This is a genomic window from Paraburkholderia sp. SIMBA_027 (assembly GCF_046535315.1).
In the GTDB taxonomy this organism is placed as follows: Bacteria; Pseudomonadota; Gammaproteobacteria; order Burkholderiales; family Burkholderiaceae; genus Paraburkholderia; species Paraburkholderia tropica.
Map to the genome: position 1 here is coordinate 283585 of NZ_JAWRWY010000008.1, position 57671 is coordinate 341255.

The window sequence follows — 57671 nt, forward strand, 5'->3', positions numbered from 1 at the left end:
TCGCCTTGCGCGCTGGAAATTGCGCGAGCCGCACGAGGCGAGCGAGGTCACGGCGTCGGTGATCGTCGAGGTCTTCGTGACGATCGCCGTGCAGTACGCGTTTTCGGCGCTCGGCGTGGTGCTGATCGTCGCGGCGACCGGCGACGGCGGCTCGTTGCGCACCATCGTCACGATCGCGCTCGCGCTCGTGCTGAGCGCGCCGCTGCCCGTGCTCGCGATCGTGCTGCTGCGTCGCGGCGGCGTGTTCCATGCGATCGAGCGCTGGGCCGCGCGTCTGTTCGGCGAAGCAACGTGGCAGAAGCTGGGCATCGACGGCCAGCGGCTCGACGCCGATCTCGATGCGCTGATGTCGCGCACGGGCCTGATGTTCCGCGCGTTCTTCTGGCAGCTTGGCGGCTACATGCTGGGCGCGTTCGAAACCTGGTGGGCGCTCTCGCTGCTCGGCCATCCGGTCTCGGTCGGCGACGCGCTCGCCATCGAAGCCATCACCCAGGCGGTGCGCCACGCCGCCTTCATGGTGCCCGCGGGCCTCGGCGTGCAGGAAGTCGCCGTGGTGCTGCTCGCGCAACTGTTCGGCGTGAGTCAGGACGTGGCGTTCTCGCTCGCGCTCGTCAAGCGCATGCGCGAAGTGGTGTTCGGCGTGATCGCGCTGATTTCCTGGCAGGCCGCCGAGATCGTGCGCACGCGCCGCGCGCTGCACGGCGGCGCGCCGGAGCGCGTCGGGCTGCGCGCCGTTGCGCGCGTTGCCGAACCTTCGAAGCGGGCTTCGGGACACGACCGGCGTCATTGACGGTACATTGTGGCTATCCGGCGTGCGCCGGGCCTCGGGGCCGCGCACGCGCAAGCCCATGTTGATGCCGTACCCGAACATGCCTTCCCCATTCAGATCCACGCGGACGCTCACCGCTGCGTGCGCCGCGCTGGCGGCGTTCACGCTCGCCGGCTGCGACGACCGCCAGTTCGACGCCATGCTCGATTCGCTCCGCCAGAGCTTCAAGACCTTCTTCGATTCGGTGAAGCCCGACGCGCTGCTGCTCAAGGGCCTCACGCCCGGCGTGTCCACGCTCGAGCAGGTGCGCGAGCAGATGGGCAAGCCGGAGACCGAGCGCCTGTTCGACGACGGCTCGCGCCGCCTCGAATATCCGCGCGGCCCGCAGGGCCTCAAGACCTTCATGGTCGACATCGGCCCGAACGGACGGCTCGTGGCCATCACCCAGGCGCTCACGGCGGAAAACTTCGCGAAGGTGCGTATCGGCATGAGTCAGGACGAGGTGCGCGCGCTGCTCGGCAAACCGGGGCAGATAGCCGCCTACCGGCTCAAGCAGGAGACCGTCTGGAGCTGGAAATGGTACGAGGGCGGCGTGACGCCGGAGGCGTATTTCAACGTGCATTTCGGCCCGGACGGCCATGTCTCGACGACATCGCGCTCGGACGTGATACGTGGACACTAAGGTGGGCACTAAGGTGGACACTAAGGTGGACACTAAGGTGGACACTAAGCGCGGACATTGAACGAATCGGCGCAAAACACAGACAAAACGCCATGACTCTGAAACAAGACAGGCAACAGGCACGCGGGAGACGGGCATGGTGACGCAACGACGACGCGCCCGCCGCGTGGGGCTCGTGCTGGGCGGCGGGGCGGCGCGCGGCTGGGCGCATATCGGCGCGATCCGCGCGCTGGAGGAAGCGGGCATCCGGCCCGATGTGGTCTGCGGCACCTCGATCGGCGCGCTGGTGGGCGCGGTCTATGCCAATGGCGATCTGGACTGGCTGGAGGACTGGGTCGGCAAGCTCACGTGGCAGACCGTGGTGCGGCTGCTCGATCTGCGCTTTTCGGGCGGGCTGCTGGGCGGGCGCAAGGTCATCGACCTGTTCGCGAAGCAGTTCAACGGCCGCGCGATCGACGACCTGAAAATGCCGTTCGCGGCGGTCGCGACCGAACTCGACACGGGCCGCGAGGTCTGGCTGCGCGAGGGCGGCGTGGTCGACGCGGTGCGCGCCTCGATTGCGATTCCGGGCATCTTCACGCCGATCTGGCACGACGGCGTCTGGCTCGTCGACGGCGGCCTCAGCAATCCGGTGCCGGTGTCCGCCGCGCGCGCGATGCGCGCCGACACGGTGATCGCCATCGATCTCAATCACGACATTCTCAATGGCCGCGATCTGGGCGGCGCGATCGACACGGTGCCGCGCGCGGTGCCGGGCGCCGCGCGCCGCGCCGTGACCGACGGCGTGTTGCCGGAAGCGGGCGAAGCGGCGGGCGACGTGACCGGCGCGAGTGGTATCACCGGCGCGGCCGACCCGGCGCCCTTGATGCGCAAGAACGGCAAGCGTTTTCCGGGCTGGCTGCAACCGTCGGGGCCGGGCGGGGCGGGCGGTCCGGACGTGCGCGTGGCGCCGCCGCCTTCGGCGCGGGTGCCGTCGATGCTCAGCTCGATCGCGCAAAGCATCGACATCATGCAGGTGCGCATCACGCGCAGCCGTCTCGCAGGCGAGCCCGCCGATGTGCTGATCCAGCCGCGCCTCGGCGGCATGGGGATTTTCGACTTTCATCGCGCCGGACCGGCCATCGCCGAGGGCCGCGCGGCGGTCCAGTACATGCTGCCCGCGATCCGCGCGCAGTTGGGGATCGACTGAGGAGGGCGGGCTCGACCGCCGCCTCGCGTCGGCGCCTGACATCCGCGGCATCGCGCCGTCTATCGAAAAAGCGACCCGAAACTTGTCAAAACGCCCCGCGGGCTTGCGCCTGGCGGGGCGTTGTCTTTGCAGCTTTCAAAAGCATCGCGCCCTGACAGTGCGGGCGAAACGCCGTTGCGCCGGGCCCGGCGGTCTGCGCCGACACGAATTGTTGCAATGCAACACGCGCGCCGGGCGCGTTTGAGCAAACAATTTGGCGCTGCGACGATCCGCGCCACTTCCCGGGCTTTTTTCGCGCCCGGCATCTCGACCACGACTTCCCCGGAGACGCGCGTGATGCTTTACGGCTTTGGTCCGGTGCTGCTCGCCGGCACGATCCAGACGATCGAACTCTCGCTGCTGTCGCTGGGCGTGGCCGTGCTGCTCGGCCTCGCGGGCGCGGCGGCCAAGCTCTCGTTCAACCGGCCGCTCGCGGCCTGCGCGACGGCCTACACCACGCTGATCCGTTCGGTGCCCGATCTCGTGCTGATGCTGCTGCTGTTCTACAGCATCCAGATCGGCGTGAACGAGGCCACCGACGCGCTCGGCATGGCGCAGATCGACATCGATCCGTTCGTGGCGGGTGTGCTCACGCTCGGCTTCATTTACGGCGCGTATTTCACCGAGACCTTTCGCGGCGCGTTTCTCGCCGTGCCGCGCGGCCAGCTCGAAGCGGGCTACGCCTACGGCATGAGCGGCGCGCGCGTGTTCGCCCGCATCCTGTTTCCGCAGATGATGCGCTTCGCGCTGCCGGGCATCGGCAACAACTGGCAGGTGCTCGTGAAAGCGACGGCGCTGGTGTCGATCATCGGTCTCGCCGATGTCGTGAAGGCCGCCCAGGACGCGGGCCGCAGCACCTTCAACCTGTTCTTCTTCCTGCTGATCGCCGCGCTCATCTATCTCGCGATCACGACGATTTCGAACTTCGCGCTGATCTGGCTGGAACGCCGCTACTCGGCCGGCGTGCGCCACGCGCAACTCTGACACCGCAAGGGCACAAGCGATGAACGAAATCCTTCAGCAATTCGGCCGCGCGTTTCTCTACTGGGACGGTGAGCACGTCTCCGGCCTCGCCATGACGCTCTGGCTGCTCGTGGTGTCGGTGGCGTTCGGCTTCGTATGCGCGGTGCCGCTCTCGGTCGCGCGCGTTTCGCAGCGGCGCTGGCTGTCGATGCCGGTGCGCTTCTACACCTACGTGTTTCGCGGCACGCCGCTCTACGTGCAGCTTCTGCTGATCTACACGGGCGTGTACAGTCTCGCCTTCGTGCGCAGCGAGCCGCTTCTCGACGCGTTCTTCCGCAGCGGTCTGAACTGCGCGATCCTCGCGTTCGCGCTCAACACCTGCGCGTACACCACCGAGATTTTCGCGGGCGCGATCCGCGCGACCTCGCACGGCGAAGTGGAAGCGGCGCGCGCCTACGGCATGAGCCCGTTCACGATGTACTGGCGCATCGTTCTGCCTTCGGCGCTGCGCCGCGCGCTGCCGCTGTACAGTAACGAAGTGATCCTGATGCTGCACGCCACCACGGTCGCGTTCACGGCCACGGTGCCCGATCTGCTCAAGGTGGCGCGCGACGCCAACTCGGCCACGTATCGCTCGTTCGAGTCGTTCGGCCTCGCGGCGCTGATCTACTGTGCGGTATCGTGCGTGCTGGTGGCGCTGTTCCGCCGCGCGGAAAAACGCTGGCTCGGCCATCTGGCCGTGCGCACGCGCTGAATCGCCTCGCACTGACGCGACATTTTTTTGGAGACCATCTTGGCTCAGACGATGCAAACGACGCCTGCGGGCGGGAGCAAGCTGATCGCGCGCGACATCCACAAGCGTTACGGCGACAACGAAGTGCTCAAGGGCGTCTCGCTCGACGCGAAGAAGGGCGACGTGATCAGCATCATCGGCGCGAGCGGCTCGGGCAAAAGCACGTTCCTGCGCTGCATCAATTTCCTGGAGAAGCCGAACGCGGGCGAGATCGTCGTCGATGGCGAAACGGTGCGCACGAAAGCGGCCCGTGACGGCGGCCTCGAAGTGGCCGATCACAAGCAGCTTCAGCGCATCCGCACCAAGCTCGCGATGGTGTTCCAGCACTTCAATCTCTGGTCGCACATGAACGTGATCGAGAACGTGATGGAAGCGCCGCTGCACGTGCTCGGCGTGCCGCGCAAGGAAGCCGAGGAGCGCGCGCGCGAGTATCTGGAGAAAGTCGGGCTCGCGCCGCGCGTGGAAAAGCAGTATCCCTCGCATCTGTCGGGCGGCCAGCAGCAGCGCGTGGCGATCGCGCGCGCGCTCGCCATGCATCCGGACGTGATGCTGTTCGACGAACCGACGTCGGCGCTCGATCCCGAACTCGTCGGCGAAGTGCTCAAGGTGATGCAGAAGCTCGCCGAGGAAGGCCGCACGATGATCGTCGTGACGCACGAAATGGGTTTCGCGCGCAATGTGTCGAATCACGTGATGTTTCTGCATCAGGGCCGCACCGAGGAGCAGGGCGCGCCCGCCGACGTGCTCGGCGCGCCGAAGAGCGAGCGCCTGCGCCAGTTTCTGTCGGGCAGTCTGAAATAAGCGACGCACGGCGTCTTCGCGCATGAACCAGGAAGGGAACGCATCCGCCGCTTCGGTGGCATCGACCACGCCAGCCGTCGCGCGCGCGAACCGCACGACGCAGGTGGCGATCGTCGCGCTGCCGCCGGTGTCGATGTCGGGCGTGGGCCCGATCGTCGACGCGCTCAATCTCGCCAACGAGATCGACGGCCGCGCGCTCTACCGCTGGCAGATGTACTCGTGGAACGGCCGGCCCGTGCCGCTCGCGGGCGGCGCGCAGTGGCCCGCCGACGGCACCTTCGGCGACGCGCTCGCGTGCGACTGGCTGATCGTCGTGACCGAGCGCTATCAGCAGTTCGCCGACTATCGCCTGTTTCTCGCGAGCCTCGCGCGCCTCGGGCCGCGCACGCCGCTCGTCACCGGCATTCATCACGGCGTCTGGTGGCTCGCGATGGCCGGGCAGTTGCAGGGCTATCGCGTGGCCGTGAACTGGGAGACGTACCAGCAGTTCGCCGAGCAGTTCGAGCGCACCATCGTCACGCAGCATCTCTACGAGATCGACCGCGATCGCGCGACCTGCGCGGGCGGCCAGGCGACGCTCGACTTCATGCTGGCGATGATCGGTCGCGAGCACGGCCCCGAACTCGTGGACCGCATCGCCGACGCGATGGGCGCGAGCACGCTGCGCGGCGGCGACGAGCGTCAGCGCATTCCGTTCGTGACCGCGCCCGGCGAGCGCCATCCGCGCCTGAACGACGCGCTCATGCTGATGGAAGCGAACATCGAGGATCCGCTCACGACCGACGAGATCGCCGGGCACGTGGGCGTCTCGCGCCGTCAGCTCGAACGCCTGTTCCGGCAGTATCTGAACGCGATGCCGTCGAAGTACTACCTCGGCCTGCGGCTCGCGAAGGCGCGCTCGCAGTTGCAGCGCACCAGCAAGTCGGTGGTGCAGATCAGCCTCGCGTGCGGGTTTTCATCGGCGGCGCATTTTTCGAACGCGTATCGCGAGCGCTTCGGCGTGACGCCGCGCGAGGATCGCCGCAACTGGATCGAGCGCCAGCACGGCGGCGCGAATCCCGAGCCGCGCGCCGGGGCGCTGGTGGAGCCGCCCGAGCGTGATTGAAGCGCGATTGAAGCGCGATTGAAGCGCGATTGAAGCGCGATTGAAGCGTGATCGAGCCGTCGTGGAAGCGGGCGCGCTCGCCTGACCCGGCGCACGAAAATGGCTCATTCGGGACGGAAAACCCCGCCGCGCCGCCGCTGACGAAAAAACGCGTCGCGCCTGCGCAAGACGTTTGCAGCGCGGTTGCCTACACTGCAACCGATACTCGCTCGATTGAGCCCATTAGCATCCGGTTCGTACCCTAATCGCGCCTTGCGCGGCACGAGCCTGAATCGAGAACCTGAATCGGCACCCGATTCGAGACCACAAGGATTCGCCATGAACGACCAGACTGTGAGCCGCCAGACCTTCGACGAAGTGATGGTGCCGTGCTTCTCGCCCGCGCCGTTCGTGCCCGACCGCGGCGAAGGCTCGCGCGTGTGGGACACCGCCGGGCGCGATTACATCGACTTCGCCTGCGGTATCGCCGTGACCTCGCTCGGCCACGCGCATCCGGAACTGCTCAAGGTGCTGCACGAGCAGGGCGGCAAGCTCTGGCACATCGGCAACGGCTACACCAACGAGCCGGTGCTGCGCCTCGCGAAGAAGCTCGAATCGCTGACGTTCGCCGATCGCGCGTTCTTCGCCAACTCGGGCGCGGAAGCCAACGAAGCCGCGCTCAAGCTCGCGCGCCGCGTCGCCTTCGACCGCCACGGCGAGCAGAAGGCCGAGATCGTCTCGTTCACGCAGTCGTTCCACGGCCGCACCTTCTTCACGGTGAGCGTGGGCGGCCAGCCGAAATATTCGGAAGGCTTCGGCCCGATTCCGCAAGGCATCATCCATCTGCCGTACAACGACATCGACGCCGCCAAGCGCGCGATCGGCCCGCAAACCTGCGCCGTGATCGTCGAGCCGGTGCAGGGCGAAGGCGGCGTGATTCCCGCCGATCCGGCCTTCCTGCGCGCGCTGCGCGAGGCCTGCGACGCGCACGGCGCGCTGCTGATTTTCGACGAAGTGCAAACCGGCGTGGGCCGCACGGGCACCTTCTACGCCTACGAGCAGACCGGCGTGACGCCCGACATCCTGACCACGGCGAAGGCGCTCGGCAACGGTTTCCCGATCGGCGCGATGCTCACGACCGAAGCCATCGCGGCGCACTTCAAGGTGGGCGTGCACGGCACGACCTACGGCGGCAATCCGCTCGGCGCGGCCATCGCGCACAAGGTCGTCGAGCTGATCAGCGACCCGGCGGTGCTGGCGGGCGTGCGCGCACGCGGCGAGACGATCCGCGCGAAGCTCGCGCACTTGAACGCGCGCTTCGACGTGTTCAAGGAAGTGCGCGGCCAGGGTCTGCTGATCGGCGCCGAACTGAACGCACGTTTCGCGGGCCGCGCGAAGGACTTCAACGGCGCGGCGGCGAACCGCGGCGTGATGATGCTGATCGCGGGCCCGGACGTGCTGCGCTTCGCGCCTTCGCTGATCATGCCGGCGGCCGATCTGGACGAGGGCTTCGCGCGCCTCGAACAGGCGTTCGAAGACGTGGTCGGCGCGCGCTGACCGGCGTTCATTCTCGATAACAGGACCGACGATGCTATTCGTTCGCCCCGCCAGGCTTGCCGATCTCGACGCGATCGCGCACATGGCCCGCACCGCGCAGCCCGTGCTGCATTCGCTGCCGCACGACCGCGCGGCGCTGGAAGCGCGCATCGCGCTGTCCGAGGATTCGTTTCGCGCGGACGTCGACTTTCCGGGCGAGGAGTTCTATCTCTTCGTGCTCGAAGATTCGGCGACGGGCCGGCTCGTCGGCACGTCGAGCCTGATCGCGGCGGCGGGCTACTCGGAGCCGTTCTACGCGTTCCGCAACGACGCGCTGATCCACGCCTCGCGCGAGCTGCACGTGAACCGCAAGATTCACGCGCTCACGATGTCGCACGAACTCACGGGCAAGAGCCGCCTCGCGGGCTTCTATATCGATCCCGCCCTGCGCGGCGACGCGGCGGCGCATTTGATGTCGCGCGCGCGCATGATGTACGTGGCGATGAACCGCCGCCGTTTCACGCCCGAGGTGTTCTCGCTGCTGCTCGGCGTGACCGACGACGCGGGCGCCTCGCCGTTCTGGGAAGCGGTGGGCCGCAAGTTCTTCGGGCGCGATTTCAAGGACATCGAAATGGCCTCGGGCGGCAGAAGCCGCACCTTCATCGCCGAAGTGATGCCCGCGTATCCGCTTTACGTGCCGCTGTTGCCGGAAGCGGCGCAGCGCGTGCTCGGCGAGCCCGATCCGCGTGCGCTGCTCGCGTACGAGATTCATCTCGAAGAAGGGTTCGAGCCCGACCGTTACGTCGATATCTTCGACGCGGGCCCGGTGCTCACGGCGCAGGTCGATCGCACGGCGTCGGTCGCGGGCAACGCGACGCGCGTGGTGCGGGAAAGCGCATCCGCGAACGCAGAAGTTTCTGAAACCTATCTGGTCGCCAGCCAGCAAGGCGGAGAGTTCCGCTGCGTGCTCGCCACGCTGCCGGTGCAGGAAGCGTCGACGTACGCGCCGCATGCGCCACACGCACCGCTGGCCCTCGTCGCCGACGCGCCGCTCGACGCCGCCACGCGCGCGGCGCTGAACGTGCAGGACGGCGCGCGCGTGCGCTGCGCGCCGCTGTATCGCGAGACGCCCGACAACGACAATTCGATGGGAGAAGCGCAATGATCGTGGTACGCGTCGTGCAGACGGGCGATGTGGACGCGCTCGTCGCGTTGGCCCAGGAAACCGGCCCCGGTCTCACGACCTTCAAGCCCGACCGCGAGGCGCTGGCCGCGCGCATCGAGCGCACGCGGCGCACGCTCGCGGGCGAAGCCGCGCCGGCCGAGGCGGGCTACTTCTTCGTGATGGAAGACACCGCGAGCGGCGACGTGGCGGGCGTCTGCGGCATCGAAGCGGCCGTGGGCCTCACGCAGCCGTTCTACAACTATCGCGTGAGCACGGTGGTGCACGCGAGCCAGGACCTCGGCATCTGGACGCGCATGCGCGCGCTCAACATCTCGCACGACCTCACCGGTTATGCGGAAGTGTGCTCGCTGTTCCTCTCGCCGCGCCATCGCACGGGCGGCATGGGCGGGTTGCTGTCGCGCTCGCGCTTCATGTTCATCGCGCAGTTCCGCGAGCGTTTTCCGGAACGCATCTGCGCCGAATTGCGCGGCCATTTCGACGACGAAGGCACCTCGCCGTTCTGGCGCGCGGTCGGTTCGCACTTCTATCAGATCGATTTCAATGCCGCCGATTATCTGAGTTCGCATGGCCGCAAGGCGTTTCTCGCCGAGCTGATGCCGCGCTACCCCGTCTACGTCGAACTGCTGCCCGAGGAGGCGCAGGCGTGCGTGGGCCTCACGCACGCGGACACGGTGCCCGCGCGCCGCATGCTCGAAGGCGAAGGGCTGCGCTACGAGAATCACGTCGATATTTTCGATGCGGGCCCCGTGCTCGAATGCCATATCGCCGATTTGCGCACGGTGCGCGAGAGTGTGGTGGTGCCCGTGCGCATCGGCGCGCAGACGGCCGAAGAGGGCGTGCGCTCGCTGGTCTCGAACACCTCGCTCGCGGATTTTCGCGTGGGTTTCGCGCCGGGTGTCGTCAGCGACGGCGCGTTCACGCTGAGCGCGCAGGAAGCGGCCGCGCTCGGCGTGCGCGAAGGCGAGCCGGTGCGCGTGCTGGGCGCCGCGCGGCGTCAGGGCGCGTGAACGTGAACAGGCAGCACGCGCGAGCAAAATAACAGGACGAGTCATGAACGAGCTTTTCATCGATGGGCAATGGTGCGCGGCCTCGGGCGCCGCGTTTGCGTCGCGCAATCCGGGCACGGGCGCGATCGTGTGGAGCGGCAACGCCGCCAACGAGGGCGACGTCGAGCGCGCGGTGAGCGCCGCGCGCCGTGCCTTCCCGGCGTGGTCGAATCTGCCGTTCGAGGCGCGCTGCGAGATCGTCAAGCGCTTCGCGGCGCTCGTCACCGAACGCAAGGAGCAGCTCGCCCAGGCCATCGGCCGCGAAACCGGCAAGCCGCTCTGGGAGGCGCGCACCGAAGCGGCGTCGATGGCGGCCAAGGTCGCGATCTCGATCACCGCCTACCACGAGCGCACCGGCGAAAAGCGCAGCGACATGGCCGACGGCGTGGCCGTGCTGCGTCATCGTCCGCATGGCGTGGTGGCCGTGTTCGGTCCGTACAACTTTCCGGGCCATCTGCCCAACGGCCATATCGTGCCCGCGCTGATCGCCGGCAACACGGTCGTGTTCAAGCCTTCTGAACTCGCGCCCGATGTTGCGCGCGTGACGGTCGAAATCTGGCGCGACGCCGGACTGCCCGCGGGCGTGATGAACCTCGTGCAGGGCGAGCGCGATACCGGCGTGGCGCTCGCGAATCATCGCCAGATCGACGGGCTGTTTTTCACCGGCAGCTCGAACACCGGCACGCATCTGCATCGCCAGTTCGGTGGCCGGCCCGAGATCGTGCTCGCGCTGGAGATGGGCGGTAACAATCCGCTCGTCGTCGCGCCTGTCGACGACGTCGATGCCGCCGTGCATCACGCGATCCAGTCGGCGTTTCTGTCGGCGGGGCAGCGCTGCACCTGCGCGCGCCGCATTCTCGTACCGTCCGATGGGTTCGGCGAGCGCTTTCTGGCGCGCTTCGTCGAGGTGTCGTCGCGCATCGCGGTGGGCGAGTACGACGCCGATCCGCAACCGTTCATGGGCGCGGTGATCTCGGCGCGAGCGGCGGGCAAGCTGATGGAAGCGCAAGCCATGCTGCTCGAACGCGGCGCGAAGGCGTTGCTGCCGATGACGCAGCGCGACCCGGCGCTCGGCTTCGTCACGCCCGGCATTCTCGACGTGACCGGCGTGGCCGATCTGCCCGACGAGGAGCACTTCGGCCCGCTCGCGCAGATCGTGCGCTACGCCGGTTTCGACGACGCCATCGCCCAGGCCAACAACACCGCCTACGGTCTTTCGGCCGGTCTGCTCGCCGACGATGCCGCGCTCTGGCAGCGCTTCTCGCGCGAGATCCGCGCGGGCATCGTCAACTGGAACCGGCCCACCAACGGCGCGTCGAGCGGCGCGCCGTTCGGCGGTCCGGGCCGCTCGGGCAATCACCGTCCGAGCGCGTACTACGCAGCCGACTACTGCGCATGGCCGATGGCCTCGGTGGAAAGCGCACAACTGCTGATGCCCGCGAGCGTTTCGCCGGGCCTTCAATTCTGAGGATCGACGATGAGCCATTCCGCAACCGGATCCAAGGCCACCCTGGAGGCCAATTTCGACGGACTCGTTGGCCCCACGCACAACTACGCGGGGCTGTCGTTCGGCAACGTCGCGTCGCAGAACAACGAGAAGTCGGTCGCGAATCCGCGCGCCGCCGCGCAGCAGGGTCTGCGCAAGATGAAGCGGCTCGCCGATCTCGGCTTCGCGCAGGGCGTGTTGCCGCCGCAGGAGCGGCCGTCGATCCGTCTGCTGCGCGAACTGGGTTTCAGCGGCAAGGAAACCGACGCGATCGCGCGCGCCGCGAAGGACGCGCCCGAACTGCTCGCGGCGGCCAGCTCGGCGTCGGCCATGTGGACCGCGAACGCGGCCACCGTGAGCCCGTCGGCCGACACGCCCGACCGGCGCGTGCATTTCACGCCCGCGAACCTGTGCAGCAAGCTGCATCGCGCGATCGAACACGAGTACACGCGCCGCACGCTCGGCGCGATTTTCGCGGATCCGTCGCACTTCGTGGTGCACGAAGCGCTGCCCGGCACGCCCGCGCTCGGCGATGAAGGCGCGGCCAATCACACGCGTTTTTGCGCGCAGTACGGCGAGCGCGGTGTGGAATTTTTCGTCTACGGCCGCAGCGAATACCGTCGCGGACCGGAGCCGAAGCGCTTTCCGGCGCGTCAGACCTTCGAGGCGAGCCGCGCGATCGCGCAGCGCCACGGCCTGAGCGACGACATCGCCGTGTTCGCGCAGCAGAATCCCGACGTGATCGACGCGGGCGTGTTCCATAACGACGTGATCGCCGTGGGCAACCGCACGACGCTGTTCTGCCACGAACGCGCGTTCGTCGAGCAGGGCAAGGTCTACGACGAACTGCGCGCGAAGCTCGCGGCGCAGGGCGCGCCATTCGACGTGATCGAGGTGCCGGGCGCGCAGGTGAGCGTCGCCGACGCGGTCACGTCGTATCTCTTCAACAGCCAGTTGCTGAGCGGCGCGGACGGCAAGCAGGTGCTCGTCGTGCCGCAGGAATGCCGCGAGAACCCGCGCGTGGCGATCTGGCTCGAAGAGCTGGTTGCGAAGCCCGGTCCGATCGACGACGTGCTCGTATTCGATCTGCGCGAGAGCATGAAGAACGGCGGCGGTCCCGCGTGCCTGCGTCTGCGCGTGGTGCTCAGCGAAGCGGAGCGCGCCGCCGTCGCGCCCGGCGTGTGGATGAATGACGCGCTGTTCGCGCGCCTCGACGCGTGGATCGAAAAGCACTATCGCGACCGCCTCGCGCCGCAGGATCTCACCGATCCGGCGCTGCTCGCGGAGTCGCGCACGGCGCTCGACGAACTCACGCAGATTCTCGGCCTCGGCTCGCTCTATGACTTCCAGCGCTGATTCCGCCGTGCTCGCCGATTTTCTCGCCGCGACGCTGGCAGGCCGGCGTCCCGTGCACGACGACGCAAATGCGGGCGCGTGCGCGAACGGCGCGGTGCGCTGGCAGTGGCAGGACGAAGGCGTGCTGTTGCTCGAACCTGTGCATGGCGATGCTGACAAGGATGCCCCGGCGCGCAGCGTGCTGATTTCGGCGGGCGTGCACGGCGACGAAACCGCGCCCATCGAGCTGCTTTCGCAGATGGTCGCGGACATCGCGGCGGGGCGTCTGCCGCTCGCGTGCCGTCTGCTCGTCGTCCTCGGCAACGCGGCCGCGATGCGCGCCGCCACGCGCTACGAAGACGACGACCTCAACCGCCTGTTCGGCGGCCGCCACGCGCGCGTGCCGCAGAGCCGCGAAGCGCCGCGCGCGATCGCGCTCGAACAGGCTGCGCAGCGCTTTTTCGAAGCCACGCCCGCTGCCGGCACGCGCTGGCACCTCGACCTGCACACGGCGATCCGCGCCTCGGCGTTCGAGCAGTTCGCGCTCTTGCCGTACACGGGCGGCGCGCCCGCGCGCGCGATGTTCGACTGGCTCGCCGACGCGCGCATCGCCGCCGTGCTGATCCACACGGAAAAGGGTGCGACGTATTCGTCGTTCACCGCCGACGCGTGCGGCGCGACCGCCTGCACGCTCGAACTCGGCAAGGTGCGTCCGTTCGGCCAGAACGACCTCGCGCGTTTCGCGCACGCGGACGCGGCGATCCGACGGCTCGTCTCGGGCGCGCACGCCGATGCCGATGCGCCAATGCCGCGCGTCTTCACCGTGATCGGCCAGATCACGAAGCAGAGCGACGCGCTGCAACTGCACGTGGCCGCCGACGTCGCCAACTTCACGCCGTTCGCGCGCGGCACCGTGCTCGCCGAGGACGGCGCGTATCGCTATGTCGTCGCGCACGACGAGGAGCGCATCGTGTTCCCTAATCCGTCCGTGAAGCCGGGTTTGCGCGCGGGCCTGCTCGTCGTCGAGACGACCGGCGCAACGCTCGCCGCGCTCGTTTAAGCCGCGTCCGGCGCTTGGGCGGCGCACGCCCGTCGCCGTCCGCCGCTTGCGCATCCACGACATCCAATTGCAATTTCGCCCCGCGCCGTCCGGCTCGCCGACGGCGTAGGGGCGTTTTCGGAGCGCGTGTGCGGGCGCGGTACAATCGCGCCCTCGCGGTTGCTGCGGCGCATCAGAAACGATGGGGCCGTTTGAGCCGCTTTTTTGGCGCAGCGATCCTGCCCCAAGCGCGACGGAGACCACCGGAGCGCGCTGTAAACCGACTGGAAAGAGACACTGATGAACATGAACTGGAACAAGCTGGCCCGCCTCGCGCTCTGCGCGGCCGTCACCGTGGCCGCGGGCTCGGCGCACGCTGCCGATATCAAGGAAATCCGCTTCGGCGTCGAGGCGTCCTATGCGCCGTTCGAATCGAAGTCGCCGAGCGGCGAACTGCAGGGCTTCGACATCGACGTCGGCAACGCCGTCTGCGCGAAGCTCAAGGCGAAGTGCGTGTGGGTTGAAAACTCGTTCGACGGCCTGATTCCGGCGCTCGAAGCGCGCAAGTTCAACGCGATCAACTCGGACATGACGATCACCGACCAGCGTCGTCAGGCGATCGACTTCACCGATCCGATCTACGCGATCCCGAACCAGATGATCGCGAAGAAGGGCAGCCCGTTGCTGCCGACGCCGGCATCGCTGAAGGGCAAGCACGTGGGCGTGCTGCAAGGCACGATCCAGGAGTCGTATGCGAAGGCCAAGTGGGCGCCCGCGGGCGTCGACGTCGTGCCTTACCAGACGCAGGACCAGATCTATGCCGATCTCGCCTCGGGTCGTCTGGACGCCGCGTTCCAGGACGCCGAAGCCGCGTCGAAGGGCTTTCTGAACAAGCCGCAAGGCGCGGGCTTCGCGTTCGCGGGTCCGCAGGTCGTCGACGCCAAGCTGCTGGGCGAGGGCGTGGGCTACGGCGTGCGCAAGAACGACGCGGCGCTCAAGGCCGCGCTCAACGGCGCGCTGAAGGAACTGAAGGCCGACGGCACGATCGACAAGATCGCCGCCAAATACTTCGACGTGAAGGTCGTGCTGAAGTAAGCGCACGCGGTGTCATCGTGTAGCGCCCGACCGGCCGGTTGACACCGGCCGGTATTTTTTACGCATCGATAATTCGGAATCCGGAATAATGGCCGCGCCCGCCGCTGTATCTGGCCCTGCGCGCGCCGCATTGAACGCGTAACATGGCGATTATTTTCGTGAATTGAGCGTCCGCTTCATAGGCTGGACGTATCCGCCAGGATAAAATCTTTGCGGGTAAGAAAGAGTAAGAATTAAAGGTGGAAACGGGAATGCGCCGCGGCGCCGCATCGCGGTCCTCAGGCGAGCAAGAAGAAGTCGAACGAAGAGAGACCAGACGGGCGCGACGAAAAACGTGGCGCCACGCGGGGGACCCATGAGCTTCAATACCGCAGACCAGCACACCTCGGGTGCCGTGGCCGGCACGCCTTCGGGCGCGCCGTCCGGCGCCACGCAGGACCGGGCCGATTCCGTCGAAGTGTATTTCGCGCGCTTGCCGCTGCTCGATCGCGACGGCATGTTGTGCGCCTACGAAACCTTGCCGCGCATCGTCGCGCGCGAAGGCGAACCGGCCGACAGTCACACGCCCGCCGACCCCGCAAACGCGGCGAACGCGGTGCAAGGGCTCACGCTCGCGCCGCCGTCACAGGCCGCCGTGCTCGTGGAGGCGTTCACGCGGCCCGCGCTGCGCGCCGCGCTCACGGGCCATCCGGCATGGATCGACGTGACGCGCGAGATGCTGTTCGACGACGCGCTGCTGCGTCTGCCCGCCGATCGCGTCACCTTCGAATTGCCGATCGACGTGGGCGCCGACCCCGAGGTGATCGCGCGCATCGTCAAGCTGCATGGCAAGCGCTTTCGCTTCGCGCTCGACAACGTTACGAAGGCCGACGAATCGTTCGCGAAGCTGCTGCCTTACGTGGACGCGATCAAGATCGACATTCGCGACATCGCGGCCACGATGCTGCCGAAGTTCGCGAGCGTGCTCAAGGCGGCGGGCAAGCTGCTCGTCGCGCTGGGCGTCGAAAACAAGGACGACTACGAACGCGTGCATGCGCTCGGCTTCGACCGCTTTCAGGGCTATTACTTCACGAAGCCGCACGGCGGCGCGCGCCGCGCGAGCGCCTCGCGCCAGGCGCTGCTGAACCTGCTGCAACTGCTCGCCTCCGAGCCCACGGTGATGCAGCTCGAAGCGGAGCTCAAGCTCAATCCCGTGCTTGTGATGCATCTGATGCGGCTCGCGAATTCGAGCAGCTTCGCGCCCGGCCGCAAGGTCACCACGCTGCGCGAGGCGATCAACGCCACCGGCACCAACCGCATCGCGCGCTGGACGCAACTGCTGCTGTACGCGGACGGCCGCAAGATTTCCCTCGAAGACGACCCGATGCTGCAACTCGCGGCCACGCGCGCGCGCTTCATGGAAATGGCGGCGGCGGTGTTGCCCGAAGCCGGTCCGACCGAAGAAGATTCGGCGTTTCTCGTGGGCGTGTTCTCGTTCGTCGATGCCGTGTTCGGCGGCCCGATCGAAGGCGCGCTCGAAGTGCTGCGTCTCGCCAAGCCGATCCGCGCGGCGATCCTGCGCCGCGAAGGCGTGCTTGGGCAATTGCTCAATGCGAGCGAGGCGCTGGAGCGCGGCGACTGGTCCGCCGTGGATGCGGCGTGCGAACATCTCGCGCCGCTCGACGCGGGCGCGGTGTCGGCGCTGGCCTTGCAGGCGGCCGAATGGGCGGGCATGGCCGAGCGCGATGCGCAAGCGCAGGGGCTCGTTCAAGTCGAGGAGTAAGGGCGCACGGTTATTCACGCAGAAAAACAAACGGGGCGCCAGGCGCCCCGTTTTGCTTTAGAACGACAACGCCGCCTGGCGACGACGCTCGCGAGTCGAGATCAGCTCGAGGTTTTCGCCAGGGTCTTCACCGCATCGCCGGCAAAGAAGCGCGCGAGTTCGTGCGCGAGCTCGTTGAGCGCGCTCATTTCCTTCTGCGAGATGCGGCGCGGTTCCTGGCTCGTCATCCAGTCGCCGTAGAGCAGGGCGACGGGCGGTTCGCCCTGCGCGGCCACCGGCAGCAGCACGAAGGCGCGGGTGTCGTCGAAACGGGCGCGATACCAGCCCGGCAGACGCGTGAGCATCTTCGGGTCCTGGGCATTCTCGATGAAGATCCCCACCGAGTTGGCGATCGCCAGATGGAATACATCGGGCTGGAAAGTCGCGCTGAACGTGAGCTTGTCGAGACCGTCTTCCACGTCGGGGCCGAAGCCGCGCTGCGCTTCGAACATGTTCGCGCCGCGTCGCACGAACACGACCGTGCGCGCAAAGCCGAGGCCCGCGAGCACGGTTTCGGTGGCGAGCGTGAGCGCCGCCGAGAGCGCGCTGTCGGGCGGCAGGGCGCGCAGATCCTCGACGCCCGCGGCGATGCGCGCCTCGGGGTCGAGCGCCTCGCGCGCGATGGCGTCCGCGTTCGCGCGCAGTTCGACGATCTCGCGCATCACGCCGTCGTCGGCTTCCTCGTTGGCGAGCGCGAGGCTCATCTGCACCAGCGTTTCCGGATCGGTGTTGAGCGCGCGGCCGTAGTACTGCGCGAGTTCGGCGATGTGCTCCTCGCGCACTTCGTCGGTCAGCCCGGGCGTGGTCAGCACGCGCGCGACTTCCGTCGAGTAGTTCGTGATGGCGCGCAGCCATTGCACCTGGCGCGACTCGGTGCCGGCCGGGTCGTACTCGCCCATGCCTTCGCGGATGGCCTCGGGCAGGCGCCAGCGCGCGGCCGCGTCCTGGCCGATTTCGGCGAAGGTCACGCCGAGCACGTCGATGCAGGCTTCGTCCTCGCTCGTGCCCGCGTCGCATTCGCGGCGGATCTGGTCCCACTCGGGTTCGAGATAGAACACCACGAGCAGCTTGCCGACCTGGCGCATCAGCGTGCAGACCACGGCTTCCTCGCCCGCGCGCAGGTCGCCGCGCTCGGTGAGCTTGCGCGCGACGCAGCCGGACAGCAGGGTGCGGTTCAGTTCGAGTTTGGCGTCGATGCGGCGCGGCGCACTGTGATGGAAGTGATCGACGATCTTCAGGCCGACCACGAGATGGCCGACCGCGTCCATGCCGAGCACCATCAGCGCGCGCGTGACGGTCGTGATGTTGCCGCCGAAGGCCATGTACATGGCCGAGTTGGCGAGGCGCAGCACTTTTTGCGTGAGCGCGAAGTCCGACAGCACGACTTTCACGAGCGCGCCGAAGTCGTAGTCGTCGTTGGTCATGGCCGCGACCGTCGTGCGCAGCGATTGCGACAGCATGGGGAAGTCGCCGCGCTCGTTCATGCGAGCCCAGAGCCGGTCGAGCAGGACTGCCTTTACCATCTGAACCATGTCAATTTCGCAAAAGCCCAGCGTATATCGGTGTCGCCATCAGTGCACTCCGTGAAGGTGCAGACTGCGCGACTCGAACCGCTGCGAGAGTTCCTCCGATGGCAACGCCTTGCAGACGAGCCATCCCTGGATGTGGTCGCAGCCCATCTTCGTGAGCAATTCGCGCTGCGCCTCGGTTTCGACGCCCTCGGCGACGAGTTCGAGTTCGAGCGTGCGCGCAAGGCCCACCACGGCGTTGACGATCGCCTGATCGTTGCGCGAGGTGAGCAGGTTCTCCACGAAGCTGCGGTCGATCTTCAGTTTCGAAAGCGGAAACCGCTGCAGGTACGCAAGACTCGAATAGCCCGTGCCGAAGTCGTCCACGGCGAAGCGGATGCCGAGGCCCGTCAGCTCTTCGAGCAGCTTGACCGCGTGCTGCGGGTCCTGCATCAGCAGGCTTTCGGTAATCTCGAACACCAGTCGGCGCGGATCGAGCCCGGTGAGCTGGATCGCTTCCTGAACGCTGTCCTTGAATCTCGGATTGCGGAACTGCTGCGGCGATACGTTGACCGCAATGTACTGCAAGGAGATGCCTTGCTCGTCCCATTGCGTCAACTGCATGCAGGCCGCTTTCAAAACCCAGTTGCCGAGATAATTAATCAGGCCGACGGATTCCGCAAGGGGAATAAATGTTGAGGGCGGCACGAGCCCATGCAATGGATGTTGCCAGCGGATCAGCGCCTCGACCCCCACGACGCCCCGCGTGGCGCTGCTTGTGATGGGTTGATAGTGCAGCGAAAACTCGCCGTTGCGCACGCCGTCGTAGAGGTCGGACTCCAGCTTCAGCAGCATCGCGTCGGTCGGATCGTCGTCGGGCACGTGCAACATCATCGTGTTGCCGCCCGCCGCCTTGGCCTGTTGCAGCGCCTGGTCGGCGCGGCGGATCAGCGGCGTGCTGTCGGCCTGGATATCGTTCAGGTCGTGCGCGGTCTCGTGCGGATCTTCGCGCAGGATGCCGGGCAGGCCGCCTTGCGCGCGCTGGTCCGGATAGAACGCAATGCCGATGCTTGCCGAGAGATGCACGGGCTGGTCGCGGAACGTATAGGGCTGCAGGATCGACGTGAGCAGGCGGCGCGCGAGCGCTTCGGCGGTCACGCGCAGATCGCCGGGGCTCGCGTTGAGCTGCGGCGTGATCAGGATCGCGAACTCGTCGCTGCCGATGCGGGTGATCAGCTCGCCTTGCAGCGCGAGATGCGTGAGGCGGCGCGCGGTTTCGCGCAGCAGTTCGTCGCCGGCGTCGTAGCCGAGCGCGCGGTTCACGCGTTGATAGTCGTCGAGATCGAGCAGCAGCAGCGCGATCGGCAGGCCGTGACGGTCGGCTTCGGCCTGGGCGCTTTCGAGCGCGGGACCGAGCGCCGCCTGGTTCGGCAAGCCGGTCAGCGGGTCGTGATGCAGCGCGTGCGTGAGGCGTGCGGCGTCGCCTTGCCATGCGGAGACATCGAAGCCCGCGACCGCGAAGCCGTCCATGCCCGCATAGGCCGCGCGCTGCACGCGCAGCTCCACGGCGAGCGGGTAGGTGAGCGCCTTGACGAGGTCGACAGTGTCCTTCTCGACGGCGCCGCTGTCGAGCGCGCGCGCGAACAGCTCGCTGAGCCGCGTCTGATGTTCGGGCGCCACGAGGTCGTGCAGCGTCGCGCCGAGCAGGAACTCGCGGTGATAACCGGCGAAGCGCAGGCTCGCATCGGAGACATAGAGGAAGCGCAGGTTGCGGTCCACGTGCACGAGGAAGTCGACGGCCGCCGCCGTGTGTTCGAACGAACGCGAGACAGCGTCGGACGGCGCTTCGAGCATGCGCGCGGCCAGCGTCATGTCGTGCGGCGCGTCATGCGCGTCAGGCAGCAGCGGCGCGCCGCTCGTGGAGGCGAGCGGGACGCCGGCTTCGACAGGCAGCCCGGCGCGCGTGCGCAGCCGGCCGATGACCGAGCGCAGCCAGCCCGGGCGGGGCGCGGTGATCCTGTTCGCTTCCATGTGTATCGCTGGCAACCCTTGATCTGATCGTTGTTGCGCCGGTTCTCCAGGCGGCACGCCAGAGCGTGAGGCCGCGGTGGTCCGGTCGGCGGGCGCATCGGCATCCGGCTGAACACGCCCATCAGACCGTGATATCGACCTTGCGCGCAAAATCTTTAGTGTCAAAACCGAAACACAACGGAAATTTCGACCCGTGTGCGAACTCGCGGCATCGAGCGGTGTCAGCGCACGCAGTTTCGGTTAAAGTGGCGCCGGCAGCCTGCCCGCGCCGATGCGCGATGCATACGCTCGCCGCGCCCGGAGGCTTGTCTGAGCGGCCAGGCATCCGGAGCGAAGGTCCGTTGAGAGCCTGTCCGCAGGGACAAATTTCTTACCGGTTATTACCACTACCGTCGGGACCTGCTGTCCGGGATTATCCGCTCCAGTCATCCGCCATGTCAGATTCATCGTCATCGTCCGCCAGGCCGGAACACGGGGCCAGCGCAGGCGGCCAGGAGCCCATGCAACACGCAGCGGGTCTCGGTGGGCAGCCGTTCGTCTATCTCGGGCGGCAACCGATCCTCGACCGCAACGGCGCGCTGAACGCCTACGAGCTGCTGTTTCGCGGCGGCGCGCAAAATCGCGCCGAAGTTTTCGACGACCGCCATGCCACCGCTCAGGTGATGACGCGCACGATGGGCCAGCTCGGCGTGCCCGCCGTGCTCGGGCGCCATCACGGCTACGTCAACATGAGCCGCGAGCTGCTGTTCGACGACATCGTGCATCTGCTGCCGCCGGGCCGCTTCGTGCTCGAAGTGCTCGAACATGTGGGCCTGGATGTCGCCGTGCTCGAACGTCTCGCGCAGTTGCGCCGCGTGGGCTATCGCATTGCATTCGACGACGTGAGCGCGCTCACCGACAACCTGCGCCGCGCGCTGCCTTACGCGGACATCATCAAGGTCGATCTGCTGCAGACCGATCGCGCCGAACTGCCCGCGCTGGCCGCCGCCATCTCCGCCGCGGGCAAGACGCTGATCGCCGAAAAGGTCGAGACGCGCGAGGACTTCGAGTACGCGCGCGACCTCGGCTTCGAGCTGTTCCAGGGCTACTTCTTCGCGCGTCCGCAGATGCTGCGCGCGCCGCGCATGCGCGCGTCGCGTCTTGCGCTCGTGCGTCTGCTCGCGCTGGTCGCGAGCGACGTGGGCGTGGCCGCGCTCGAACATGAATTGCGCAGTCATCCGGGCGTGGTGGTGCAGTTGCTGCGCCTCGTGAATTCGAGCGCGTATGCGCCGGGGCGGCCGATCTCGTCGCTGCGCGAGGCGGTGCTGGCTGCGGGCACGCGCCAGATCGCGCGCTGGGCGCAGTTGCTGCTTTACGCAAGCGGACGCGATCTGCCGTGGGCGTCCGATCCGCTCGTGCAACTCGCGGGCACGCGCTCGCACTTCATGGAACTCGCCGCGCGCAGTCTCGCGCCGAACGACCCCGATTTCGCCGATGCCGCGTTCATGACCGGGATCTTCTCGCTCGTGCACGTGCTGGTCGGCTCGACGGCCACCGATACGCTCGAAGGCCTCGGCCTCGCGCGCGAGATCACCGCGGCCGTCGACGGCCAGCATGGCGAACTCGGCATGCTGCTGCGCGTCGCGCATGCGTGCGAACGCGGCGACGAGACCCGGGCGCAGACGCTCATCGCCGAAGCGGGCGGGCGCTTCTCCACGCTCACGCCGCCGCTGCTTGGCGAGCTCAATCTGTGGGCGGGCGCGTGGTTTTCGGCCTACGCGGACGGTTGATCCGCGTGCGTTGAAAGTCGCGTGTAAGGGCATGCGGATTGCTCGTTCGCGTTCGCCGCACGTGGCTGCATGCGCGCTCTGCGTGCACGCGCGGACTGTGGTCCAATAGGGGCGGCGCCGAAGACCCGTGGCGGTCCGTCGCGGGCCGCGGTCCCGGCGCTCCATTCGTGCCCCATCGAGGACATCCGAGGACATCCGCTATGAAACCGAGGTATTTCGCGGCCGGCGCCGCGGCGCTCGTGTGCGCCGGCCTGTCGCTGTTCGCCCTGACTGCGCAGGCCACGCTCAAGCCGGGCGACGCCGCGCCCGATTTCACGACCCAGGCGTCGCTGGGCGGCAAAACCTACACGTACTCGCTCGCTTCCGAGCTCAAGAAGGGACCGGTGGTGGTGTACTTCTATCCGGCCGCGTTCACGAAGGGCTGCACGATCGAAGCGCACGAATTCGCCGAAGCCGTCGACGAGTACAAGAAATACGGCGCGACCGTGATCGGCGTGTCGCACGACAACATCGGCACGCTCACGAAGTTCTCGGTGAGCGAGTGCCGCAGCAAGTTCCCCGTCGCCGCCGACGAAGACTCGAAGATCATCAAGTCCTACGACGCCTCGATGCCGATGCACGAGTCGATGGCCAACCGCGTCTCGTACGTGATCGCGCCGGACGGCAAGGTGATCTACGAGTACACGAGTCTCTCGCCCGATCAGCACGTGGAAAACACGCTGCGCGCCGTGAAGGAATGGGCCGCGCAGCATCCGCAGCAATAAGGCGCGCGGCGCGCGTGGCGTGAAGGCAGCGCGCGCCGGTTGATGCGCTGTTTTGCGCGCTGTTTCGTGCGTTGTTATGTGCGTTGCTTCGTCCGCTGTGTCCTTGCGCGTCGCCCGCCGTGTGCCGGCGACGCCGCCTTCGCTGTGCTTCCTCTCTCTTTGCTTTTGCCGTTTCCCGCATGCCGATTCTCGTTCTGCTCTTCGCGTTCGCCGCGCTCGTCTATGGCGCGGTGTGGTCGTTTCATGCGCTCGCCGCGCGCTTCGGACTCGGCGTGGCCGTGGGCGTGGCGGTGGTGGTCGCGGTGGCGATCGTGGCGTTGGTCGCGCGCTGGTGGCGTCGTCGGCAAGCGGTTGCGCCCAATCTGCGCGGCGACGGCGACTGGACGCACCGTGTCTCGGGCGCCTGGGGCGAGGCGCGGCTCGCGGCGGGCAAGCGGCTGTGCGAAATCACGTGCGAGGGCGCGCACGGCGCCTATATCTTCGCGGATCTGCACGACGCGCAGGCGCAACGCGACGCCAACGGCTGGCACGTTGCGCTGCGTGTCAGCGATGCAAAACACCCGCTTTGGCAATTGCCGATGCCCGGCGAGGGCGAAGCGAAACGCTGGGCGCGCATCTTTACGCTGGCGATCGCGCAGCGGCTTTGAGGGCGGTTCTAAGCGCGTGACGAAGCGCTTGACTAAGCGCTTGACGTTGCAGTCGTTCATGAACTTGCGCGCGGACAAGCCAGACGCAATCGTGTGTCTCGCGCTTAGGCAAACGGCGCGCAAACGCCGCTGAAGCGCCGCGCGACGGTGGCATACTCGCACGCCAGCCGCGCGGGCCGGGCGATCCGCGAAATCCCTGCGAATCCCCGCGATTTATGCGATTCATGCGATTCATGCGATCCCCCGAGGTCGTCTTGAAGCCTGGCCGCGCGCCCCCACATTTTCTTACGCCGACGATTGCCATGTTCCGAACCCTGAGTGTTTCCCTCGCGCTCGCCGCCGCTTGCGGCACGCTGCTGACGGCCTGCGACCAGCAGAAGGTCGCCGACGCTGTCAACGCGGTCAAGCCCGACGCGATGGCGTTCGGCGGGCTCAAGATCGGCGTGTCGACGGTCGAGGACGTGCGCGCGTCGGCGGGCAAACCCGAAATCGTCTGGCAGAACGACGACGGCACGGAACGCCTCGAATACCCGCGTGGTCCGAACGGACTGAATACGTGGATGCTGGATTTCGACGCGGATGGCAAACTCGTCGCCATGACCCAGGCGCTGACGGCGCAGAATATCGCTCAGGTGGTGCCCGGCATGACGCAGGACGACGTGCGCAAACTGCTCGGCAAGCCGGCGACGGTGTCGAAGTACGCGCTGAGCCACGAGGAAGTGTGGAGCTGGCATTGGGCCGAAGGCGGCGTCGCCGGCGACGGCATGTTCAATGCGCATTTTTCGCCGGATGGCCTGGTGATCCGGACGTCGCGCTCGGACGCGCCGGGGCACGAACAGCACTGAGGCGTGCTGACGGACGAGGAGGTTGAGATGAAGCGTTTGGCCTGGCTGTTGAAAATCGTGAGGGGCGATGTGCGCGTGCTGTGGTTCGCGCTGCGGCAACCGAACCGGCCGGCCTGGCTGGTGCCCTCGGCGGCGTTGCTTACGCTTTATGCGCTCGCACCGTTCAATATCGCGCTGCCGCTCGTCGGCGTAGTCGACGATGGGATCGTCGTGCCGGTGCTGCTGCATCTGATGGTGGCGTGCCTGCCGGTCGCTTTGAGGCGAGCGGCGAGGTGAGCAGGAAATTCAGCGGCAAATTCAGCGCCGCTTCAAAGCGGAACGCGCGTTAAAAAAGGCGGCTGAGCGTCAAACTCAGCCGCCTTTTTTTCACTCCACCACCCGCGCGGGCGGCTCCAGCTTGCCGCGCTTCGTATCCCACCACACGCGCAGCCGGTCCATGTACAGATAGACCACCGGCGTCGTGTACAGCGTGAGCATCTGGCTGACGATCAGGCCGCCGACAATCGAAATGCCCAGCGGCGCGCGCAGCTCCGCGCCTTCGCCGCGCCCGAACGCCAGCGGCAGCGCGCCGAGCAGCGCCGCGCAGGTCGTCATCATGATCGGACGGAAGCGCAGCAGACACGCCTGGCGGATCGCGTCGTGCGAACTCAGGCCCTCGCGCGAGGCCTGGATCGCGAAGTCCACCATCATGATCGCGTTCTTCTTGACGATGCCGATCAGCAGAATCACGCCGATCAGCGCGATGATGCTGAACTCGGTCTTGAAGAGCAGCAGCGCGAGCAGCGCGCCCACGCCCGCCGAAGGCAGCGTCGAGAGAATCGTCAGCGGATGGATGTAGCTCTCGTAGAGAATGCCCAGCACGATATAGACGGCCAGCAGCGCCGCGAGAATCAGGATCGGCTGGTTGTCGAGCGATTGCTGGAACGCCTGCGCCGTCCCCTGGAAACTGCCGTGAATGGTCTGCGGCATGCCGATCTCGGCCATCGTGTCGTAGATGGCCTGGGTGGCGTCGGAGAGCGACTTGCCCGGCGGCAGGTTGAACGAGATCGTCGACGCCACGAACTGGCTCTGGTGATTCACCGAGAGCGGCGTCGTGCCCGGCCCGAACGAGGCGATGGCCGAGAGCGGGATCATGGTTTCCTGCGCCGTCGACACGGCCGCGCCCGACGAGGCGCTCGACTTGCCGCTGGCCGCGATCGAATTGATCGCGAGATTGCGCGCGGAGTCGGCAGCGATGGTCGCGGCGCTCGACGACGAGGTGCCGCCGGTGCCGCCCGACGACGCGCTCGTCGTGGCCGTGGACGTGACCGTGCCCGCCGTCGCATTGGTGCTCTGCGCGCCGCTCGCGGTGCCGCCCGAGGTGCTGACCCAGATCTGCTTGAGCATCTCCGGGCTCTGCCAGTATTGCGGCGCGACTTCCATCACCACGTGATACTGGTTGAGCGGGTTGTAGATGGTCGAGACCTGGCGCTGGCCGAACGCGTCGTAGAGCGTATTGTCGATCTGCGAAGGCGTGATGTTCAGTCGCGCCGCGCTCTTGCGGTCGATCGTGACCATCGCTTCGAGGCCGCCTTGCTGCTGGTCGGAATTCACGTCCGCGAGTTCGGGGCGCGCCTGCAACGCTTCGGTGAGTTTCGGCCCCCACTTGTAGAGATCGGCGGTGTTGTCGGCGAGCAGCGTGAATTGATACTGCGCGTTCGATTGCCGACCGCCCACGCGAATATCCTGCACCGATTGCAGGAAGGTGCGCGCGCCCGCGACGTTCGAGAGCGGCCCGCGCAGTTGCGCGATCACTTCGTCGGCGGACAGCTTGCGCTCGCTCTTGGGCTTGAGCGAGACGAACATGAAGCCCGCGTTGGTCGCGCGTCCGCCCGTGAAGCCGGCTACCGAATCGACAGCCGGGTTCGCCTGCACGATGCGCTGCATCTCGGCGAACTTCACCTTCATCGCCTGGAACGAGGTGGCCTGGTCGGCCTGAATGCCGCCGATCAGCCGCCCGGTGTCCTGCTGCGGGAAGAAGCCCTTCGGCACGATCACGTAGAGCACCACGTTGAGCGCGATGGTCGCGAGCAGCACCATCAGGATCAGCAGCGGATGCGCGAGCGCCCAGCCGAGCGTGCGCTCATAGCCGTTCTGCATGCGCATGAAGCCGCGTTCGAGCCACTGCGAAAAGCGGCCTTCCTGTTTCTTCTCGTGCGCTTCTTCGAGCAGGCGCGAGCACATCATCGGCGTGAGCGTGAGCGAGACCGCGAGCGAGACGGCGATGGCGAGCGAGAGCGTCAGCGCGAATTCGCGGAACAGGCGTCCGACGATGCCGCCCATCAGCAGAATCGGCAGGAACACGGCCACCAGCGAGACGCTGATCGACAGCACCGTGAAGCCCACTTCGCGCGCGCCGAGTAGCGCGGCCTTCATGCGCGGCATGCCGCTTTCGATATGGCGCGAGATGTTTTCGAGCACCACGATGGCGTCGTCGACGACGAAGCCCGTCGCGATGGTCAGCGCCATCAGCGAGAGGTTGTCGAGCGAGAAGCCCATCAGGTACATGGCCGCGAAGGTGCCGATGATCGAGATGGGCACGGCCACGCTCGGGATCAGCGTCGCGCGCCAGTTGCGCAGGAACAGGAACACCACCATCACCACGAGCGCCACGGCGATGATCAGCGTGTGCTCGGTGTCCTTGAGCGAGGCGCGGATGGTGACCGAGCGGTCCGAAGTGGGAATCACGTCGACGTCGGCGGGCAGCGAGGCTTTCAGTTGCGGCAGCATCGCGATCACGCGGTCGACGGTCTCGATGATGTTCGCACCCGGCTGGCGGTACAGGATTACCAGCACCGAATGCTTGCCGTTGGCGAGGCCGAGGTTGCGCAGATCCTCCACCGAATCGACCACTTCGCCCACGTCCGAGAGCTTCACGCCCGCGTTGTTGCGGTAGGCGATCACGAGGTCCTTGTACTGGCTCGCCTTGCTCGCCTGGTCATTGGTGTAGAGCTGGTAGCGCTGCGGGCCGAACTCGATGTCGCCCTTCGGGCTGTTCGCGTTCGCGGAGGCGAGCGCCGCGCGCACGTCTTCGAGACCGATGCCGTAATGGAACAGCGCATGCGGCTCCAGCTCGATGCGCACGGCCGGGTTGGCCGAACCGCTCACGTCCACTTCGCCGATGCCGTCCACCTGCGAGAGCGACTGTTGCAGCACCGTGGCCGCCGAGTCGTAGAGCTGCCCGGCGCTCAACGTGGGCGAGGTGAGCGCGAGAATCAGAATGGGCGCGTCGGCGGGATTGACCTTGTGATACGTGGGGTTCGAGCGCAGGCTCGTCGGCAGGTCGGCGCGCGCGGCGTTGATGGCCGCCTGCACGTCGCGCGCGGCGCCGTCGATGTCGCGGTTCAGGCCGAATTGCAGCGTGATGCGCGTGCTGCCCACCGAACTCTGCGAGGTCATTTCGGTGACGTCGGCGATTGAACCGAGGTGGCGTTCGAGCGGACTCGCCACGCTGGTCGCCACCGTTTCCGGACTCGCGCCCGGCAAGGTGGCCTGCACCGAAATCGTCGGGAAATCGACCTGCGGCAGCGGCGCCACCGGCAGCTTCGTGAACGCGAAGAGGCCGGCGAGCGCGATGCCGAGCGCGAGCAGCGTGGTCGCGACGGGGCGCGAGATGAACGGGCGCGAGAGATTCATCGCGTCAGTGCTCCGGGCCGGACGTGGGCGCGGGCGGCGTCGGCTGCGAGTCGCCGCCAAAGCGCTTGCGCAGGCGCGCCGCGATCGAATCGAACGCGAGATAGATCACGGGCGTGGTGAAAAGCGTGAGCGCCTGGCTCACGATCAAGCCGCCCGCGATCGCGATGCCGAGCGGCCGCCGCAATTCCGACCCCGCGCCGGTGCCGAGCATCAGCGGCAGCGCGCCGAGCAGCGCCGCCATCGTCGTCATCATGATCGGGCGGAAGCGCAGCAGGCAGGCCTGATAGATCGCCTCGTGCGGCGGCTTGCCTTCGTTGCGTTCGGCGTCGAGCGCGAAGTCGATCATCATGATGGCGTTCTTCTTCACGATGCCGATCAGCAGCACGATGCCGATGATGCCGATGATGTCCAGATCGTGCCCGGTGATCATCAGCGCGAGCAGCGCGCCGATACCGGCCGAGGGCAGCGTCGAGAGAATCGTGATGGGATGCACGAAGCTCTCGTAGAGCACGCCCAGCACGATGTACATCGTCACGATCGCCGCGAGGATCAGGAACAGCTCGTTCGAGAGCGACGCCTGGAACGCGAGCGCCGCGCCCTGGAAGCGCGTCTGGAACGAACCGGGCAGGCCGACGTCCTTCTCCGCCTGCTGGATCGCCTTGACCGCCGCTCCCAGCGAGGCGCCCGGCGCAAGGTTGAACGACACCGTGGTGGCCGGGAACTGCGAGAGGTGCGAGACCAGCAGCGGCGCGGGCCGCTCGTGGAACTTCGCGATGGCCGACAGCGGCACCTGGCCCGTGGTCGAGGTCGAGGAGGGCAGGTAGATCGAGTTCAGCGAGTCGGTGTAATGCTGCATCACCGGATCGGCTTCCAGAATCACGCGGTACTGGTTCGACTGCGTGAAGATGGTCGAGATGATGCGCTGGCCGTAAGCATCGTAGAGCGCGTTGTCCACGGTCGCGGGCGTGATGCCGTAACGCGCCGCGCTCGCGCGGTCGATCTCGATGAACACCGAGTTGCCCTGGTCCTGCAGGTCGGTCGCCACGTCGGCGAGTTCGGGCAGCTGTTGCAGACGCTGCACGAGCTTGGGCACCCAGGTCGTGAAGTCCTGGATGTTCGGCGTGGTGAGCATGAACTGATACTGCGTCGGGCTCACGGTCGAGTCGATCGTCAGATCCTGCACGGGCTGCATGTAGAGCGTCGCGCCGGGAATATGCGCGGTCGACTGCTGCAGGTCGCGGATGATCTGGCTGGCGGTCTCGCTGCGGTCGTCGCGCGCCTTCAGGTTGATCAGCATGCGGCCGCTGTTGAGCGTAATGTTCTGGCCGTCCACGCCGATGAACGACGTGAGGCTTTCCACGTTCTCGTTCTTGAGGATCTCGGTGGCGAGCGCCTGCTGACGCTCGGCCATCGACGCATACGAGACCGATTGCGGCGCCTGCGTGATCGCCTGGATCACGCCCGTGTCCTGCACGGGGAAGAAGCCCTTCGGCACGTAGACGTAGAGCACGCCCGTGAGCACGAGCGTGGCCGCGAACACGAGCAGCGTGAGCCGCTGGCGCGCGAGCACCCATTCGAGCGCGACGCCGTAGCGGCCGATCACGTAGTCGAAGAACGCGTGCACGCGCGTCTCGAAGCGGCGGCTTTCGGTGGGCGGCGTGTGGCGCAGCATCTTCGCGCACATCATCGGCACCAGCGTGAGCGAGACGATCGCCGAAATCACGATGGTCACGGCCAGCGTGATCGCGAATTCGTGGAACAGGCGGCCGACCACGTCGCCCATGAAGAGCAGCGGAATGAGCACCGCGATCAGCGACACCGTGAGCGAGATGATGGTGAAGCCGATTTGCTTCGAGCCCTTGAGCGCGGCTTCGAGCGGCGGGTCGCCGTCCTCCACGTAGCGCGCGATGTTCTCGATCATCACGATGGCGTCGTCGACCACGAAGCCGGTCGCGATGGTCAGCGCCATCAGCGAAAGATTATCGAGCGAGAAGCCGCATAGATACATCACGGCCAGCGTGCCGATCAGCGAGAGCGGCACCGACAGGCTCGGGATGATGGTGGCGTAGACGTTCGCGAGGAACAGATACATCACCAGCACGACCAGCACGACCGACATCAGCAGCTCGAACTGCACGTCGCGCACCGAGGCGCGGATCGTGGTGGTGCGGTCGGTGACGATCTGCACGTCGAGCGCCTGCGGCAGCGATTCCTGTAGTTGCGGCAGCAGCGCCTTGATGCTGTCCACCACGGCGATCACGTTCGCGCCCGGCTGGCGCTGCACGTTCACGATGATCGCGGGCGTGTTGTCCACCCACGCGCCGAGCTTGGTGTTCTCCGCGCCCTGCACGATGTTCGCCACGTCGGTGAGCATCACCGGACGGCCGTCGCGGTACGCGATCACGGCGTCTTTATAGGCGTCGGCGTCGGTGAGCTGATCGTTCGCGTTGATCGTGTAGGCGCGCGTCGGGCCGTCGAAATTGCCCTTCGGCGTGTTGACGTTGAGGTTCGAAATGCTGGTGCGCAGATCGTCGAGATTCAGGCCGTAGGCGGCGAGCGCGCGCGGGTTCGCCTGAATGCGCACGGCCGGACGCTGGCCGCCCGACAGGCTCACGAGACCCACGCCGGCGACCTGCGAAATCTTCTGCGCGAGACGCGTGTCGGCGAGATCCTGAATCTGCGTGAGCGGCAGCGTTTTCGAGGTGATGGCGAGCGTGAGGATCGGCGCGTCGGCCGGATTGACCTTGGCGTAGATCGGCGGCGCGGGCAGGTCGGAGGGCAGCAGGTTGCCGGCCGCGTTGATGGCGGCCTGCACTTCCTGTTCGGCGACGTCGAGCGGCAGGTCGAGGCTGAACTGCAGCGTGATGACCGAGGCGCCCGCCGAGCTTTGCGACGACATCTGGTTGAGCGACGGCATCTGCCCGAACTGGCGCTCGAGCGGCGCGGTGACCGAGGACGTCATCACGTCCGGGCTCGCGCCCGGATAGAAGGTCTGCACCTGGATGGTCGGATAGTCGACTTCGGGCAGCGCCGAGAGCGGCAGAAACCGCAGCGCGACGAGACCGACCAGCATGATCGCCGCCATGAGCAGCGCCGTGCCGACCGGGCGCAGGATAAAAGCGCGGGAAGGATTCATGCGGCTTACTGGCTCGAAGCTTCAGAGGCGTGACGGCGATGGCGGTGAGCGCCCGAGGCGGCGCCGGCCCACGACGCGCCCGATGCGCCGGACGCACCCGATGCATGCTTCGGACGCTCGGCGGGAATCGTGATCTTCGAGCCTTCGCGCAGGCGGTCCGAGCCGTCGATCACGACGCGCTCGCCCACGGCGAGACCCGAGGCGATGCTGGTGCGTTCGGCGTCGATCGGACCGACCTTGACGACGCGCACGGTCACGGTGTTGTCCGGCTTCACGACGTAGACGTACTGCCCCTGCGAGCCGTTGAGCACCGCCGAGGTGGGCACGATCACGGCGTTGTGGATCGTGTCGACCAGCAGGCGCGCGTTGACGAACTGGTTCGGGAACAGCGACTCGTCGTCGTTCTTGAAGCTCGCGCGCAGCTTGACGGTGCCGGTCGTGGTGTCGATCTGGTTGTCGAGCGTTTGCAGATAGCCGCCTTCGAGCATCGTGGTGTTGCTGCGGTCGTAGGCGGTCACCGACAACTTCGTGCCCGCGCGCATCTGCTTCATGATCGCGGGCAGGTTGTCCTCCGAAGTCGTGAAGATCACGCTGATCGGCTGCAACTGCGTGAGCACGACGATGCCATTGGTGTCGCCGGACGTGACGTAATTGCCCGGATCGACCTGACGCAGACCCACGCGGCCCGAGACCGGCGCGGTGATGCGCGCGTAGGTGAGGTCGAGCTTGTAGGTGTCGATGTTGGCCTGATCCGACTTCACCGTGCCTTCATATTGCTTCACGAGCGAGGCTTGCGTGTCGACCTGCTGGCTCGCGATCGAGTCCTGCGCGAGCAGCGTCTGGTAGCGCTTGAGGTCGAGGCGGGCGGTGGCGAGCAGCGCCTGGTCGCGCGCGAGCTGGCCTTCGGCGTTGGCGAGCGAGATCTGGTACGGGCGCGGGTCGATCTGGGCGAGCACGTCGCCCTTTTTCACCATCTGGCCTTCCTCGAAGTTCACGCTCTGCAGCGTGCCGGACAGTTGCGTGCGCACCGTGACGTCGGCGAGCGGCGTGACCGTGCCGAGCGCGGTGATGACGATGGGCATGTCGCCCGCCCTGGCCGTCGCCACGCTCACGGGCTGCGGCATGTTGGCGAACGCGCCGGGTCCGCCGCGGCGCGAATGCGCGCCGCTCGCGCCGCTCGCGCCGCCGGGCGCAGCCGCGCCGCCATTGGGCGTCTTGCTCCAGGGCTGCCAGCGCAGCAGCACGATGAGCACGACGATCAACACGATCACGAACGCGATGAGCTTGCCCCGGCTCCTGCGCCGGACCTCGCCCGACGGCGGCGTGGCGGTGGCGGACGGCGTGTCTCGACGAGGGGAATCCGGGCGCTTTTCTTGTTGATCCATCGGTCAGGTCGGTTACGAGGTCGGTGACGTGCGTGTCGGTTGAGCGGATTGGCCGCGCGCGGCGGCCCGGCGGCATCGGGGCGGGCGGCGCAAGCCGCACGGACTGCCGATGCTACGCGAGGCGCGCGCAAGCTTGATGTCAGGTGCCGCCGCGCTGGCTGGCGTGCTGCGCATGGCTGGCGGGAGGCGCGGTCGGCCTGACGTCGCGCGAAGTATCGCGGCGTGATGCGGTTGTATTCCCGGGCCAGCGCGGCTGGGCGCGCGATGCGCGCTGATTCCGCGCCGGCGCGTGCGACGGCGTACAGACGGCTTACGCCGCCAAAAAGCATGATGCTACGTCGCTGCCTTCGTTACAGTCCAGTACCGTATCTTTCGAGACGTTACGAACGTTACCGGCTGTGTCATTTATCTGTCAGGATGAGCGGCCGGGATTCGCGGCTGGGGCGGCCGTCGAGGCCGCGGTGACGTGAGGCGGGGGCGGCAGGCAGGCGGTCCCGCCGATTTCGGCAACAATGCGCTCGATGGATTCGCGCAACAGCGGCACCGCGTGCGCGACGAGCCAGTCGCGCGGACATTGCTGGGCGGCGCCGCCGCAGTTGATTGCGTAAAGCTCGCCGCCCGGGCCGAAGAAGGTGCCGGCGATGGCGTTGAGGCCTTCGTACCATTCGCCGATCGCCATGCCGTAGCCTTGCTCGGCGGTTTCGGCGAGCGCCGCGTCGAGACGGCTGCTGACGAAACCCCAGTCGTTGCCGGCGGCGGCCTGCAGGGCGGAGGTGAGTTCGGCGCACTCGGCCGCTTCGAGCGAGACGAGGTAGGCGCGGCCCACGGCGGTGCGGCTCATGTCGATACGCGCGCCGACTTCGAGCCGCGAGACGAGCACGGCCGAGCGCGGGCGGATGGCGTCGATCACGACCATGTCGAGGCGGTCGCGCACCGCCAGATGGACCGACAGCGCCGTGCGTTCGGCGAGGCGGGTGAGGAAGGGCCGGGCGCGGGCGCGCAGGTCCGAATTGCGCAGGAAGCCGTTGGAGAGTTCGAGGACCGACGAGGTGAGCACGAAGCGCTCGCTGTCGGGCAGGCGCGCCAGGAAGCCGGTGGAGACGAGCGTGCCGGTCAGACGCGAGAGCGTCGCCTTCGGGATGCCGGTGAGCTCGGTCAGTTCGCGATTGCCGAGCGCCGTGTCGGCGGCGGCGATGGCGCGCAGGACGGCGAGGCCGCGCGCGAGCGCGGTAACTTCTTCGGCGCTGCCGTCTCGGTCGCGGGGCGTGTCGGGCGAAGCGCGGTGATCGGGGGCGGTGGTCATGAGCGTGGGATTTTCCGAAACGCTATTTCAATTTTGTTTGCGCGAGATGCGAGTTTTAACGCTTAAATCGACCCCGATTTTTGTGCCTCGGAAGTACCGATCCATCGGACGAAAGTCAGGCTACATCGGGGAAAGCGGCTGACGGCGGGTGCATTTCGCCGTGCGCAAGAGGGGTTTGATAGTTCGCGTATTTTGGTTAGATTTTGCTTGACTTAGTCAGCGTCTGGATAAAAAATGGAACCTGATTTCGACAGGACTTCGAGACGTTTGCGCGCGCAAACGTTATGTCAGGTAATCGAAGGCGGGTTGGATGCAAGCCAGGTAACGCGTTTTTGCCTGAGCAAAGAACCCCGCGGCCTTGCGGGGTTTTTATGTCGCTCGGGTTATGCAATTCGCATAAATTCGCGGCTGGGCACAAACCTCCGCGCACCGTATTAACGGGCTTGATAAACGTCTCCATTGTCCGCGCCGCGCGAGCGTCGCTGCGGCGTGCAATGTGCGATGAATGAAGATCAGACAAGCGCAGTCCTCGTTCGCTGTTTTTGTCGCGCGCGGTAATTGCGCAGTACTTGCGCAGTTCTTGTCGAATACCGGCTCTCAGGTTCTAGCACGGCCCTCGGAATGGCTAGAACTTTTCAAAGCGTCACGTTCACACGTGACGCTTTTTTTTTGCTGTGCGCTAGCGCACGTCCGGCATCAGTCTGCCGGAAAAACAGGAACGCTGTGCGCATGTTTCGCGTTGACGCACAGTGTGGGCAGCGCGCGATGGATGCGCGCTCAACGGTTACGGGCGATTACGCGCGAGCACGCTGCAACCGTTTTTCAAACGCTTGCGTGCGGCGTTTCGCGCAATAAAAAAGGCCGGCATTGCGCCGGCCTTTTCACTTTTGTCGACGCCATCGGCGTGACATCGTGCGCGATCAGGACACCGACTCGCGCTCCGGCGTCGCGGTGATCTTGTGGATCGACAGGTCCGCGCCGTTGTACTCGTCCTCCTGATCGATGCGCAGGCCCACGACCGCACGCAGCGCGCCGTACACGACGAAGCCGCCGAGCGAGGCCATCACGATTCCGCTCAGCGTGCCGACGATCTGCGCGCCCAGCGACACGCCGCCGATGCCGCCCGCCCAGCGCGCGCCGAAAATGCCCGCGGCGATCCCGCCCCACGCGCCGCACAGGCCGTGCAGCGGCCACACGCCGAGCACGTCGTCGATGCGCCAGCGGTTCTGCACGCACGTGAACATATAGACGAACAGCACGCCCGCCACCGCGCCGGTCGCGAGCGCGCCGAGCGGATGCATGATGTCCGAGCCCGCGCACACCGCCACGAGACCGGCGAGCGGCCCGTTATAGGTGAAGCCCGGGTCGTTGCGGCCCGCGAGCCACGCGGAGAGCGTGCCGCCCACCATCGCCATCAGCGAGTTCACGGCGACGAGGCCGCTGATTTTGTCGATGGTCTGCGCGCTCATCACGTTGAAGCCGAACCAGCCTACGGCCAGCACCCACGCGCCCAGCGCAAGGAACGGAATGTTCGAGGGCGGATGCGCGGCGATGCGGCCGTCGCGCGAGTAGCGGCCATGGCGCGCGCCCAGCAGGATCACGGCGGGCAGCGCGACCCAGCCGCCGAACGCGTGCACGACGACCGAGCCCGCGAAGTCGTGGAACGGCACGCCGAACACGTGCGTGATCGCGTCCTGGTAGTGCAGCCGGTTGTTCCACACCATCCCTTCGAAGAACGGATAGATGAAGCCGACGATCACGAATGTGGCGAATAGTTGCGGATTGAACTTCGAGCGCTCCGCGATGCCGCCCGACACGATGGCCGGAATCGCCGCCGCGAAGGTCAGCAGGAAGAAGAAGCGCACCAGCTGATAGCCGTTGTGCTCGGCGAGCAGATCGGCCGGCGAGAAAAACTGCACGCCGTAAGCGATCGTGTAGCCGATGAAGAAGTACGCGATCGTCGAGACCGAGAAGTCGACGAGGATCTTCACGAGCGCGTTGACCTGATTCTTCTTGCGCACCGTGCCGAGTTCGAGGAACGCGAATCCTGCGTGCATCGCGAGCACCATGGCGGCGCCCAGCAGCAGAAAGAGCGTGTCGGTACCGGTCTTGAGAGTGTCCATCCTTGCGTCCTGCGTTTGCCCAAAATAGGAGCGCGTTATGAGCAAGATGTGGGCCAGCTTCGCGCCAAACTGGTGAAAGCACGCTCGCGCGAGGCATTGAAGCGGTGCGCGCATGCACCGGCGCGGCCCCGCTCGCCGCGCTGGATGAGCGTCAGAACGGGGCGCGATGGGCCCGCCGCATGGCGCATGCACGATCCGGTGGCACAAAAGCAGTGCTCGCGCGCGAAGTTGGTGAGCGTGCGCGCCAGTTTAGGGCGATTTATTTGTTTTCGCTTTCTGAATCAACGATTTGTCGGCATTTAGAAATGTTCGCCTCGATGGCGGGAGCGAACCGGAAAATGGCGGCCGCAGCGCATTTCCGCCGCACTGGGGGCGCAAACGCCGACATAATGAGCGGATCAAGAACCGTAGCCGTTCACACGCTCCAGGCCGCCACACAATGCGCCTCACCACCAAAGGGCTGTTGCTGATCGCGATTCCCGCCGTTTTCGAGCTGACGCTGCTGTCGGCCATCGTGAAGGCCGAGGCGGACGCGGAAGGCGCCGAGCGCTGGGGCCAGCATAGTCAGGCCGTGCTGGCGCAGGCGTCCCGCGTGCTGGAGCCGGTGCTGGTCGAGTCGGTGCGGCTGCGCGGCGCGGTCGCAACCAACGACGTGAGCTTCAGCACGCCGGTCTCGTTGTGGATGGACGTCGACCGCCGTATCGACCGGCTCGCCGAGCTGGTCGCCGACAATCCTCCCCAGGTCGAGCGCGCGGTGCAGATCCGCCAGACCGTGCAGAGCTACCGGCAATGGTCGGACCGGATCCAGGATCTGCTGCATTCGGGCCGTCGCGCCGATCTCGTCGAGCGCTTTCGCACCTTCACCGACTACGACGTGCTCGACCGCGTGCGCACCCAGGTCTCCGCGTTCCAGACCGAGGAGCGCCGTCTCGACGTGATGCGCGTGACGGCGGCCGAGCAGGCGCGCGCCCAGCAGGAGTCGCTGGTGGTGACGGCGGTGATCGGCTCGATCCTGCTGGTGGGGATCTCGGTGTGGCTGTTCACGCGCGGCGTGCGCGGACGGCTCGACGCGCTCTCCGACAATGCCGGGCGCCTCGCGGGCAACGAGCCGCTCGCGCCGCTTACGAGCGGCAACGACGAGATCGCCCAGCTCGACCTGACGCTGCATCAGATCAGCCAGCGGCTCGTCGAAGCCGAACGCCTGCGCGTGGGTTTCCAGGCCGATCTCGCGCGGCGCGCCGAGCAACTGGCGCGCATTAACGAAAACCTGCGCCAGCAGACGCAGGAAAACGAGATGTTCATCCATAGCGTGTCGCACGATCTGCGTGCGCCGCTGGTCAACCTGCAAGGCTTTTCGCGCGAGCTGCATCACGCCTGCGACGATCTGCGCGACCGCGTCGCGCATTCGTCGCTGACGGCCGAAGCGCGCGAACGCGTCGAGCGCATCATCAACGAGGATATTGGCGAGGCGCTGCGCTATTTGCAGACGGCCGTGCTGCGCGCCTCGCACATCATCGACGCGCTGCTGCGACTCGCGCGCGTGGGGCGCGTGGAGTACCGGCGTCAGCGCGTGAACGTGCAGGAGCTGGTGCAGCGCGTGGTCGACGCCATGCACGCGTCGGTGCGCGCGCGTAACGCCCAGGTGAGCGTGCGCATGCTGCCCGCCGTTTGGGGCGATCCGACCGCGCTGGAGCAGGTGTTCGCGAACCTGATCGGCAATGCGCTCAATTATCTCGATCCGGCGCGCGAAGGGCGCGTGGAGATCGGCGCGGCCGATGCGCCGCCGGGCGTCGAATCGCTGCACATCTTCTACGTCCGCGACAACGGTCTCGGCATTCCCGAAGTGGCGCTGCCGCGGCTGTTTCAGGCGTTCCAGCGCATGCACGGCAACGTTGCGCCGGGCGAGGGCATCGGGCTCGCGCTGGTGCGCCGCATGGTCGAGCGGCACGGCGGGCGCGTGTGGGTGGAGTCGGTGGAAGGCGAGGGCACGACGTTCTATCTGTCGTTGCCCGATGCGCTGGCGGTCGTGCCGCCCGCGCCCGGCGACGCGGCTGCGCTGCTGGCCGCGCATGAACGGGAATTGCGCGGCGGCGACGAGAGCGCCGAAGGGCAGCCGCCGGCGCGCCCGGGCGCGCTCAAGGCGACGGGCAAGCTGGCCGTGGCAGGCGGACCGCCGGATGCGGCGGGTGTGTGACGTGAGGTGGGAAGAACGGTAACGCGTTGATGCACGTCATGCAATCAGCACGCGAAAATCCGCCGGGTCTTGAGCAGTTGGTGACCGCGTATCGACCAGAGACAGCCCGCCACGGCCAGCACGACGACGACGCCCAGCACGGCGTGCGTGCTCAGCGATGTGCCGAACGGCATGCCGGCGGGAGAGACGAAAGCGCGTTCGAGCATGAGCAGCGCGCCCCAGAGCGCGATGGCGGCCTGGATCAACATGCGCGTGCCGCGCAGATGGCGGGCGCGTTCGGCGGCCGTGCCGCGACGGTGCGCGCGGCGGCAAAAGAAAGCGATCGCCATCAAGGCGATCACGAGCAACACAATCCAGTCTGTCAGGTCCATCGATGCACTCCCGCAATCCATCCTGGATTGTCGGGAGTGCCTGGCACAAAAACCATCAGACCGGTCCTAAACAGGCGAACGAGATAAGTCAGGGCTCGATGCGCGTGCCCAGCAGCACGAGGAACTGGCGCAGCCATTCCGGATGCGCGGGCCAGGCCGGGGCGGTCACGAAGGGCGCGTCGGTCACGGCGGAATCGATGGCGATATCGGCATATTCGCCGCCCGCGAGCCGCACTTCGGGCGCGCAGGCCGGATAGGCCGAAATGCGCTTGCCGCGGATCACCTCGGCGGCGGCCAGCAACTGCGCCGCATGGCAGATGGCCGCGATCGGCTTGTTCGCGCCCGCGAAGTACTGCACGATTTCAATGACTTTCGGATTCAGCCGCAGATACTCGGGCGCGCGTCCGCCGGCGATGGCGAGCGCGTCGTAGTGCTGGGGATCGATTTCGTCGAAGCTCGCATTCAGCGCGAACTGATGGCCTGGCTTTTCGGTGTAGGTCTGGTCGCCCTCGAAGTCGTGGATCGCCGTCTTGATGCGCTCGCCGGCCTTCTTGCCGGGACACACGGCATCGACCTGATGGCCGATCGCGACCAGCGCCTGGAACGGCACCATCGTTTCATAGTCCTCGGCGAAATCGCCGGTGAGAAACAGGATCTTCTTGACTGCCATGGCTTGCCTCCTCGGTGGGGTTGCGGTTTGCGCACGTGAAACGCCAAGCGTGGAACATAAACGGGTCTCACGCAGTCTACTCCAGCATGTTTGACGATTTCGCACAGCCCGGCGCGCCGGGCACGCCCACCTTCGCCGACATCGGCTGGCGCACCTACGAGCCGGGCCGCGACGCGGCGTCGCTCGCCGCGGTGTTCCGCGCCGCCGTCAATGAACTGGCGGCGTCGCACTATGACGCACCGCAGCGTGCCGCCTGGTCGACAAGCGCCGACAATCTGTCGGAGTTCGACGCGCGCCTGGCGCGCGGCGTGACGCTGATCGCCGATTACGCGGGCGCGCCGGTGGCGTTCGCGCAGCTCTTTCCGGTCTACCATGTGGAGATGCTCTACGTCGCGCCCGGATGGACGCGGCGCGGGCTGGCGTCGGCGCTGATCGCGCGGCTGGAGGCATTGGCGCGCGAGGCCGAGGCGAGCACGCTCGACACCGACGCCAGCGCGCTCGCGCGGCCCGTGTTCGAGCGCGCGGGTTTTTCTCTCGTTGCAGAAGAACGGGTGCGGCGTGGCAGCGTATCATTGCCGCGTTTTCATCTTTGCAAGCCGCTGCGTGCGGTGTCTTTTTCAGGATGACCATGTATTTGAAGGTATCGAAGCGGGTATCGAAGCACGTAGCGAAGGACCTGTCGCAGCACGCCGACGCCTCGCTTGCGTCCCTTGCGCGCGTGGCACGCATGGCCCTCGCGCCGGCGCTCGTCTGCGCGCTGCTGGCGGGCTGCGAAAAACACGATCAGACGGCGTCCGATCTTGCCAACAAGTCCGCCGACGCCGCGCAGCAAGCCGTGCAGGCCGCGGCGAGCCAGGCGCAGGCGCAAGCCGCGCAGGCGCTCGGCCATGCGGCGAGTTTCGTGAATCAGCAACTCGATTCCGCGCAGCGTCAGCTCGATCACGCGGCGTCGCAGACCCAGGCGACCATCGACTCGCACATACAATCGCAGGCCGACCGCGCCAGCGACGCGAGCGCCTCCATCGCCCAGAATGCCAGCGACTCCAGCGCCGAACTCGCGTCTCAGGCGCGCGGCCAGTGGCGTGAGGCGGCGAGCGCCGCGCACGCGATGCTCGGCGACGCGGCGGCGGCCACCGGCACGGGTCTCTCGATCGCCGGCCATTCGCTGCAACGCTGGGCCGCGAGCGGCGCGGCGGCGGGCTCGTCGACGGGCGCCAGCCAGTGACGCGGGGCAGCAGGCGCATCGCGTCGTTTGACGAACGGAATTAATGTAATTATTATGGTTACACTTTATCTTGCCGCACGCGCTGCGGCCGGTTCGCTGTGAATACGAGTAGCCGTTTTGCGTTCGCCGTTCACGTGCTCGCGCTGCTGGCGTTGCAGGAAGGCGAGCCCTTGTCCTCGGAGATGATCGCGGGCAGCGTGAACACGAATCCCGCGCTGATCCGCCGTTTGCTGACGATGCTGGCCAACGCCGGGCTCACCACGTCGCAGCTGGGCGCGGGCGGCGGGGCGTTGCTGGCGCGCGAGCCGCGTACGATCACGCTGCTCGAGATCTATCACGCGGTCGACGACGCGCAGCTTTTCGCGATGCACCGCGAGGAGCCAAATCCGGCCTGCATGGTGGGGCGGCATATCCAGCAGTCGCTGCGCGGCGTGATCGACGATGCGCAGCGCGCGATGGAAGCCTCGCTGGCGGCGCGCACGCTCACCGACGTGGTCGAGGACATGCAGCGCAACGAGCGCAAGCTCGAACGCACGCGTGCGCCGAAGGTGCCGCGCCGGGCGTGATCGGGCGGGAAAGCGGGGCCGCGCAGCACGCGACAGGATTTCACCCGACGGGGCTTAGCCCCGTTTTTTAGCCCCAAAACTGTAACTAAATTAGTTACATAAATGCCTTAACTTCAGACAGGAGTCGAACATGAGCCAATCCCTGAAAATCGCGCTTTTTGGCGCCACCGGCATGGTGGGTTCGCGCATCGCCGCCGAAGCGGCACGCCGTGGCCATCAGGTCAGTGCGCTGGTGCGCCAGCCTGAGCGCGTCATCGCCGGCCCGAACGTACAGGCCGCGAAGGCCGATCTGCTCGATGCCGCGAGCGTGGCGGCGGCGGTGCGCGGTCATGACGTGGTGGCGAGCGCCTATGCGCCGCCGTCGGGCCAACTGGGCGATCTGCAGGTCGCAAGCCGCGCACTGGTCGACGGCACGCGCGCCGCGGGCTTGACGCGCCTCGTGGTGGTGGGCGGCGCGGGCTCGCTCGAAGTCGCGCCCGGCAAGCAACTGGTGGATACGGACGGCTTCCCGGACGCCTACAAGCCGATCGCGCTCGCGCACCGCGAGGCACTCGCTTTTTACCGCACGGTGACGGATCTCGACTGGACCTTCTTCGCGCCCGCCGCGCTGATCGCCCCGGGCGAGCGTACCGGCGCGTTCCGCACGGGCACGAACACGCTGATCGCCGACGCGAAGGGTGACAGCCGCATTTCCGCCGAGGATTACGCCATCGCTTTCGTGAACGAACTGGAGCACGCGCACTTCGTGCGCCAGATCGCGACGGTCGCGTATTGATGCGGCGCGGCGTGGAGCCGCGCTTGCCTTCTCCCGCTTGCATTCTGTTACGCACGCGTGAGGCGTGGCCGCGGCGTCTGCGGCTACACTGGAGCGTCCTGATTTCGCCCCTTCGCCATGAATCCATGCTTCGGACGGGACGACGCGGGCGGGACGCCGCAACGCGTGCGGCCGTCCGCGTCGGGTTCCGTGCTGGCTCTGTTTTGGGCTTTCCCGCTCGCGCATTTACTCGCACCGGTCGGCGCACGTCGCGATCTGCGCGGCCCGTGGATGGGCTGCGTCCGCATCGAGCGCATCGTCCGCATCGTGCGCTTTTTCATCGGCATCCTGCTGGCAGGCGGGCTGGGCCTGTGCGCGCCCGCATTCGCCGCCGGAGCGGCAGCGGCTGCACCCGCTGCGCCGGCCGCACCGGCCGCCGTGCCGGTGCTCCCCGCGCTGCAAAGCCTCATTACCGGCGCGCCCGCGACTGCGTCGGGCGCGTCCGCCGCCGACGCCGCGTCGGCGCCGTCGCCCGCGAGCCAGGCGGAGTTCACGCGTTCGCTCGACAGCGTCATCAGCACGCTCGACAGCGACAAGCAGCGCAACGCGCTCCTCTCGCAGCTCAAGAAACTGCGTTCGGCGTCCGAGAACGTCGCGCCTGCGCCCGCTTCGGGCGCGGCGGCGAACGCGTCCGGGCTGCTCGGCGCGATCGCCTCCGGCCTCGCCTCGGTGGAAGCCGACGCGCGCCGCGGCCCCAGCCCGCTGCATTACTGGGCGGGCCGCTTCAACGCCGCCGGCATCGAGCTGTACACGATCGCCTCGGGCGGCGAGGGCGAGACGCTCGGCCGCATTCTCTTCGACATGGCGGCGATGCTGCTCGGCTGGGGCGTGTGCGCCGCGACGCTGCGCTGGCTCGAACGCCGCATGCTGCGCCGCTTTTCCGTGCGGGTGGGCCTGCGGCCCAATCCGAGCACCATCGATCTGCTGGTGTTCGTGCTGCATCGCGTCGCGCCGTGGATCGTCGCGTTCATCGGCGCGCTGATCGTCGAGCGTGCGCTGCCGCAGGCGCTCGGGCGCACGATCGGCGTGGTGATCGCCTATGCGATCGTCGCGGGCGCGGTGTTCTCGTCGATCTGTCTGATCATGTTCTCGCTGTTCGGCGCGGGGCATCGGCGCGTGGCCGTCAACGTGCTGATCCACGAGGCGCGCCGGCTGCTGTGGGCGATCGGCGTGCTCGCCGCGCTCGGCGACGCGGCCACCAATTACGAAGTCGCGAGCGAACTGGGCGTCAATCTCGCCGCGCTCGTCTCCACCTGCGCGAACATGACGGCGGCCGTGCTCACGGCGGTGTTCGCGATCGGCTTCCGGCGACCCGTCGCGCATCTGATCCGCAACCGCAGTTATCAGCTGCGTCAGGACCACAAGGCGCTGACCGAAGTCTTCGACGTGCTCGCCTCGCTCTGGCAACTGCCGATGCTGTTGCTCGCGGCGGCCTCGATCGTGGCAACGCTCGGCGGCATCAGCAGTCACGAAAACGTGCTGCAAATCTCCGTCGTCACCGCGCTGCTGCTGGTGCTCGCGTTCTTCCTCTCGGCGGTCGTGTTCCGCATCACGCGGCCCGACCTCACGCGCGTGCGGCGACGCTCGCCGTATCTGCGCCGGCTGCTGCGTTTCGCGGGCACGCTGCTGGTGCTGTTCGTCTGGCTCGCGTATTTCGAGTCGTGCGCGCGCCTCTGGGACGTGTCGCTCGCGGCGATCATCGAGGCGAACGTGGCCGCGCGCGGCATCGCCCACGCGATCTTCGCGATCCTCTTCACCGTGTTTCTCGCGTGGCTCGTCTGGATCGTGCTCGATACGGCGATTCTCGAAGCGCTCAATCCGAGCGGCCCGCGCACCAAGGGCCGCGCGCCCAGCACGCGTGCGCGCACCATGCTGCCGCTGGTGCGCAACGCGTTGCTCGTGACGATACTCACGATCGCGGGCATCGTTACGGCGGCGAATCTCGGCATCAACGTGACGCCACTGCTGGCCGGTGCGGGCGTGATCGGTCTGGCGATCGGCTTCGGCGCGCAATCGCTCGTGACCGACCTGATCACGGGGCTGTTCATCATCATCGAAGAGACGATTTCGGTGGGCGACTGGATCGATCTCGACAACGGCCATGCGGGCACCGTCGAGCATCTGTCGATTCGCACCGTGCGGCTGCGCGACGGGCAGGGCGCGATTCACGCGATCCCGTTTTCGCAGATCAAGATCGTCAAGAATCTGTCGCGCGATTTTGCGTTCGCGGTGTTCGAGGTGCGCGTGCCGTTTTCCGTCGATCTCGATACGGTCACGCGCATGATCCGCGAAACCGGCGCGGAGCTGGTCGCGGATTTCCGCTATCGGCGCGAGATTCTCGGGCCCGTGGAAGTGTGGGGCCTCGATCGTTTCGATCCGAACTGGATGGTCGTGAAAGGGCAGATCAAGACGCGGCCGTTGCAGCAGTGGAGCGTGGCGCGCGCGTTCAACGCGCGGTTGAAGCGGCATATGGACGAAGCGGGTATCGAGATGCCAGTGCCGCAGATGCAGGTGCATATGTCGCCGCGCGGCGAGGATGCGCGCGATGCCGGCGATCCGGGCGACGGCCCCGAAACCGCAGCGGAGCACGACGAGCACGGCGCGCCGCAGATGCCGGACGAGGCGCACGCTCGCGCCGAGGCGGAATCGAAACAAGCCGGGGCAGCCAGCGATATCGCGACGCGTGGCGTGACGCGCGACGCCTCGCACGAACCCCGTCCCGCGCCGCCGCCGACCGGCAGCCCCGAAGGCGCGCCGCCGCAGATTCCCACCGCCGGACGCAACTGAAACGGCCAGTCAGACCGCGAGCGCGAACGACAACACGTCGTTGACGTGCGTCGCGATCCGCGCGGCCGCAACCCCGTACACATGCAGCGAAACCGTCTGCGCCGCGCTGTCGTTGGCGAGTCGATGCACGTTCTTGCGTCCGGGGCCGCCGAACGCAATTGCGCCAGTTGTCCGTTGCTGCGCGCGCCGGATTTCGGCGACGCCGCGCGACTCGTTCCAGTCGTAGAGCGTTTCGGTGAGCGTGCCGTCGAGCACGGCGTAGCCGCACCACGTGTGATGCGCATGCACCGGGCTCGCATGACCCGGCTGCCAGACCAGTGCGGCGACCGTATAACGGCCGCGCGGATCGGCGGCGATCAGGTGGCGGCGATAGGTGTCGATGTCGGTGCCTGCGGCGGGCAGGCGCTGCGCGGGTGCGACGAGCGCGGCGTCGGCCAGCGCCTGGGCGAGCGCGAAGCGCACGCCTTGCGCGAATGCCGCGCAGCGCGAGGGATTGCTGTGGCTCGCCTCGTCGGCATCAAGGGCATGGGCGCTGGCGTCGAACGCATCGTCCAGCGCGCGGCACAGGCGCGCGACGGCCGCGGCGTGGTCGGCATGGGCGGCGTCCAGCAGCGCGGGGTCGAAGGGAGCATTCATCGGCGGGCCTCGTGTCGCGTGGTTCTCGTCAACAGAGTTATACCGATTGGCGTCGAGAAAGAGTTTCCATTCTTTTTCCCCATTGCGGCGTAAGATAGAAGAAATTTCTATACGACGGGGTAGGTGGGAATGGATATCATCGACAAAAAGCTGGTGGAGCTGCTGCAACAGGATGCCACCATGCCGGTCGCCGAACTGGCGCAGCGCGTCAATCTCTCGCAGACGCCGTGCTGGAAACGCGTGCAGCGCCTCAAGGAAACCGGCGTGATCCGCGCGCAAGTGGCGCTGTGCGATCCGAAGAAGCTGGGCGTTGGCACGACGGTGTTCGTCGCCGTGCGCACCAACCAGCACACCGAGGCGTGGGCGCAGGACTTCACGCGCGCGGTGCAGGATTTTCCCGAGATCGTCGAGGTGTACCGGATGAGCGGCGAGACCGATTACCTGCTGCGCGTGGTGGTGTCCGATATCGACGATTTCGATCGTATCTACAAGCAGTTGATTCGCGCCGTGCCGCTGTTCGACGTGAGTTCGAGTTTCGCGATGGAGCAGATCAAGTATTCGACGGCGTTGCCGGTGCGCGGAACCTGAACGCGTTCGAGCATTGCGCGTGTCGTGCCGGTCCTCATCCGCGTCGCAAGCCGTCTGCAAGGCGCGGCGGCGTAGAATGCCCCTTCCTTCTTCCTTACCTCATCGGGCAGGGCACGCTACATGAACGAGCCGCGCAAGAAGAACCCCACGTTGGGTGTAGGTGTCCTGATCGTGGTGGTGGTGCTGTTCGTGATCGGCACCGTGCTGTTCAATGCGCTGCGCAGCAAGCGCGAATACGACGAGACCGTCGGCGCGCAGGCGAGCCATGCGGCCACCAGCGCGACCGCCACGCAGGCGGGCAGCGCCACGCAGTAACGCCACGCGCAGTAAAACCGTTTTACGCTTCCGGCAGATGGATCAGGCTCGCGTCGCGCCGGATCAGCCATGACGCCGCGAGCATTTGCTTGCCTTGATGCGCGAGCAGCTTCAGATCCTGCACGAGTTCGGCGGCCGGGCCGAGCGCGCGTTCCGCGTCGACCACCATGGTGTCGAGTTCGCGCGTCATGCGCTTTGAAATATCGAGCTGATCCTCGGGGACGGCCGTGCCCGTCTCCGCAGCCACGAGATTCTCGCGCACGCAGTCGAACGTGCGTTCCAGCGCGTCGAGTTTCACGTTTTCTGCCGCATCCGCTTCGAGATTCGCGGTGCTGCGCAACAGCGGGGCGGTGGCCGTGATCTGCGAGGCCAGTTCGTGGCTGCGCACCAGCAGGTCGTTGAGTTCGGGCACGAACTTCTGCGCCGACTTCGGTTCGAGCATCATGCGCTGAAACGCCTGGCCGAGATTCGCAAACGCCACGTGCACGTTCTTGCGCGCGAGCCGGTAACGGAAGTCGCGCGCGAGGGCGGGTACGGCGGCCGCGGCTGTCGACGTCTGGGTGCTTTGCGCGGCGGCCTTCGCGCCCACTGCGGCCACAGGCTGGCTGGCGGTGGACGCGTCGTCGGCGTCCAGCACGAGCGCTTCGGAGGCTTGCGCGTTGCCCGCGCCCGCCGCATTGCCGCCCGTCGCGACCGACGCCACGCGCGCCGACGCCTCCGTCAGCATGCCGCCCGCGAAGGCCGGCTGCGGCGCAGTCTTGCGCGCGCTGCGCCACCAGCTGGCTTCGAGATAGCCGCGCGTCGCCGCGATCATGTCGTGCACGAGCTTGCCCATCAGGCGATATTCCCAGTACGGGAACAGATGGCTCGCGCCGATTGCGATCATGCAGCCCACTACCGTGTCGATGGCGCGTTCGCCGATGATGCGCATGCTGCCCGGCGCGAGCAGATGGAACATCAGCAGCACATAAGCCGAGGTAAAGACCACGCTCGCCGTGTAGTTGAACAGCAGCAGGCTGTAGCTCATCACCATCGCCGCGAACATCGAAACGAGCAGCACGAGCGGCTGCTTCACGAGCAGGATCAGCGCGATGCTGGCCACGCAGCCGATCAGCGTGCCGACGATACGCTGCGCGTTGCGCTGGCGCGTGAGCGAGTAGCCGGGTTTCAGAATGATGATGCTCGTCATCACGATCCAGTACGCGTTCGTGAGCGGCAGCAGGCGGCCGAGCCAGAAGCCCACGGCCACGGCGATCGTCACGCGCAGCGCATGGCGAAAGCTCGGCGACGCCATCGTCAGGTTCGAGAAGATCTGCAGCCACGAGACGCGCCGGTTCGTCACGAAACGCGTGAGCGCCTCGTCGATCCGCACTTCGGTTTCGGTGGTCGGCACTTCGCTCGCGAGGCTGCGGCGCATGCGGTCGATCAGGCGCGTGGCGCTCCAGATGCGGCGGAACGAGGCCGAGATCGCCGCGTATGCTTCGGGATCTTTCGCGGGCAGATCGCGCTTCTTGAGCAGTTCGAGTTCGTATTCGATCGCGCGCAGTTCGGCCTTCACGTTGACGTTCGCGCGCGGCGCTTCGTTCTGCAGCACCGCGAGGCCGATGTCTTCGAGATCGGCGGCGGCCTTGCGGATCAAGTCGCGATAGAACACCAGCAGATCGGAGCCGCCGAAGGTGTTGCGCACGAGCGGGTAATCGGTGTGTGCGCCCACGAACAGCTCGTGCAGATCGACCGTGTTGATGAAGAGATTGAAGTGCATCGCCCGGCGCGCGTCGATCCGGCCGCTGCGCAGCTTGGGCAGGTTGCGCAGGACGATGTCGCGCGCCGCGTCCTGGCGCTCGACCGCCGCGATCTGCTTGGCGACGAGGTTGCGATAGCACTCGTCGAGATCGTTGTCGAGGTCGTAGAACTGCGCGCGCGCGAGCAGATAGTCGGCGCAGGCGAACACGCTTTCGGCGAGCGCCTGCTGCTCGATGCGATCGAGCATGAGCCTGCTGACGAGCGTGGACCAGCCCGTGTACCAGAGGCCGCCCAGCAGAATCCACAGCGCGTTGATGAGCGCCTGATGCGGCGTGAAATGCTCCTCGAGCGTCATCACCATCATGAACAGCGTGGCGAAGCTGATCTGCGGCCAGCGATTGCCGTAGACCACGATCAGCGAGAGCACGAAGGTGAGCGGCACGACCGTGGCCCAGAGCGCGATCGGGCTGAAGGTGGCGAGCCCCGTAGCGTACGCGGACAGAAAACCGATCACGCTGCACGCGAGCATCTCGTTGCGCTTGTACTTGAGCGGGCCGGGCATGTCGACCACGCAGGCGCCGAGCGCGCCGGTCGAAATCGTGAAGCCGAGGTCGCTCTTGTCGAGAACGAACAGGCACAGGATGGCCGGCAGCGAAATGCCGACCGCGATGCGCAGACCGCCGTAGAAGTACTGGCTATAGAGGAATTTCCTGATTTCTACGGAGTAGCGCATCGACTGCCGGTGGTATTCGAATGCGGCTGTGCGCCGCGGACTGTGGCGCTGAGTTTATCGGATTTCGGGCGCGATCTGCCCGTCTCTGTATGCGGGCTTTCCCGCGACGCAGACGCGCGCCTCGACGGGCGGGCGCGTCGAACGAGGCGTGGCCGACGAGCGGCGCAGACGCGGACGCAGACTAATCGACGCTCAGACTCGACGCATCGCCGAGCAGTCCATGCGTGCCGCGGATACGGCGCATGCGCGTGCGATACCAGAAGGTCCACGCGAGCAGCAGGCCGAACACCACGTAGCCGAGGATCGGCGAGACCACCAGGAAGCGCTCGATTGGCCAGGTCGCCGCGAGGTACGTGCGCAGCGCCGCGTCGGCGCACAGGCCCGCGCCCCACACGAGCGTGAGCAGACGCATTGCGGCACCGAAGCTGCGGTTTTCGCTCCACAGCAGTTCGAGCCGCGCGACGCCTTCGCGCGTTTCGCGCGCGACCGTGGCGCGCGTCAGATAGAACACCAGCGGGCGCCGTGCGAACAGCGAACCGAGGAAGGCCACGCCGATCGCGCCCGAGGCAAGACTTTCGCGCATCAGCAGCGCACGCGTGCCGCCGCCGAAGGCCATGGCCGCGAGCGAGAGGACGATGCCGAGCAGGATGACGGCCGAGAGTGCGTCGATACGCCGGAAGCGGACGAGTTCGACGGCGCTCCAGGCGAGCGGGGGAATGGCTGAGGCTATCAGGCCGCCGATTTCGCCCCAGTACGGTTGGGCGAGCCGGTAAGCGACCCAGGGCAGCAGCAGATTGACCGCCAGTTCGGCGACGAATGCTGGACGCAGCTTCATGAGGTGCGTGCTCCTTGGAGGGTTGCGGAAAGTATGCGGCAAATGTCCGGTGATCGGCAACGCGTGCCGCACCGACATCGGTTTGGCGGGCCGCATATCGTGTGCCTGACGCGGGCAGTGCAGGGCTCGGGGTTGCGCGGGATCGCATCGCGTGCGCCCGCGTATGCGAAACTGGCGGGCTGATCCTTGACCGACTTGCCATGTTTCCGCGTCCGCCTGTCCCGCTCCACGAAATCGAACTCACCGCCGTCCGGGCGCAGGGCGCGGGCGGCCAGAACGTGAACAAGGTGTCGAGCGCGATTCACCTGCGTTTCGACATCCGCGCCTCGTCGCTGCCCGACGTGCTCAAGATGCGCCTGCTCGCGATCTCGGATCGGCGCGTCACGCACGAGGGCGTGGTCGTCATCAAATCTCAGGAATTCCGCACCCAGGAGCAGAACCGCGCCGCCGCGCTCGAACGGCTCGAAGCGCTCATCGACAGTGTGAGCGTCACGCGCAAGGCACGGGTGGCGACGCGGCCCACGCGCGTCTCGAAGCAGCGTCGCCTCGACGGCAAGTCGCGTCGCGGCGACGTCAAGGAAGGGCGGCGGCGCGTGCAGGAGTGAGGCGCGCTCTTAGGCGTCAGCGCTCACAGGGCGAAAACGTAGAGCCTGAAAACGAAACGGGCGGCCGCAAAGGGCCGCCCGTCGAGCGTCTGGACCAGCCGGACCGGCGATCAGTGTGCCGTGCTGGGCACGTCGAGGATCAGGACGATGGTCCAGTCGGCGTCGCCTTCATGGTGATACTGACGTTCGGCAACGATAAACGGCTGCTGCTTGCCTTCCGGGCCGAGGAACAGCACGTCGCCTTCCATCGGCATGCATTCGATCGGGGGCAGCGCGAGGAACGCCTCGGTGCCTTTGCCGCGCGGCATCAGCTTTTCGATCTTGCGGGATGCCGCTTCGGTCCATTCGATGTCGAGCTGGATGTTGCTCATCGTTTTTTCTCCGCGCGTGGGGCGCACTAACAGTGGGTGAATTCGAGGTGCGCGACTTTAGCATAACCCGCGCGCGGGCCGGTTCGCAGGCCGATTGGCGTTCGTCCCATGAAAAAAGCCGAGACCGGATGACCGGCTTCGGCTCGATATGTCTGGCTGGCGGCCCGCGCACCGCGCATTCTGGTAATCGCCCGGCAGCGTGTCGCGCAGAGCACCCATGCGCAGCCGGGCGATCTGCCCGCGAGGGCTTCCGCCAATCCGGCGCCTGACTATGCGCTGGCGCGGGCCGCCTTGCGCATTACTGCGCCGGCTTCTTGTGATGCGGATGCGCACCCTTCTTGTGGTGCTTCATCGGCGCTTCGGACTCCGACTGGGCCGCGGCCTGCTGGCGCGACTGCAGATCTTGCGCGCGTTGCTCGACGTCCGAGGCCCGGGCGGGGTCCGTGCTCATCGTGATGCCGTTCTCCGTTTGTGCGTAGGCGGCGCCCGTCAGCGCGGACAGCGAAACCAGGACTGCGAGGGACACTTTTTTCATCACGACCTCCAAAGGAGTGGTTTATGGACCCAGCCGGAGCCTGCCGAGCAGGATTGGCATGTCATTCTAACGACGAAGTTGTCGCTTCAGATGACATCGCATAAAGCGTGCGCGCATCTGTTACACAATGTTGCACTTGCCGCCGCATGGCCTTCGCTACGCGGCCACGCGCTAGAACCAGCCGATCATCCGATAGACATAAAACTGCGCAATCCCAATCAATTCGTGCAGCGCGACTTCCGCGTCTTGAAGATTCGTCAGGCGCGGCTGGATGCCCGCGCGCACATGACGCACGCTGGAGACGGCCGGCGCAGGCTCCATCTCGAAGCGGTGGAAATCGAGCATCGCGCGCGGCATGTGATAAGCGGAGGTTACAAGGAAGAGCGTATCTGCGCGCTCGGCGTGCACGATCGGCGCGACGTTGCGGGCGTTCTCCCAGGTCGTCAGGCTGCGGTTTTCCAGCACGAGGTCGGCGGGCGGCACGCCGGCGCGCAGCAGCAGGGGCGCGTAGGTGTCGGCTTCGCTGGCGGCGTGATGTTGCGGATTGCCGCCGCTCACGATCACACGGCAGACGCGTCCGGCGACCCGGCAACGCGCGTCGAGCGAGGCGGCGAGCGCGATGCGCGCGTAGACGTCGTGCTTGGGCACGAGCGTGCCGTCGTCGCCGGTTTCGGTGCCGCCGCCGAGCATGACGATCGCGGTGCGCGCGCCGAATGCCTCAAGCGGCGTCGCGGCCGGATCGTAGGGAGTACGATAGGACGAGGGCTGCGCCAGGTCGACGAGCGGTAGCGCAAGCCAGCCGGTCGCGAGGAGTCCGAACAGGACAATCGCGACGCCTGCGACAAGTCGGCGTCCGTTGCGCCACAGCACGAATAGCGCAATGACCAGGAAAAATAATCCGATTAGTATCAATTTGAATGAGGTAACGTATTGTTTTCGGGATGAAGCGTGCATTGCGCGCGTGCGCCGCGACAGCGGCAGCCGCGTCAGGCACGCCGGAAGCGAGGGCCGGCGGGCTTCGGGCCGCAAGTACGGCTGAGGCTTTCCGCGGGGCCCCAAATAACCTGCAGTCCGTGCCACGGCGCAAGGCACGGCGGCGCGCGCGGCTCCACGCCTCGCAGCGCGCCTGTTTCGCGCCGCAGCAGGCGGGATTGCCGCAGGACTGCATTTTAAGAAAGAAGTGAGATGACCACGTATTCCAACGAAGCAGTACTCGAAGCGCTGCGGCGGGTGCAGTATCGGCAGGTCCCGTGGGCGCGCCGTCCTGAAGTCTTTCAATATCTGCGCAACCTCGGTCTCATGGATACCGTCAGGCAGCGCACCGTCGCGCCGGCGCCCGGGTTTCACGCTCCCGTCGATATCGCCGTGCTGACCGACCGCGGTCGCGCCGAATTCGCGCGCCTCGCCCGCGACGAGCGCACGCTCCACTGGACCGATCAGCGCATGGCCGATTACGTCGACGAAAGCGCGCCGCAATCGTCCGCGGCCGAAGTGCGTTCCTAGCCACGGGCGCACGCCTTCGGGCAACGCTGCCTGCCCGCTCGGGCGCGACTGCGGCACAGGCCAGTCGCCGTCATCCGCGTTCCCGTTTTTACCCAGCCAAAAAAAAGCCCGCATCGAAAGATACGGGCTTACCGGAATTACTGCTGCCACGCTGTGCTTAATGGCATGGAAGTAGACCGGTTTTGGGCACAAGAGGTTCCCTGTTTCGCGCGAGCTTTGCGCGCCGGGTGCGCGAAATGCTGTTGCGCGCTTCCGGTCGGGCTCGCATGCCGCTCAGCGACGCGCTCAGCGGTATGCGTCAGCGACGCGAATCGCCGCCCTGCGCCGGACGCGACGGACCGCTGCGGCGGGCGTTGTCGGCAATATCGCCGCGCAGGTCGCCGCGCGGAACAGGTTCGTTGACGCGATCGGGCACGCCGCCGGCTTCCGGCGGCCAGGCGCGTGCGCCGGTGCGCGAAATCCCCCAACTGGCTTCGCCGGGACGCGGTGGCTGGGCCGTGGCGGTCAACGAGAGCGTCGTCGATACCAGCGGCGCGAGCAGAGCAAGGGCGGACAGCGAAACCATGACGCCCCGATTGAGCAGAATCATGGATTTCATGGCAGCCTCCCGTCAGAACGGGCTGTTGACGTTTGTAGACATGCTCCTACGCTACCGTCAGAGGCGAAAGCGCGCTGTAAATATTGGTAAAGAGATGTTTCGCGCGCACCGATTTCGGGCGTGCAAGGCGCGTGAGGGTGCGTGAGAGCGCGTTGATCGTCGAAGCAGGCGAGGGACGAGCGCGATCCACCGCAGCGACCAGGTTCGATGCAGTCGCGACGTCGCGTTTCAGGAAGGGAGTCCGCGGCAGGCGCCGTTGCGGATGAATCGCCAGACGCGCGAGGCGTCCGGCGGCAGAAAGCGGGAGGTCGTGCCGGTCAGGTTCCGGCAGGCGGGCGGCTCAGCGTGCGCTCAAGCCATCTTGACGGGCGCGCGCCACGACTCCGGGTTGGTCCAGAACGCGCCGCGCAGACGATCGCGGCTCGGCGGTGCCGGCGGCTTCGTGGCGGTGGCGCCAATGCGTCCGCGCAGCGAAATTTCGCGACCGCTCGTGCCGAGGCGCTTCACGATCTCGGCGAGCGTGCCGTCGGCTTGCCACTCGTCGAAACGGCGGCGGCAGGTAGGCGGCGAGGGGTAGCGGCCCGGCAGCTTGGACCAGCCTTCACCGGTCGACAGCACCCACAGCACTGCGTTGACCACTGCACGCGCCTCGACGCGAGGCCGTCCGCGTCGTTCGCTACGTGCCGGTTCTGCACAGAACAATGCCTCGACCAGCGCCCACTCGTTGTCTCTCAAATCGTCGAACAGCATCATGTTTCACCTCAGCGAAGCTATCTCCGGTGCGCTGCCCCGCGCTGCGCACTCTTCATGTACTTCCGGCCGGTTGGCGGAGTACCAGGCGGAATCGGTTGTGGACGGGCTAATCTCGAAAAGCGACGGACCGTCCGCCGATCCTGTGTCTGCCTTAATGCGAGAAGCGTGCCAGCTCGCACGCTTTCGTCTCGAAGCCGCGTGGCATCAAGCCCGCGCGGGTGCTTGCCAGGGGCGTATGAGACTCGAAAACGCATCGTCGGGAAATCGGGAGAATCACCAATCTTGTGCAAACAGGCCCTCCAGGCGTGCGATCCAGGCCGATTGCTGCACTGCGTCGAATAATGGGCTGTGAGATTCACGCGACGGTAACGATCGGCGCGCCTCGCCAAAGCTGTCATAAAATTGCATGAATACGAACAATTAATGAGGCGGGTAGATGAATGTGACGTTGCGGCAGTTGCGGGTGTTTATCGAAGTCGCGCGCCTGCACAGCTTCAGCCGCGCGGGGGATGAAATCGGCCTGACGCAGTCGGCGGTGAGCCGCTGCGTGCGTGAGCTGGAAGCGGAGATGGGCGTGAAGCTCGTCGATCGCACGACGCGCGAGGTGCAGCTCACCGATGTCGGCGCGAATCTGATCGCGAGCATTCCGCGTCTGATCGGCGACCTCGACGACGCGCTGCGCGAGATCCGCGAAATTGGCGAGCAGCGGCGCGGCCGCGTGGTGGTGGCCGCGAGCCCGACGGTCGCGTGCCGCCTGATGCCCGAGGTGGTGGCGGCGTGCGGGCGGCGGTTTCCGTATGTGACGCTGGGCCTGCGCGACGACGTGCAGAGCGACGTGGTGCGCAAGGTGCGCTCGGGCGAGGTGGATTTCGGCGTGATCATCGGGCCGCTCGGCGCCCAGCCGGTCGCCGACGATCTGGAAACCGAGCTGCTGACGACCGACTCGTTCTGCGTCGTGGTGCGCGACGATCATGCGCTCGCACAGCGCGACGCGGTGAGCTGGCAGGCGCTCGACGGCGAGCGGCTCGTGATGCTCGATCATGCGTCCGGCAGCCGGCCGCTGATCGACGCGGTGATGCGCGAGCAGGGCGTGCACGCGCGCGTCGTGCAGGAACTCGGCCATCCGGCGACGGTGTTCGGCCTCGTCGAGGCCGGCGTGGGCGTGAGCGTGCTGCCGTGGCTCGCGCTGCCGGTGCCTTCGGGATCGTCGCTGGTGGCGCGCCCGCTCGTGCCGCGCGCCGAGCGCACCGTCGAACTCGTGCGGCGGCGCGAGCGTTCGCTGTCGCCGGCCGCCGAGGCGGTCTGGACGCTGATCCGCGAACTCGATGCCCGCCCGGAGGCGTCGCGCGGGGCGGGATAGCGGCGGGGATAGAGACGGGCATAGATTCGCGGACAACGGCGCAGATGGCGGCGGGGCGGGGCGTCGTTCAAAAAAATCGCGCGCTACACTGTCGAGCTTTACCCGCTGCCGCGTCCGGCCCGCATCCGGTTCGCATTCGGCCCGCATCCGGTTCTGGTCCGGCTGCTCGCACGTGGTCCGCTTTCAACCCGCCAAGGAAGGCTCGATGTCCGCTTCGTCCCCGTCGTCTGCTTCGGTTTCGTCCGCTTCGGTTTCGCCTGACTCCCCGCACAACGCACCCGCTGCACCCGCAGCGCCCGCCGGATCGAGCCTCGCGCGCGACGCCGTGCGCGCGCTACGCTCCTCGCAGATCCGCGAAGTGGCCAACGCGGGTTTCGGCGTCGCGGACGTGCTGCCGTTCTGGTTCGGCGAGTCGGACCGCACGACGCCGTCGTTCATCCGCGAGGCCGCCGCGCAGGCGCTCACGCGCGGCGACACCTTCTACACGCACAACCTCGGCATCGCGCCGCTGCGCGAAGCGCTGGCGCGCTACGTGAGCGCGCTGCACGGCCCGACGTCCGCCGACAACATCGCGGTGACGAGCGCCGGCGTGAACGCGCTGATGCTCGCGGCGCAACTGGTGGTGGGCGCGGGCGACCGCGTCGTGGCGGTCACGCCGCTGTGGCCGAATCTCGTCGAGATTCCGAAGATTCTGGGCGCCTCGGTCGAGACGGTCTCGCTCGGCTACGGCGAGCGCGGCTGGACGCTCGACCTCGACGCGCTGCTCGCGGCACTGACGCCCGGCACCAGGATGCTGATGATCAACTCGCCGAACAACCCGACCGGCTGGGTGATGACGCGCGACGAGCAGCAGGCCGTGCTGGCGCATTGCCGCCGCCACGGCATCTGGATCGTCGCCGATGAAGTCTACGAGCGGCTCTACTACGGCGAGGCGGGCGAACTCGCCGCGCCGTCGTTTCTCGATCTGGCCTCGCGCGACGAACGCCTGATCTGCGTGAATTCGTTCTCGAAGGCGTGGCTGATGACCGGCTGGCGGCTCGGCTGGATGGTCGCCCCGCGCACCTTGATGGACGATCTGGGCAAGCTGGTCGAGTACAACACCTCGTGCGCGCCGTCGTTCGTGCAGCAGGCGGGCATCGTCGCCGTCGAGCAGGGCGAGGCCTCGACGCGCGCGCTGGTCGCCGATCTGCGTGCGTCGCGCGACCATCTCGCGGCGGCGCTCGCGCGGCTGCCCGGCGTCGACGTGAAGGTGCCGCATGGCGCGATGTACCTGTTTTTCCGGCTCGCGGGCGCCGAGCGCAGTCTCGATCTGTGCAAGTCGCTGGTGCGCGAGGCGGGTCTCGGGCTCGCACCCGGCAGCGCGTTCGGGCCGCAAGGCGAAGGTTTCGTGCGCTGGTGCTACGCCTGCGATCCGGCGCGGCTCGACGCGGGCGTCGAACGGCTCGCGCGGTATCTGGAGCGCGGTGCCGATCAGCAGGGCGCACGCTGAAATTGCACGGTCATGCGTGTCGCATCGCTCGATACGCTATTGACGCAAACGGGTTAAAACGCGCCTGAAGCCGTCTTTACGCACCCGGCGTTTTTGCGTAAGATGGCGCTCAGTCACGCGATTCCCTGCGGGAATTTCGCTGCTCCGTCCGGCTGGGTCTGGCACTTTGCCTGCTTCTGCGTTGTTTGCGGCCCCCCGGTGCGTGCTCCCATCAATATGACCGATCAGAATCGGGCGAGCGCGTCTCCAGTTCCACATCGTCTCTGTCTGTCTGATCCGGTTCCTTGAACCTGGTTTACCTTACTTAGGGTCTGAGCTGGCTGCATGAATACCCAAGAGGCGAAAATCGTCCTCGAGACTGCATTGATCTGCACGCAGGAGCCGCTGAAAATCGGCGATCTGCGCAAACTGTTTGCCGACGATATTTCGGCCGACACGGTCCGTAACCTGCTCGAAGACCTGCGTCACGACTGGTCCGGGCGTGGCGTCGAACTGGTGGGCCTCGCGTCCGGCTGGCGCTTTCAGAGCAAGCCGGCCATGCGCACTTACCTCGACCGCCTGCATCCCGAAAAGCCGCCGCGTTATTCGCGCGCGGTGCTCGAGACGCTCGCGATCATCGCGTACCGGCAGCCGGTCACGCGCGGCGATATCGAAGAGATTCGCGGGGTGACCGTCAATACGCAGGTCGTCAAACAGCTCGAAGACCGTAACTGGATCGAAGTCATCGGTCATCGCGACGTACCCGGACGTCCCGCGCTTTATGCCACGACGCGTCAGTTTCTCGACGATCTCGGCCTGAAGTCGCTCGAAGAACTGCCGCCGCTCGACGATCCGTCGAATCAGCTCGGCGAGCAGTTGCTCGCGCAGCATGCGATCGAGTTTCCGGACAGCGAAGTGGCACAGCTGATCGCCGCGGGTGCGCCCGAAGGCGAGGCGGCGCAAGCCGCCGC

General features: G+C 66.9%; 49 protein-coding genes and 1 pseudogene (2 of these 50 only partly in view). 33 read left to right on the top strand and 17 right to left on the bottom strand.

What is annotated here, in order from left to right; genetic code table 11:
• The 15 genes from SB764_RS17565 to SB764_RS17635 form a co-directional block, all read left to right on the top strand.
• A protein-coding gene (locus SB764_RS17565) for a lysylphosphatidylglycerol synthase domain-containing protein (protein WP_065061186.1) crosses the window boundary here: on the top strand, positions 1–790 show its 3' portion. It extends 290 nt beyond the left edge of the window; the window shows 790 of its 1080 coding nt (coding positions 291–1080); the start codon falls outside the window, past its left edge; its stop codon occupies positions 788–790.
• A 79-nt stretch (positions 791–869) separates the two neighbouring features.
• A complete protein-coding gene (locus SB764_RS17570; RefSeq protein ID WP_065061244.1) occupies positions 870–1451 on the top strand; it encodes a hypothetical protein in 582 nt (193 codons plus the stop codon).
• A 139-nt stretch (positions 1452–1590) separates the two neighbouring features.
• The gene (locus SB764_RS17575; protein WP_110329369.1) at positions 1591–2640 is read left to right on the top strand and encodes a patatin-like phospholipase family protein; all 1050 of its coding nucleotides are present in this window, start codon (positions 1591–1593) and stop codon (positions 2638–2640) included.
• A 333-nt stretch (positions 2641–2973) separates the two neighbouring features.
• Positions 2974–3663 (top strand): ABC transporter permease, encoded by a 690-nt coding sequence (locus SB764_RS17580; RefSeq protein ID WP_065061188.1) that lies wholly within the window; start codon positions 2974–2976, stop codon positions 3661–3663.
• A 19-nt stretch (positions 3664–3682) separates the two neighbouring features.
• The gene (locus SB764_RS17585; RefSeq protein WP_183038225.1) at positions 3683–4396 is read left to right on the top strand and encodes an ABC transporter permease; all 714 of its coding nucleotides are present in this window, start codon (positions 3683–3685) and stop codon (positions 4394–4396) included.
• Between the two features lie 51 nt (positions 4397–4447).
• Entirely contained in the window at positions 4448–5236 is a 789-nt protein-coding gene (locus SB764_RS17590) for an ABC transporter ATP-binding protein (RefSeq protein WP_183714573.1), read from the top strand.
• Positions 5237–5369: 133 nt separating this feature from the next.
• The gene (locus tag SB764_RS17595; protein ID WP_231957618.1) at positions 5370–6341 is read left to right on the top strand and encodes a GlxA family transcriptional regulator; all 972 of its coding nucleotides are present in this window, start codon (positions 5370–5372) and stop codon (positions 6339–6341) included.
• A gap of 318 nt (positions 6342–6659) precedes the next feature.
• Positions 6660–7877, top strand: coding sequence for an aspartate aminotransferase family protein (locus SB764_RS17600; RefSeq protein WP_074986335.1), 1218 nt, complete (start codon positions 6660–6662; stop codon positions 7875–7877).
• Between the two features lie 31 nt (positions 7878–7908).
• Positions 7909–9021, top strand: coding sequence for an arginine/ornithine succinyltransferase subunit alpha (gene aruF / locus SB764_RS17605; RefSeq protein WP_074986333.1), 1113 nt, complete (start codon positions 7909–7911; stop codon positions 9019–9021).
• Positions 9018–10049: an arginine N-succinyltransferase gene (gene astA, locus SB764_RS17610; protein WP_065061193.1), complete on the top strand. Its 1032-nt coding sequence runs from the start codon at positions 9018–9020 to the stop codon at positions 10047–10049. The genes aruF and astA overlap by 4 nt, the downstream gene beginning before the upstream one ends.
• A gap of 43 nt (positions 10050–10092) precedes the next feature.
• A complete protein-coding gene (gene astD, locus SB764_RS17615) occupies positions 10093–11556 on the top strand; it encodes a succinylglutamate-semialdehyde dehydrogenase (protein ID WP_410864189.1) in 1464 nt (487 codons plus the stop codon).
• Positions 11557–11565: 9 nt separating this feature from the next.
• Positions 11566–12930 (top strand): N-succinylarginine dihydrolase, encoded by a 1365-nt coding sequence (astB, locus tag SB764_RS17620; protein ID WP_321890609.1) that lies wholly within the window; start codon positions 11566–11568, stop codon positions 12928–12930.
• Positions 12914–13969, top strand: coding sequence for a succinylglutamate desuccinylase (gene astE, locus SB764_RS17625; protein WP_110329353.1), 1056 nt, complete (start codon positions 12914–12916; stop codon positions 13967–13969). Before astB ends, astE begins: the two co-directional genes overlap by 17 nt.
• A gap of 279 nt (positions 13970–14248) precedes the next feature.
• Positions 14249–15043, top strand: a complete 795-nt coding sequence (locus SB764_RS17630; RefSeq protein WP_176081892.1) for an ABC transporter substrate-binding protein — start codon at positions 14249–14251, stop codon at positions 15041–15043.
• 355 nt (positions 15044–15398) lie between these two features.
• Entirely contained in the window at positions 15399–16805 is a 1407-nt protein-coding gene (locus SB764_RS17635; RefSeq protein ID WP_110329352.1) for an EAL and HDOD domain-containing protein, read from the top strand.
• A gap of 101 nt (positions 16806–16906) precedes the next feature.
• On the opposite strand, the gene SB764_RS17640 is transcribed toward SB764_RS17635, so the two are convergent.
• Both SB764_RS17640 and SB764_RS17645 read right to left on the bottom strand, forming a co-directional pair.
• Positions 16907–18367 (bottom strand): HDOD domain-containing protein, encoded by a 1461-nt coding sequence (locus SB764_RS17640; protein ID WP_065061247.1) that lies wholly within the window; start codon positions 18365–18367, stop codon positions 16907–16909.
• A gap of 48 nt (positions 18368–18415) precedes the next feature.
• Complete coding sequence (locus SB764_RS17645) at positions 18416–20383, bottom strand: putative bifunctional diguanylate cyclase/phosphodiesterase (RefSeq protein ID WP_074986327.1); 1968 nt, start codon at positions 20381–20383, stop codon at positions 18416–18418.
• A gap of 500 nt (positions 20384–20883) precedes the next feature.
• On the opposite strand from SB764_RS17645, the gene SB764_RS17650 reads away from it, so the two are divergent.
• The 5 genes from SB764_RS17650 to SB764_RS17670 all read left to right on the top strand — a co-directional run bounded on the left by SB764_RS17650 (position 20884) and on the right by SB764_RS17670 (position 24684).
• Positions 20884–22152 (top strand): EAL and HDOD domain-containing protein, encoded by a 1269-nt coding sequence (locus tag SB764_RS17650; RefSeq protein WP_237181273.1) that lies wholly within the window; start codon positions 20884–20886, stop codon positions 22150–22152.
• A 200-nt stretch (positions 22153–22352) separates the two neighbouring features.
• Entirely contained in the window at positions 22353–22916 is a 564-nt protein-coding gene (locus SB764_RS17655) for a peroxiredoxin (protein ID WP_065061200.1), read from the top strand.
• A 179-nt stretch (positions 22917–23095) separates the two neighbouring features.
• A complete protein-coding gene (locus tag SB764_RS17660; protein ID WP_124260811.1) occupies positions 23096–23563 on the top strand; it encodes a hypothetical protein in 468 nt (155 codons plus the stop codon).
• Positions 23564–23865: 302 nt separating this feature from the next.
• A complete protein-coding gene (gene bamE, locus SB764_RS17665) occupies positions 23866–24408 on the top strand; it encodes an outer membrane protein assembly factor BamE (RefSeq protein ID WP_124260810.1) in 543 nt (180 codons plus the stop codon).
• Positions 24409–24435: 27 nt separating this feature from the next.
• On the top strand, positions 24436–24684 hold the full coding sequence (locus SB764_RS17670) for a hypothetical protein (protein WP_065061203.1): 249 nt from the start codon (positions 24436–24438) through the stop codon (positions 24682–24684).
• 90 nt (positions 24685–24774) lie between these two features.
• Here SB764_RS17670 and SB764_RS17675 read toward each other — a convergent pair whose 3' ends face one another.
• The 5 genes from SB764_RS17675 to SB764_RS17695 all read right to left on the bottom strand — a co-directional run bounded on the left by SB764_RS17675 (position 24775) and on the right by SB764_RS17695 (position 36030).
• A complete protein-coding gene (locus tag SB764_RS17675) occupies positions 24775–28083 on the bottom strand; it encodes an efflux RND transporter permease subunit (RefSeq protein ID WP_410864193.1) in 3309 nt (1102 codons plus the stop codon).
• Positions 28084–28087: 4 nt separating this feature from the next.
• Positions 28088–31219: an MdtB/MuxB family multidrug efflux RND transporter permease subunit gene (locus SB764_RS17680; protein WP_065061205.1), complete on the bottom strand. Its 3132-nt coding sequence runs from the start codon at positions 31217–31219 to the stop codon at positions 28088–28090.
• A 5-nt stretch (positions 31220–31224) separates the two neighbouring features.
• Positions 31225–32604, bottom strand: a complete 1380-nt coding sequence (locus tag SB764_RS17685; protein WP_410864195.1) for an MdtA/MuxA family multidrug efflux RND transporter periplasmic adaptor subunit — start codon at positions 32602–32604, stop codon at positions 31225–31227.
• A gap of 412 nt (positions 32605–33016) precedes the next feature.
• Positions 33017–33907: an IclR family transcriptional regulator gene (locus SB764_RS17690; RefSeq protein WP_080180549.1), complete on the bottom strand. Its 891-nt coding sequence runs from the start codon at positions 33905–33907 to the stop codon at positions 33017–33019.
• A gap of 920 nt (positions 33908–34827) precedes the next feature.
• Positions 34828–36030 (bottom strand): ammonium transporter, encoded by a 1203-nt coding sequence (locus SB764_RS17695; protein WP_065061207.1) that lies wholly within the window; start codon positions 36028–36030, stop codon positions 34828–34830.
• 439 nt (positions 36031–36469) lie between these two features.
• Between SB764_RS17695 and SB764_RS17700 the strand changes: the two genes are divergently transcribed.
• Entirely contained in the window at positions 36470–38224 is a 1755-nt protein-coding gene (locus SB764_RS17700; RefSeq protein WP_110329347.1) for a sensor histidine kinase, read from the top strand.
• 44 nt (positions 38225–38268) lie between these two features.
• Here SB764_RS17700 and SB764_RS17705 read toward each other — a convergent pair whose 3' ends face one another.
• Positions 38269–38595 (bottom strand): hypothetical protein, encoded by a 327-nt coding sequence (locus tag SB764_RS17705; RefSeq protein WP_065061208.1) that lies wholly within the window; start codon positions 38593–38595, stop codon positions 38269–38271.
• A gap of 88 nt (positions 38596–38683) precedes the next feature.
• Entirely contained in the window at positions 38684–39265 is a 582-nt protein-coding gene (locus tag SB764_RS17710; protein WP_410864197.1) for a DJ-1/PfpI family protein, read from the bottom strand.
• Between the two features lie 86 nt (positions 39266–39351).
• Here SB764_RS17710 and SB764_RS17715 point away from each other — a divergent pair, with 86 nt between their 5' ends.
• The 5 genes from SB764_RS17715 (at position 39352) to SB764_RS17735 (ending at position 44657) form a co-directional block, all read left to right on the top strand.
• Entirely contained in the window at positions 39352–39891 is a 540-nt protein-coding gene (locus SB764_RS17715) for a GNAT family N-acetyltransferase (protein ID WP_410864199.1), read from the top strand.
• Between the two features lie 2 nt (positions 39892–39893).
• Positions 39894–40490 (top strand): hypothetical protein, encoded by a 597-nt coding sequence (locus SB764_RS17720; protein WP_074986309.1) that lies wholly within the window; start codon positions 39894–39896, stop codon positions 40488–40490.
• A 98-nt stretch (positions 40491–40588) separates the two neighbouring features.
• Positions 40589–41056, top strand: a complete 468-nt coding sequence (locus SB764_RS17725; protein WP_074986307.1) for an Rrf2 family transcriptional regulator — start codon at positions 40589–40591, stop codon at positions 41054–41056.
• Between the two features lie 130 nt (positions 41057–41186).
• Complete coding sequence (locus tag SB764_RS17730; protein ID WP_065061212.1) at positions 41187–41831, top strand: NAD(P)-dependent oxidoreductase; 645 nt, start codon at positions 41187–41189, stop codon at positions 41829–41831.
• 117 nt (positions 41832–41948) lie between these two features.
• Positions 41949–44657, top strand: coding sequence for a mechanosensitive ion channel domain-containing protein (locus SB764_RS17735; RefSeq protein WP_373681709.1), 2709 nt, complete (start codon positions 41949–41951; stop codon positions 44655–44657).
• 9 nt (positions 44658–44666) lie between these two features.
• Here the strand turns inward: SB764_RS17735 and SB764_RS17740 are convergent, their stop codons facing one another.
• Positions 44667–45293 (bottom strand): cysteine dioxygenase family protein, encoded by a 627-nt coding sequence (locus SB764_RS17740; RefSeq protein WP_110329344.1) that lies wholly within the window; start codon positions 45291–45293, stop codon positions 44667–44669.
• Between the two features lie 129 nt (positions 45294–45422).
• On the opposite strand from SB764_RS17740, the gene SB764_RS17745 reads away from it, so the two are divergent.
• Together SB764_RS17745 and SB764_RS17750 are read left to right on the top strand one after the other, a co-directional pair.
• Positions 45423–45881: an Lrp/AsnC family transcriptional regulator gene (locus SB764_RS17745; RefSeq protein ID WP_167371424.1), complete on the top strand. Its 459-nt coding sequence runs from the start codon at positions 45423–45425 to the stop codon at positions 45879–45881.
• A 120-nt stretch (positions 45882–46001) separates the two neighbouring features.
• A complete protein-coding gene (locus SB764_RS17750) occupies positions 46002–46196 on the top strand; it encodes a hypothetical protein (protein WP_110329343.1) in 195 nt (64 codons plus the stop codon).
• 22 nt (positions 46197–46218) lie between these two features.
• On the opposite strand, the gene SB764_RS17755 is transcribed toward SB764_RS17750, so the two are convergent.
• Both SB764_RS17755 and SB764_RS17760 read right to left on the bottom strand, forming a co-directional pair.
• Positions 46219–48672, bottom strand: a complete 2454-nt coding sequence (locus tag SB764_RS17755; RefSeq protein WP_074986304.1) for an FUSC family protein — start codon at positions 48670–48672, stop codon at positions 46219–46221.
• A gap of 181 nt (positions 48673–48853) precedes the next feature.
• Positions 48854–49507, bottom strand: a complete 654-nt coding sequence (locus tag SB764_RS17760; RefSeq protein ID WP_065061217.1) for a VC0807 family protein — start codon at positions 49505–49507, stop codon at positions 48854–48856.
• 200 nt (positions 49508–49707) lie between these two features.
• On the opposite strand from SB764_RS17760, the gene arfB reads away from it, so the two are divergent.
• Positions 49708–50112 (top strand): alternative ribosome rescue aminoacyl-tRNA hydrolase ArfB, encoded by a 405-nt coding sequence (gene arfB, locus SB764_RS17765; protein WP_410864202.1) that lies wholly within the window; start codon positions 49708–49710, stop codon positions 50110–50112.
• A gap of 110 nt (positions 50113–50222) precedes the next feature.
• Here arfB and SB764_RS17770 read toward each other — a convergent pair whose 3' ends face one another.
• From SB764_RS17770 to SB764_RS17780, 3 genes are all read right to left on the bottom strand, one after another.
• Positions 50223–50483, bottom strand: a complete 261-nt coding sequence (locus SB764_RS17770) for a DNA-binding protein (protein WP_065061250.1) — start codon at positions 50481–50483, stop codon at positions 50223–50225.
• A gap of 298 nt (positions 50484–50781) precedes the next feature.
• On the bottom strand, positions 50782–51018 hold the full coding sequence (locus SB764_RS17775; protein WP_065061219.1) for a hypothetical protein: 237 nt from the start codon (positions 51016–51018) through the stop codon (positions 50782–50784).
• Between the two features lie 171 nt (positions 51019–51189).
• Entirely contained in the window at positions 51190–51888 is a 699-nt protein-coding gene (locus tag SB764_RS17780) for a YdcF family protein (RefSeq protein WP_074986303.1), read from the bottom strand.
• Between the two features lie 315 nt (positions 51889–52203).
• Between SB764_RS17780 and SB764_RS17785 the strand changes: the two genes are divergently transcribed.
• Positions 52204–52521, top strand: a complete 318-nt coding sequence (locus SB764_RS17785) for a hypothetical protein (RefSeq protein WP_065061221.1) — start codon at positions 52204–52206, stop codon at positions 52519–52521.
• A gap of 298 nt (positions 52522–52819) precedes the next feature.
• Here the strand turns inward: SB764_RS17785 and SB764_RS17790 are convergent, their stop codons facing one another.
• Positions 52820–53119, bottom strand: coding sequence for a hypothetical protein (locus tag SB764_RS17790; RefSeq protein WP_410864204.1), 300 nt, complete (start codon positions 53117–53119; stop codon positions 52820–52822).
• Between the two features lie 354 nt (positions 53120–53473).
• Positions 53474–53869 (bottom strand): annotated as a pseudogene (locus SB764_RS17795) (transposase); the annotation flags it as partial.
• Positions 53870–54308: 439 nt separating this feature from the next.
• On the opposite strand from SB764_RS17795, the gene SB764_RS17800 reads away from it, so the two are divergent.
• From SB764_RS17800 to scpB, 3 genes are all read left to right on the top strand, one after another.
• Positions 54309–55232, top strand: a complete 924-nt coding sequence (locus SB764_RS17800) for a LysR family transcriptional regulator (protein WP_065061223.1) — start codon at positions 54309–54311, stop codon at positions 55230–55232.
• A gap of 205 nt (positions 55233–55437) precedes the next feature.
• Positions 55438–56721 (top strand): pyridoxal phosphate-dependent aminotransferase, encoded by a 1284-nt coding sequence (locus SB764_RS17805; RefSeq protein ID WP_074986301.1) that lies wholly within the window; start codon positions 55438–55440, stop codon positions 56719–56721.
• Positions 56722–57045: 324 nt separating this feature from the next.
• Positions 57046–57671, top strand: partial view of an SMC-Scp complex subunit ScpB gene (gene scpB, locus SB764_RS17810; RefSeq protein WP_074986300.1) — the 5' portion only. It continues 388 nt past the right edge of the window; only the first 626 of its 1014 coding nucleotides appear in the window; its start codon is at positions 57046–57048; its stop codon lies beyond the right edge, outside the window.

Coding starts and splice junctions, on each gene's coding strand:
- SB764_RS17705 (WP_065061208.1), bottom strand. CDS start 38,595: ATGGACCTGACAGACTGGATTGTGTTGCTCGTGATCGCCTTGATGGCG.
- SB764_RS17790 (WP_410864204.1), bottom strand. CDS start 53,119: ATGAAATCCATGATTCTGCTCAATCGGGGCGTCATGGTTTCGCTGTCC.
- SB764_RS17710 (WP_410864197.1), bottom strand. CDS start 39,265: ATGGCAGTCAAGAAGATCCTGTTTCTCACCGGCGATTTCGCCGAGGAC.
- aruF (WP_074986333.1), top strand. CDS start 7,909: ATGCTATTCGTTCGCCCCGCCAGGCTTGCCGATCTCGACGCGATCGCG.
- SB764_RS17660 (WP_124260811.1), top strand. CDS start 23,096: ATGCCGATTCTCGTTCTGCTCTTCGCGTTCGCCGCGCTCGTCTATGGC.
- astD (WP_410864189.1), top strand. CDS start 10,093: ATGAACGAGCTTTTCATCGATGGGCAATGGTGCGCGGCCTCGGGCGCC.
- SB764_RS17680 (WP_065061205.1), bottom strand. CDS start 31,219: ATGAATCCTTCCCGCGCTTTTATCCTGCGCCCGGTCGGCACGGCGCTG.
- SB764_RS17735 (WP_373681709.1), top strand. CDS start 41,949: ATGAATCCATGCTTCGGACGGGACGACGCGGGCGGGACGCCGCAACGC.
- SB764_RS17805 (WP_074986301.1), top strand. CDS start 55,438: ATGTCCGCTTCGTCCCCGTCGTCTGCTTCGGTTTCGTCCGCTTCGGTT.
- SB764_RS17720 (WP_074986309.1), top strand. CDS start 39,894: ATGTATTTGAAGGTATCGAAGCGGGTATCGAAGCACGTAGCGAAGGAC.
- SB764_RS17670 (WP_065061203.1), top strand. CDS start 24,436: ATGAAGCGTTTGGCCTGGCTGTTGAAAATCGTGAGGGGCGATGTGCGC.
- SB764_RS17775 (WP_065061219.1), bottom strand. CDS start 51,018: ATGAAAAAAGTGTCCCTCGCAGTCCTGGTTTCGCTGTCCGCGCTGACG.
- SB764_RS17750 (WP_110329343.1), top strand. CDS start 46,002: ATGAACGAGCCGCGCAAGAAGAACCCCACGTTGGGTGTAGGTGTCCTG.
- SB764_RS17695 (WP_065061207.1), bottom strand. CDS start 36,030: ATGGACACTCTCAAGACCGGTACCGACACGCTCTTTCTGCTGCTGGGC.
- bamE (WP_124260810.1), top strand. CDS start 23,866: ATGTTCCGAACCCTGAGTGTTTCCCTCGCGCTCGCCGCCGCTTGCGGC.
- SB764_RS17630 (WP_176081892.1), top strand. CDS start 14,249: ATGAACATGAACTGGAACAAGCTGGCCCGCCTCGCGCTCTGCGCGGCC.
- SB764_RS17785 (WP_065061221.1), top strand. CDS start 52,204: ATGACCACGTATTCCAACGAAGCAGTACTCGAAGCGCTGCGGCGGGTG.
- SB764_RS17715 (WP_410864199.1), top strand. CDS start 39,352: ATGTTTGACGATTTCGCACAGCCCGGCGCGCCGGGCACGCCCACCTTC.
- SB764_RS17755 (WP_074986304.1), bottom strand. CDS start 48,672: ATGCGCTACTCCGTAGAAATCAGGAAATTCCTCTATAGCCAGTACTTC.
- SB764_RS17590 (WP_183714573.1), top strand. CDS start 4,448: ATGCAAACGACGCCTGCGGGCGGGAGCAAGCTGATCGCGCGCGACATC.
- SB764_RS17650 (WP_237181273.1), top strand. CDS start 20,884: ATGCAACACGCAGCGGGTCTCGGTGGGCAGCCGTTCGTCTATCTCGGG.
- SB764_RS17690 (WP_080180549.1), bottom strand. CDS start 33,907: ATGACCACCGCCCCCGATCACCGCGCTTCGCCCGACACGCCCCGCGAC.
- SB764_RS17585 (WP_183038225.1), top strand. CDS start 3,683: ATGAACGAAATCCTTCAGCAATTCGGCCGCGCGTTTCTCTACTGGGAC.
- arfB (WP_410864202.1), top strand. CDS start 49,708: ATGTTTCCGCGTCCGCCTGTCCCGCTCCACGAAATCGAACTCACCGCC.
- SB764_RS17700 (WP_110329347.1), top strand. CDS start 36,470: ATGCGCCTCACCACCAAAGGGCTGTTGCTGATCGCGATTCCCGCCGTT.
- SB764_RS17655 (WP_065061200.1), top strand. CDS start 22,353: ATGAAACCGAGGTATTTCGCGGCCGGCGCCGCGGCGCTCGTGTGCGCC.
- SB764_RS17675 (WP_410864193.1), bottom strand. CDS start 28,083: ATGAATCTCTCGCGCCCGTTCATCTCGCGCCCCGTCGCGACCACGCTG.
- SB764_RS17600 (WP_074986335.1), top strand. CDS start 6,660: ATGAACGACCAGACTGTGAGCCGCCAGACCTTCGACGAAGTGATGGTG.
- SB764_RS17640 (WP_065061247.1), bottom strand. CDS start 18,367: ATGGTAAAGGCAGTCCTGCTCGACCGGCTCTGGGCTCGCATGAACGAG.
- astA (WP_065061193.1), top strand. CDS start 9,018: ATGATCGTGGTACGCGTCGTGCAGACGGGCGATGTGGACGCGCTCGTC.
- astB (WP_321890609.1), top strand. CDS start 11,566: ATGAGCCATTCCGCAACCGGATCCAAGGCCACCCTGGAGGCCAATTTC.
- SB764_RS17745 (WP_167371424.1), top strand. CDS start 45,423: ATGGATATCATCGACAAAAAGCTGGTGGAGCTGCTGCAACAGGATGCC.
- astE (WP_110329353.1), top strand. CDS start 12,914: ATGACTTCCAGCGCTGATTCCGCCGTGCTCGCCGATTTTCTCGCCGCG.
- SB764_RS17685 (WP_410864195.1), bottom strand. CDS start 32,604: ATGGATCAACAAGAAAAGCGCCCGGATTCCCCTCGTCGAGACACGCCG.
- SB764_RS17730 (WP_065061212.1), top strand. CDS start 41,187: ATGAGCCAATCCCTGAAAATCGCGCTTTTTGGCGCCACCGGCATGGTG.
- SB764_RS17645 (WP_074986327.1), bottom strand. CDS start 20,383: ATGGAAGCGAACAGGATCACCGCGCCCCGCCCGGGCTGGCTGCGCTCG.
- SB764_RS17740 (WP_110329344.1), bottom strand. CDS start 45,293: ATGAATGCTCCCTTCGACCCCGCGCTGCTGGACGCCGCCCATGCCGAC.
- SB764_RS17595 (WP_231957618.1), top strand. CDS start 5,370: ATGTCGGGCGTGGGCCCGATCGTCGACGCGCTCAATCTCGCCAACGAG.
- SB764_RS17770 (WP_065061250.1), bottom strand. CDS start 50,483: ATGAGCAACATCCAGCTCGACATCGAATGGACCGAAGCGGCATCCCGC.
- SB764_RS17800 (WP_065061223.1), top strand. CDS start 54,309: ATGAATGTGACGTTGCGGCAGTTGCGGGTGTTTATCGAAGTCGCGCGC.
- SB764_RS17635 (WP_110329352.1), top strand. CDS start 15,399: ATGAGCTTCAATACCGCAGACCAGCACACCTCGGGTGCCGTGGCCGGC.
- SB764_RS17760 (WP_065061217.1), bottom strand. CDS start 49,507: ATGAAGCTGCGTCCAGCATTCGTCGCCGAACTGGCGGTCAATCTGCTG.
- SB764_RS17570 (WP_065061244.1), top strand. CDS start 870: ATGCCTTCCCCATTCAGATCCACGCGGACGCTCACCGCTGCGTGCGCC.